Source organism: Actinomycetota bacterium (assembly GCA_035640355.1).
Lineage (GTDB): Bacteria > Actinomycetota > UBA4738 > UBA4738 > HRBIN12 > CALGFI01.
On sequence record DASQWI010000029.1, the window covers coordinates 1 to 57,671 of the forward strand.

Sequence of the window (57,671 nt, forward strand, 5' to 3'; positions counted from 1 at the left end):
GGGATCCGCCTCTCGTACGCCGAGCCGGTCGTCGGACGCGGCATCGCCGCGTCCGCGGTCGTGTGGGGAGCGTTCGCGATCGCGGTCGCCGCTGTCGCGGTTCGGGAGCGACGAACGGCTACGCCGCGCCTTCCGCGCGTCTCCTGAGCTCGGCCTCGATCAGCTCCTCGATGTCGCCGTCCAGAACGCGGTCCACGTCACCGATCTCAACGTTCGTGCGGTGGTCCTTGACCAGCCGGTACGGCGCCAGCACGTAGGAGCGGACCTGCGAGCCGAAGTCGATCCCCTTCCGTTCGCCACGGAGGTTCTCTATTCGCTCCGCCTGTTCCTCCCGCATCCGTTCGGCTAGTCGCGCCTTCAAGATCCGCATCGCGCCCGCACGGTTCTGCAGCTGCGAGCGCTCGTTCTGATAGGCCGCCTGCATCCCCGTCGGCAGGTGCGTGATGCGGACCGCCGAGTCGGTCGTGTTCACCGACTGGCCTCCCGGCCCCGTCGAGCGGTACACGTCGATCCGCAGGTCCTTGGGGTCGATCTCGATGTCGTCGTCGGCCTCCTCGAGCAACGGGATCACGTCGAGATTGGCGAACGAGGTGTGCCGGCGCTTCTGTGCGTCGAACGGGCTGATCCGAACCAACCGATGCACCCCGCGCTCGGCCGAGAGGAGCCCGTAGGCGTTGGGGCCGTGGACGATGAACGTCGCCCGCTTGATCCCGGCCTCGTCGCCGGGGAGGAGCTCGTCGACCTCGACGTCCAACCTCTCGCGCTCGGCCCACCGCAGGTACATGCGGAGCAGCATCTCCGCCCAGTCCTGGGATTCGGTGCCACCGGCGCCGGCGTGGATCGTCGCGACGGCATCGTTCTGGTCGTACTCGCCGGCGAGGAGCGTCGCGAGCTCGAGTCGTTCGACGTCGACGGAGAGCCCGTCGACGGCCCGTCCGAGATCCATGGCCATCTCGGCGTCGCTCTCCGACGCGAGCAGCTCGTCCATAGCCCGCGCGTCGCCGAGGCGGCTCACGAGATCGTCATAGCGATCGAGCTCGGCGCGGACGCGGGACAGCCGCGTGGTCAGCTGCTGTGCTCGAGCCGGGTCGTCCCAGAGCGACGGATCGGACGTCTGCCGTTCGAGCTCGGCGACCTGCGCGCGTTTGCCGTCGACGTCAAAGGAACTCCTTCGCGGCGGCGATGCGCTTGGCCAGGTCGTCCAGTCGGTCCGAGTTGTCGGTCACTGCTCAATCGTACCGACGCCCGGCGGCCTAAAGACCAACGCCGCTGAGCTACGCCTCGACGACGGGTTCGGCCGACCGGCTCCTTCGCCTGGAGAACGCGGCCCTGATCGCGGCGGCGCGGGCGGAAACGCGCTCGCGACGCGCGCGTCGTCGGGCCTCGACCAGCGGGCGGGCCAGGCGCTCCGCCTCGGCCTCGCTCAGGAGCTGTGAGATCCGCTGCCGCGCAACGAGATCACTTCCCATCATTTGCTCCACCTCCTTGCGCACGAACCTAGGGAGGCCCCGTGGATCGAGCGGTGTCGCGCGTCACCAGACCGGAGTGACGTGTCGTACTCCGCGCGACGGAGCCGGGAGCGGGCTACTGGAACCAAGCCGGTGGCTCTCCGCGACGGCGGAGGCGTGTCACACGTCACCGCGGGTCCGTGCGAGCGGGCACCGAAAGGGACACGCCGGCGGACGTACCGTCGCCCCGTTGCCGCCGAGGGGGCGGCCGTTCGGAAGGAGGAGTCGATGAGCACCAGCGCCGGGACACTGCAGCCGAAGGTTCACATCGGTGCGCCGCTCGTGTGGGCCGTGGTGGCGCTGTTCGCCGCCGCGACGATCGCGGTCTACGCGCTCACCACGACGGAGCCGCGCGAGGAGGCCGCGAGCTCCCCGACGACCGTTTCGGGTACGGCGGCAAACACGCCGACCGAGCTCCGGGGCGGCTTCATCGAAGCGGCGGCCGCACCGGTCGTCCGTCCGTTCGGTCGCGCGAGCGTCATCTCTCGCGTCGGCGACATCACCTCGACCGTCAACACGCCGTCGGAGCTGGGCACCGTCATCTCGTTCTCGTCGGCGACCCAGGCGATCGCGGTGCGGGCCAAGCAGCTCGGCCTCGACCTGACCGCTGCCGCTCCGTCGACCGCCGTCCGGGTCACCGAGGCACGCAACGCCATGCTGGGCTCGTACCTACACGCGCCGATCGCCGTCGAGATCGTCGAGGCGCGGAACGCCATGCTGGGCTCGTACCAGGAGGGTTCCGGCGACGAGATCTTGGTGAACGGCGAGCCCTGCGTGGTCTGCTGGAAGTACCGATAAGGTCCCTCGCTCGCGGGGACGACAGGGCCGGTCGGAGCAAAGCTTCGGCCGGCCCCTTCACGTTGAGGCGTCCCCGCCGCGCCTACGCGACCGCGCCGTGGCACTTCTTGTACTTCTTGCCGCTCCCACATGGACACGGTGCGTTCCGCGGCACCTTGTCCGAACGGGCCTGCGCGGCGTTCCCCGCGTTCACCTGCTGTTCCTGATCCCCGTGAACCGCCTGCACCCGCTGCGGCCTCGGCCGTCCGGGCTCGTCCTCCCGAACGAGTTCGACGCGATAGATGTACCGAACGAACCCGTCCTTGATGGAGTCGGTGAGCTCCTCGAACATCGCGTACGCCTCGCGACGGTACTCCGTGAGCGGATCCTTCTGGCCGTAGGCGCGGAGGTGGATCCCCTCTTGGAGGTAGTCCATCTCGTACAGATGCTCACGCCAGCGCGTATCGGTGATGTTCAGCAGTACGAGGCGCTCGAGCTGCCGCATGACCTGTGAGCCGAGCGAGCGCTCCTTGTCCTCGTACAGCCCGATGGCGTCCTCCACGGCGCGGTCCTCGAGCTCCTTCGTCGTGACCGTATCTTCGAGCTCGGGGCGTGTGATCCTGGTCGGGTACACCTCGGCGATCCCGGCCAGGATCATGTCGAGGTCCCATTCCTCGTTGAAGATCTCCTCTGGCGCAAGCCTCCGCACCGTCGCAGAGACGACGTCGCGAACCATGTTCAGCGCCTCGTCCTTGAAGTCCTCGCCCTGCAGGATCTTCTGGCGTTCGGTGTAGATCACCTGCCGCTGTGTGTTCATCACGTCGTCGTACTTCAGGACGTTCTTGCGGCGCTCGAAGTTCAGCTCCTCGATCTGCCCCTGGGCGTTCTCGACGGCCTTCGTCACCATCTTCGCCGTGATGGGCTCGTCGTCCGGCCACTTCAGCCGGTTCATGATCGACGCGATCCGGTCCGACGCGAACATCCGCATCAGGTCGTCCTGCAGCGAGAGGTAGAACAACGACTCGCCGGGATCGCCCTGACGACCCGAGCGCCCGCGGAGCTGGTTGTCGATGCGTCGCGACTCATGCCGTTCGGTGCCGAGGACGTACAGCCCGCCCAGCTCCACGACCTCCTCGTGCTCCGCGTCGGTTTGCTGTTTGAACTTCCGGAAGATCGGCTCGTACTCCGCCTCGTACTCGGCCCGCTCCTCCTCGTCCATCTCGAACAGCAGGAAGCGGTCGTTGTCGAACTCGCGTGCGGCCATCTCCTGCCGCGCCAGGTACTCCGGGTTGCCGCCGAGCAAGATGTCGACGCCTCGGCCGGCCATGTTCGTCGCCACCGTCACGGAGCCGATTCGGCCCGCCTGCGCGACGATCATCGCCTCCTTCTCGTGGTTCTTCGCGTTCAGGACGTTGTGTGAGATGCCGCGACGGTTCAGGTAGCCGGAGAGCTTCTCCGACTTCTCGATCGACACCGTGCCGACCAGGACCGGCTGTCCCCGCTCCTGACGGCCGACGATATCTTCGGTCACCGCATTCCACTTCTCGTCCTCGTTCTTGTAGATCAGGTCCTGCTGGTCGGAACGGATCATCTGCTTGTTCGTGGGAATCTCGATCACGTCGAGCTCGTACACCGACTGGAACTCGGCCAGCTGCGTCTTTGCCGTACCGGTCATGCCGGCGAGCTTCTCGTACATCTTGAAGTAGTTCTGGATCGTGATCGTGGCGAGCGTCTGGTTCTCCTCCTTGATCCGGACGCTCTCCTTGGCCTCGATCGACTGGTGTAGTCCCTCCGAATACCGACGGCCCTCCAAGACACGGCCGGTGAACTCGTCGACGATCTTCACCTCGCCGCTCGTTACGATGTAGTCGACGTCGCGCTTGTAGAGCTCCTTCGCGCGGAGCGCGTTCTGGAGGTGATGCACGAGCGGCGTGTGCACGTGCTCGTACAGGTTGTCGAGCCCGAGCGCCTCCTCGACCTTGTTCACGCCCGACTCGGTGACGGCGACGGTCCGCTTGGCCTCGTCGATCTCGTAGTCCTCGTCACGGCGGAGGCGAGGCGCGAGGCGGGCGAACGTTTGGTACCACTTCGCCGAATCCGCCACCATGCCGCTGATGATGAGCGGCGTGCGCGCCTCGTCGATCAGGATCGAGTCCACCTCGTCCACGATGCCGAAGGAGTGCCCGCGCTGTTGCACCATGTCCTCGGCGCGCATCGCCATGTTGTCGCGCAGATAGTCGAACCCGAACTCGTTGTTGGTGCCGTAGGTGATGTCGGAGTCGTAAGCGGGACGGCGGTCCGATGGACTCATCTGCGCTTGGATCAAGCCCACCGAGACACCGAGTGCGCGGTAGACGCCGCCCATCCACTCCGAGTCGCGCTTGGCCAGGTAGTCGTTGACGGTGACGACGTGGACGCCGCGTTCGGAGAGCGCGTTCAGGTAGGCGGGCATCGTCGAGGTGAGGGTTTTCCCCTCACCGGTCTTCATCTCGGCGATCTTGCCCTGATGGAGCACAACGGCCCCGAGGACCTGCACGTCGAAGTGGCGCTGCCCGATCGTCCGCCGAGCAGCTTCGCGAACGGTGGCGAACGCCTCGGGAAGGATGTCGTCGAGGGTCTGACCGTCGGCGAGGCGCCTGCGGAACTCCGCCGACTTCTCGCGCAGCTGTTCCTCAGAAAGTTCCTCGACCTCGGGCTCGAACGTGTTGACGAGGGCGACGACGTCCTCGAGACGCTTCAGCTTGCGGCCTTCACCGAGGGTGCCGATCTTCTGGATGACCAAAAACAACCACCTCGTACGGGCTCAGAGCGGCCGCGTGAGCGTGTGTATGTAGCGGTTTCCTATGGTACCCGAGCCCCGCGATCGCCCCGGCTGGGAGCGCTGACGACGCGCACGGGTACTGGTTCACGCCGACGAGCGACGGCGAGCACGACGAGCAACACGACGCTGGCCACGCCAAGGCCGAGGATGCGGAACCCCGCGCCCTCGAACACGAACCCGCCAGCGAAACCCGCGACTGCGGAGCTCAAGCTGACGAGCAGGTCGGTGAAGCCGAGCGCGCTCGCGCGTTCGTTCGGCTGGGTCAGATCGCTGATCACGGCGGTCGCGCCGAGGAACGTCGCCGACCAACCGAGCCCGATCGCGAACAGACCGACAGCAACGAGACCGGGACCGGCATCGGTTGCCGCGAACAGCGCGCCCACGACGCTCGTCGCACCGCCGGCGATCAGTCCGGGCCGGCGTCCGAACCGATCGAGCGCGGCCCCGATGACCGGCGAGAAGACCCACATCCCCGCGATGTGCAGGCTGATGACGGTCGATACGACGGTCGCGCTCGTGTCGTGGTGATGGAGCGCGACAGGCGTGACCCCCATCACCGCGACCATCGCCATCTGCCCAACCGCGGCGGCGATGACCGCCGTTCTGAACTGCCCTATTCGGAGGAGCTGCCGAGGGGTCCGCGCCCCGGTATCCGCGCCGACCTCGACGCGCACCGCAAGGTCGCGCGGATCGGGACGAAGTGAGAGCGCGCAGGCGAACGCCGTGATCGCCGTGACGGGAACGACGATCCACGGGAGCACGTCGGCGTCGATCGCCTCGCGCCCGGCCCAGCCGCGGAGGAACGCGATGAGGAATGGGCTCCCGACGGCGCCGATCGTCCCGACGGCGAGCACGATGCCGACGGCGCGACCGCGCTGCGAGGGCTCGTACATGTCGGCGACCGCGCCGCGTGCCAGGTTCGAGCCGCCGAACGCGAACCCGAACAACACCGTCCCCGCCAAGAGCAGCAGGACCCACCCCTGCGCGATGGCGAACGCACATACACCGCCGGCCGTCGCCAGCAACAAGTAGCTCGCCGCGAGCCCCGGCCGTCGTCCGGTCCGGTCCATCCATCGGCCGAACAGCACGGCACCGGCTGCGGCGGCAATGAAGTAGGAGCCGTTGATCACGCCGACGGCGCTGTCCCGCCCGCTGATGTCGACGGCCGCCACGCTGCCAACGATCAGCAAGACGGGAAACGTCATGGTCGCCAGGCCTTGCGACGTCGCCAGAAGCACGGTGTTGCGACTGACGAGGCGCCGTCGTTGGTCGACGGGAAGCGTCTCGTTCGTCACCACCGGGCCGCCTCCGCGGCCACCCGCCGAGACGGTCAACTGATCTCGATCATCTTCTCGCGGACGGCGTAGACGACCGCTTCCATGCGCGAATGAAGGTGCAGCTTCTCCAGGATGTTGCGGATATGGTTCTTCACCGTGTTCTCGGAGATGAACAGCGTCTTGGCGATGTCGCGGTTGTTCATCCCCTGCGCGACGAGGCGGAGGACCTCCATCTCGCGGTCGGTGAGCCTCGGCGTCGGCACTTGCGGCTTCTCCTCCGACGCCTTGCTGATGGCCGCGAACTCCGTGAGCAGCTTGCTCGCCATCGACGGGCTGATGCGCGACTGGCCCGCCCACACCGACCGGATCGCGTCGGCGACCTCATCGATGGGGATCTCCTTCAGCAGATACCCCGAGGCGCCCGCTTTGATCGCCTCGTACAGGTCCGCTTCCGCGTCGGAGATCGTGAGCATCAGGATCTTCACGTGCGGAAGCACGTCCTTGATCGCGGTGGCCGCTTCGATCCCCGAGCGCTTGGGCATGCGAACGTCCATCAGGATGACGTCCGGCATCAGCTCCTGCGCCTTCTCGACGACCTCGACGCCATCGGACGCCTCGCCGACGAGCTCGAGGTCCGCCTCCTGGTCGAGCACCATCTGGAGACCCCGACGGAACAGCGCGTGGTCATCGCAGACCAAGACGCGCAGTCGGTCGGATTCGTCGGCTCGCTGGCTCACGCTGTCTCGTCTCCGTCGCGCGCCCGTGTCGCGCGATCCCTTTCTTCACCGCTCGATTGGGCGGATTTTACGCGTCCCGCTCCCGCGATCAGCCGAGCCCGGCGCTTCTTGTGGTGGTCTCGGACCTGGCGCTCGAGCTTGTCGACGACGACGTCGAGCGCGGATTCGACCTCGCGGGCATCCGCGTGGGCTCGGTACGTCTTCCGCGCCGTGGCCGCGACGGCCTCGACGCGTTGGGAGTTCTTCTGCGAGATCACCTCGATCTCCACCCGGACGAGCGCCGGTTCCATCCGCTCGAGCCCGGAGAGCTTGTGTGCGGCGATCCGTCGCAACCGATCGCCGATCCGTCCGCCGCGCGTCTGGAGCCGCAGGTCCATCGGTCGGTCCATTCTCCACGAGAGCCGAAAGCGAGGGAAGGCGGGCTCGCGTCCGGCTGACCTGGTCTTTGGCCCCACACCCGCCTGCGGGAGTGATCGCCGGCCACGGGCCGGCTTCGCACCCTCTCCCGGCAGGGTCACCCCCACCGGGGCAGGACTTACGTCTAAACCGCGCCGTGCTCACCGACCAACGGTCGGCTTACGTGGGTCGCTTCGCCCGCGGCTGGCTTCGACTTCCGGAGAGACGTTCCCCGGTCAACCACAGACCCGGACGCGAGCCCGGGCCCGAGTATAGGTGGCGATCCTGTGTCGTGGACCTCACAAACGTCTCGCCATCCTTGAATGGGCGGTCCGATATCGCCCGCGCCGCGGTGAGCACGGAGACCTCTGAGGCACCGGCGCGCACGAGCGCGTCGGCGCACGCGGCCGCCGTGGCGCCTGTCGTCAACACGTCGTCGACGAGCACGACGCGTGAGGGCGGAACGGCGAGAGCGGCGAACGATCCGCGCATCGCGCTCCGGCGCTCTTCGCCGCGACGTCGAGCCTGCGGTCCGGCCTCGGCCGCGCGGCCGAGCAGCGGCACGACGACGAGCCCGATCTTCGGGCCGACGGCGTGCGCGAGGGCGCTCGCCTGGTCGAATCCTCGTGTCGCCTTCCTCCCCCGTGAAAGCGGTACCCACGTGATCGCGTCGGCGTCGAGGTCGCACGCCTGCGCCATCGCCGCGCCGAGCGCGTCGGCGACCGGTCGCCAGCCGGCGAACTTCAGCCGGTGGACGGCGCGACGCACCGGACCCTCGAACAGGAACGGTGCCCGCGCGGCGTGCAGCGGCTCCGGCGGGCAGTGACGACACGAGCGCACCTCGCCGCCCTGCGCTGGCGCCCCACATCGCTGACAGCGCGGAGGTCCGAGGGGGACGATCTGAACGCGGCACGCGGCGCAGAACGGCCACGGTCCGCCGCCGCACCCCGCGCAGCGTTTCGGGAACAGACCGTCGAAGAGCGCCCCGAGCACGCGCGGACGCTACTTCACGGTACCGACGAAAAGTGTTTGACGACGACCGCTACGGCGGGAGCTCGACGTCGAGCGCGCCCTGTTTGCCCTTGCCCTTGGTGCGAAGCTCGACCCGGAGCGACGACTGACCGCGCATCACCGGATACGCCACCACCTTGCCGCGTCCGGTCGTCTCGTCGATCTCCGTCTGCAGCACCTCGAGCCGTCCACCGTTCGCGAACAGCTTCGCCGTGAGCGACATAGGCGGGTCCGCGTGCAGATGCACCTTCACGGAGTCGCCACCGCACTCCACCTGTTCGACGAGCACCTTTCCATCGCCGACCGGGACAGCCCGTTCGACTTTGACCGTCCCCCGGCGAACACTCGCACGCGGCCAGGCGATCGCGAAATGGCGACCCCCATCGAACGTCCCGGCCGTACCGTCGACCTCGAGCTCCGCTCGCATCGTGTACCAACCGGGTTCCAGATCCGAGACGAACATCTCGAACGGCACGAACACGTCCCGGTGCGGAACGATGTCGAGCGTCACCGGGGCGATCGGCATGGGACGTGACACGGCCAGCCCGATCCCGACGACGTTCGCCTCTTTCCAGACGACCTGGTGCGGGTTCGCGTCCTCGCCGCGGAGGATGAACGCGCCCTTCAGCGTCGCCGGGAACCGCTCAAAGCGCGCCCTGACCGATAGCTGTTCCGTCAGGTCCCCTGCTCCCACGACCGCAGATACTCCTCCTGCTCCTTGGTCAGCGCGTCGATCTCGATCCCCATCGTCTGGAGCTTCAGCCGAGAGACCTCGGCGTCGATCTCGGCCGGCACAGGATGAACTTGGGGATCGAGTGTTCCCCGTCGCTTGACGATCCACTCGACCGAGAGCGCCTGGTTGGCGAAGGACATGTCCATGACGGCGGCGGGGTGGCCCTCGGCGGCGGCCAGGTTCACCAGCCGGCCCTCCGCGAGCAGGTGGACCCGCCGGCCGTCCGCGAACGTGAACTCGTCGACGAAGTCTCGGATGCGCCGGACGGCGCCGCCGGCCAGCTCGGCGAGTGCCGACTTGTCGATCTCGACGTCGAAGTGCCCGGCGTTCGCCAACACGGCGCCGTCCCGCATCAGCTCGAGGTGCTCGCGCCGGATCACTCCCGTGTCGCCCGTCACGGTGACGAACACCTCGCCGATGCGCGCCGCTTCCCTGAGCGGCATGACGCGGTACCCCTCCATGGCCGCCTCGAGCGCTGGGAGCGGGTCGACCTCGGTCACGACGACCTGCGCGCCGAGACCCTTCGCCCTCGACGCGACGCCACGCCCGCACATCCCGTAGCCGCACACGACGACCGTTCGACCAGCGAGCAGCAGGTTCGTCGAACGCATGATGGCGTCGATCGTCGACTGGCCTGTCCCGAACCGGTTGTCGAACAGGTGCTTGGTGTTCGCGTCGTTGACGGAGACGATCGGGTACCGCAGCGCACCGTCGGCGGCCATCGCACGCATCCTGATCACGCCGGTCGTCGTCTCCTCGGTGCCGCCGATGACCTCACCGAGCTGATCCTGTCGCTCCTTGTGCAGAAGGCTGACGAGATCCGCGCCGTCGTCCATCGTCACGTTCGGCCTGGTGTCGAGGACGGAGTTGATGTGCCGGTAGTAAGTCTCGTTGTCCTCGCCCTTGATCGCGTACACCTCGATGCCGGTCTCCTCGCACAGCGCCGCGGCGACATCATCCTGCGTCGAGAGGGGATTGGACGCGCAGAGCGCCACCTCGGCGCCCCCGGCGAAGAGCGTCTCCACCAGGTTGGCCGTCTCGGTCGTGACGTGCAGGCACGCCCCGATCGTGATGCCGGTGAGCGGTCGCTCCTTCTGGAAGCGCTCGCGGATCAAGGCGAGCACGCGCATCTCGCCGGAGGCCCACTCGATGCGCTCGCGTCCTTTCATTGCGAGTCCGAGGTCCTTCACGTCGCAGTCCATCAGTCCACTGGTTCCTTTCTCATCACCCGTTCACGCGGTGCCCGAGCTCGGACCGGCGAGCTGCGGCAGGAGCTCGTTGATGATGCGCCTGGTCGTGCCCGCGGCACGATCGGCCATCTCGAGGACCTCCTCGTGCGTCCCGGCATCGCCGGCGAGGTTCGTGACGCTGAACAACCCGAGGACGCGCATTCCGAGCGCGCGCGCCGCGGTCGACTCCGGCACCACGGACATGCCGACGACCGTTCCCCCGGCTCGCCGCAGCGCCTCGATCTCGGCGGGCGTCTCGTACGTCGGCCCCGGCATCGCCACGTAGACACCGCGGGGAACGTCGATACCCAGCGAGCGAGCGCGTTCCAATGCGAGCTCCATGAGCTCGCGGTCGAACACCGCCGACATGTCGATGAACGGCGGCGAGCCGTCGGGATTCCGCCAGCCACGGAGCGGGTTCGCGCCCATCATGTTGATCTGATCGACGCCCACGGCGACTTGACCGGCGACGAGTGAGCGGTCGATGCCGCCGACTGCTGCGGTGATCACGATCGTCCTCGCTCCGAGGATCCTCGCCAGCCGAGCCGTGAGCGCGCACGTCGACAGATCATTGCCTTCGTAGAAATGGATCCGGCCGCGGAACGCCGCAACGGGAGCTCCGTCCAACAGGCCGAGCGATAAACGCCCCTGGTGTCCCGGAACGGTCGGCGCCGGGAATCCCGGAAGATCGGAGAAGGCGAAGGACTCCGCATCGGTCATGTCATCGACCACACCGCCCAATCCCGATCCGAGGATCACAGCGACCGACGGCACGAGCGATGTTCGTTGGCGGACGACGCCGGCGGCCTCCTCCGCAAGGCGGTCTCCCGGCGCCGGCAAAACGTCGATCAGGGTGGTCATCGGTGACTCGGTTCGAGTGCGCGCTTCAAACGAACGATGGCATCGATCGGCGACGGGTCCACGCCGTTCATGAGGGCGTGGTAGGTGGAGACGAGATCCCCCTGGAGCGCCAGGGTGAACAGACGAGCGAGCGCGGAACGACCCGACGCGTGCACCTCCTCCACTTCCGCTCCGGAGGATCGCGCGATGTCGAGCGACAGCGGGAACCGTGCGGCGACGTCTGGATGCTCGCCAGGGTGACGAAGCGCCACGACGACGAACTGGTTCCCTCGGCCGTCCGACCACCCGACCACCTCGTTATGGTCGAGTTCGGGAACCGCGCTCCAGAACGCCGGTATCTTCGCGTTCTCGTTGAACTGCGTCTTCCATCTCGACGCCGCGACGCCGCCGATGCCCTCGGCGGCCCAGATCACCGGTACGCGATCGCCGATCCTCATCGCCAGCGCCTTGGCGGGATTCGACCCCGAGGGAATGTCCGGGCCGCAGCGTGAGACCTCAGCCTCCAGCTCCGCTACGGTCTCCTCGAGGTCCGAAGCCACGGCCGGCACAAGCCCGATCGACTCCAGCGCGCCGAGCGCGCCGAGCGACAGGTACCCCAGCGCTGCTCGAGGCATGAATCCGATCGGCAGGCGAACGAGACCGGCGCCGACCTCGGTCGCACGGCGCGAAAGCTCTCCTCCCGAGGTGATGGCGATCAACCGGCATCCTCGACGCGCTGCTTCGTCGAACAGCGACAGCGCCTCGGACGTGTTGCCGGAGTACGACGACGCGAGAACGAGCGAATGCGGTCCGCAGTGCTCGGGCAGCTCGGGCGTGCGAACCACGGTCGTCGGAACGTTCAGACGGTCCGCATAGAGCGCGCGGATCACGTCGCCCGACACAGCCGAACCGCCCATCCCGCACACCGCGACCGACGTCACGCCCTCGGCGGAGGGGAGGTCGTCGCTCGCGAGGCCGAGGGCGTACCCCTCGCGGCAGTGTGACGGGAGCGCACAGACGATGTCGAGCATCCGCCCCGGGTCAGCCGCCAAGAGGGCGGAGGAGTCGTCCAGGCTCGTCACGAGCGCTTCGGCTTGGACGCGGGCTTCTCGGCCTCGTCGATCAGCATCACGGGGATGCCGTCACGGATCGGGTAACGGTAGCCGCACGAACGGCAGACGAGAACCGACTCGGCCTCGATGTAGTCGACCTCGCCGCGGTCGTTCGGGCACACGAGGATCTCGAGCAGCTCCGGGTCCACTCTCATCGCGTCGCTCCTCTCCCGGCGGCCCCGTGCTCGTTCATAGGCGATCGCTTCCTCAACTCGTCGAACCCCCTGTCCGGATCACCGCGAGGACCTCGTCGGTTTTCTCCTTCAGAAGCTCCTCCGTCCTGGACTCCACGTTCAGTCGCAGTAGCGGTTCGGTGTTGCTGGGTCGAACGTTGAACCACCAGTCGTCGAACTCTACCGTCAGCCCATCCAGCCGGTCCTGGCTGCCGCTCGCGTACGCGGCCGCGATCTGCTCGATCCGGCCGAATCGGTCGTCGACGTGGGTATTGATCTCGCCCGAGGAGGAGTAGCGGCGGAGCGGGCGGAGCAACTCCGAGAGGGGAACACCGGCGAGCGACAGCTGCTCAAGGACGACGACCGCTGCGATGACCCCCGAGTCGGCCCGGTAGTTCTCACGGAAGTAGTAGTGGCCCGAATGCTCACCGCCGAACGCCGCCCCCGTCTCCGCCATCACCTGCTTAATGAACGAATGACCGACGCGCGAGCGGATCGGGGTTCCGCCGTTCTCCCGGATCACCTCTGCCACGGCCCAAGAGCAGATCAGGTTGTGCACGATCTTCGCGCCGGGCTCGCGCGCGAGCACGGCGCGAGCCACGAGCGCCGTGACGTCCGAACCGCTCACGCCCTCGGCGCGTTCGTCGACGAAGAACACGCGGTCGGCGTCTCCGTCGAACGCGAGTCCGACGTCGGCCTCTCGGGCGAGCACCTCGCGTTTGAGGTCGCGCTGGTTCTCCGGATCGATCGGGTCGGCGGGATGGTTCGGAAACGTGCCATCGAGCTCGGCGAACAGGTACGTGACCTTCAACGGCAGACGCGCGAACACGGCGGGCACGACGAGCCCGCCCATCCCGTTCGCCGTGTCGACCACGACGTTCAATGGCCGAACGTTCGGCGCGTCGATGAACGACAGCACGTGCTCCACGTATTCGTCGAGGAGATCGGCGCGACGCACGGACCCTCGCGCCGCGACCGGCGGCCGTTCCTCTCCCTGGGCGATGGCACGGATCTCTTCGAGTCCCGTCTCCTCTCCGACCGGTCGCGCGCCGGCGAGGCAGAACTTCACGCCGTTGTATCGCGGCGGGTTGTGGCTGGCAGTGAGCATGATCCCTGCGGCGTCGAGGGAACCGGAGGCGAAGTACAGCAGGTCGGTCGACGCGAGCCCCAGGTCGACGACGTCGGCTCCGCGCGACGTGATCCCGTCCCGGATCGCCTCGGCGAGCGAGGGCGACGACAGACGGCAGTCGTAGCCAACGATGACCGAACTCAGGTCGGCCCAGTCGACGAACGCTGCGCCCACCCGCCGCGCGACGTCCTCGTCGAGCTCGTCCGGAACGACACCGCGAACGTCGTACGCCTTGAAGATGGAGCGCAGGTCACATCGGGGCACGGTTCCGGCATCCTACTGAAGGCGCAGTGCCCGATCGGCCCACGTTCTGCGGCCGTGCCGCTCGAGCCGCGCTCGACGAGCTACCGGCGCTGCGGGATCACGCCGCCGATGACCGAGCGGAGCGGAACCGGCTCACCGTCGCGGTACCACCACTTCGCCTCGCACAGGTGGCAGGTCGTGAAGGACAGGTCACTGCCGCCGACGCTCATCGTGATCGTGATGACGTCGCCCTGGTTGCAGATCGGACACGTCCCCTCGAGCTTGTCGAGCTTGTCGAGCTTGTCGGGCTTGTCGGGCATATGCGTATATGGTCGGCATCGCACCCGGGGGGAGACAATGACCCCCACTCCTCATTTCGGCTGGTCCGCCCGAAGGTTCTCGCGTAGGTCGCGCGAGTGAGGGCCGGTCTGCGTGGGGTTCCTGGCCGACCTCCCGAGCGTAGGCCGAACGGTCGCCACGCCCGTTGCAGCGGAGCCGGACCACGCTACGGCTTGACGAGGACGCGCGCACCGACGGGAACGTGTGGGTACAGCTCCTCGGCGTCCTCGATATTCATGCGGATGCATCCGTGCGACGCCGCCGTCCCGATCGACGATGAATCCCACGTGCCGTGGATCCGGATGCCGGGGGCATTCAGGTACATCGCGCGCGTGCCCAGCGGATTCCCGGGGCCTGGGCCGATGGACGCCGGCAGGTCGGCCCCCCACGTGTCCGGCGCCGGGTTGTACCAGGTCGGGTTCTCCACCTTGTTGACGATCTCGAACGTGCCGACCGGGGTTGGATATCCCGGCGTTCCCGTGGCCACCCGGTACTCCCTGACCACCTCGAGGTCTTCGTACACGACGAGGGTGTTTGCCGACACGTCCACGACGAGCGTCGTTCCCAGGGAGGTGGTCGTTACCTCGGGTGTCACCTCGCGGACGGGGATGTCCACCTCGTCCACCTGACGCGCGAGCGCCTTGAGGATGCGCTGCACCGCGATATCCGACTTGATCTCCTGACCGGTGCGCGAGCGCCGCGTGACGATTTCGCCGTCCTCCAGAGCAAAGCGAGCGTCGACGGCGGGCACCGCGACCTCGCGGTACGCCTGCTCCACGAACGCATCGACGGCGCCTTCGTCCTGGACGTACTCGATCCGGAAGCCCACGTCGACCGGATGGTCGGCGATCCGGTGGTAGAGGCGCGAGAAGAGAGACATGTCGCCGGCGACGGCGTAAGCGCGATCGATCGCACCGTCGACGTCCGCCTGCACACCGAGAGCGGCCGGCGTCACCGTCCACACGGCGCCGGCCGCGTGAACCGCGAGGTCGTCGGTGAGACGAGGTTCCGCCTGTGCCTGAACGGCGCGCCGCGCCTCATCGCGCGTCATCCCACTCACGTCGACGCCACCGATGCTGACGCCGGGGAGGATTCGGTCGGCGGCCGAGGCGTCGTAGCGGTAGGCGGCGTAGGCGGTGCCGCCTCCCAAGACGCCGAGCACCGCCAGCGAGCCGAGCGCGATCTTAAGTCCTCGCCTCGACCGTCTCCTGTGCCTCATCGCCATCCGACGTGTCCTCGCGTCGCTCGACTGCTGTCGTCTTTCTACCTGCTTCAACGGCGGACTATTCCACAAGCTGAAGTCGTCATTAGCCGCCTATGACGCGGGAATCCATTGGCTGGGGATCGGGATCCCCAGCGCCACGGCGTACGTCGCGAGGCCCTCGCGACCCAGCGAATACGACGCAGACGCCGGCACGAACGTTCCACTCTCCGAGGCGGCAAGAACCGCTCCCGACGGTTCGGCCTCGAGGAAGTCCTTCGGCGCGACCACGGATCGCTGCGGTGGGACCGTGATGGTGACCGGTGCCCCGGTCGCGGGAGCCATGTAGCTCAGCGTGACCTCGGCGGGCTCCTCACCCGGGTTCGCGAGTACCAGGCCCGGGTGCGATGGCGAGCCGTCGACGGTCGAGAACACCACCCACGACCCCGCCGGCGGCGCGCCCCCGGTCGACGCCTGATCCGAGACAACGCCGAAGGTTCGGCGCGCCGCGGCGATCCCGGAGTTCTCCGTCGTGAACAGCACGGATGTGGGACCAGTCGTCGTGGCCTGGTAGGTGCGACCCGACTCCCCCGGGGGCGACGAGTCGGCGAAACCGGCGAACGGTCGGTCGGCGTCCTTCTCCAGCAGCTCCCCCGCGAGGGAGACGCGTTGGAGCCCTGTGCTCATCACGACGAGCTCGGCCCGACCGGCATCGTCGCCGCCCGGGAACACCAGCTGACTCGGCGGCCGGCCGAGGTAGCCGATGGCCGACCGGATGCCACCCGTCTGAACGACGCCGAGCGAGGCGGCGACCACCCGGCCCACGGAGGCCTCGACCAGGGCGGACACGGTCCGCTCGCGAAGCACGTAGTCGCTGATCGGGACGGCGAGACTCCGGTGCGACGGCACCACGACGTCCGTGAGATCGCTGTGCCTCGTCGGGACGTTCCGTTCGGACAGGAACGCGATCGAAACGACGGCGTCGCCCGAGAACGGGTTCATCACGACGACGAAATCCCGGTTCTCCTCCTCCGCGCTCGTCCCGTCGGGGACGAGCCACCGTCCGCCGGCGGCCGGCGCGCACGGCTCGGCGGCGACCCCGCCCTCGTCTCCTCCGGCGTGTGCAACCCAGCCAACGGCGACCCACTGACCGAACCACTCGACGGTGCTCGCGCGCTCGCGCGCATCGGCCGGGACCTCGACGCGAAGCGTCGAACCAGGCTCGACCGTGGCCGTCGTCGATTCGTCGGGGCGTCGGCCGCCGAGCGTTTGCAAGCGGATCGTCGCCGGCGATGCGCCGGGGTTCGCGACCTGCAGCTCGACCTCCCAATCTTCGCCCCCGCCGTGAGGGCAGAACCACTCGCCGGACGCGACGGACGAGACGGGAGCTGCGTCGAGCCCTTTCGGTCCGACGTCGCGGTCGGCGAACACGGCGCCTCCCACCGCGAGCGCCGCTACGAGGAGAGCCGCGACGAGCTGACCTCGGCTCATGCCGACCCCGGCCGCCTGGTCACCCACAGTGCGATGAGCCACAGGAACCCCAGCACCGCCATCTCGACGGTCCGCACCCATTGCCGCGTGTAGTCGAAGGCGAGCGATCCGGCCCCGACGTCCGCCGCCATCGCCCAGCCGAAGGCCGGGCGCGGTTCGATCTCTTCCCCGTCGTTCCGAGCTCGCCATGCGGAGTCGAACTGATCGAGCACGATCGCCTCACCGGAGGCGTCGATCGTCACTGGGTCGAACGTCTCGGGGGCCGGGAGTCGGCGCACGTGGCCGACGGCGGGTCGCTCCGCGATCTCGAGGAGGTCGGCCGACTCCGGCGCGGTCCGGGCGGGGTCCGACGTGACGAACGCAGCAGGGAGCGCCGCCGAGTTCCTATAGATGGTGAGCCCACCGGCAGGCAGGCGGTCGAGATCGGCCTGGGCGTTCAACCGGTCGACAACGGCAGCCGGCACGTCGTCGTCACCCGCCACCACGAACCGGACGCCCAGTGGCCCGAGAAGAGACCCGGCGTGGCCGGTCTCGCCGCCGACGAGCTCGGCGACCACGGAGCGCAGATACGAGTACCCGGGGCCCGACAACGGACGTCCTGTGTCGAGCGCGTTCGCGCCCATCCTGTCGGTGATCGAGAAACGCACGCTCGCGTCGCCCGCGACGGCTATTCCAATGGGATCGCCACCCGGCGCGGGGAAGCGGTCGCCTCGCGCGTGGCCGATCCACAGGATGCGGAACTCGCTCCGGCCGCTCGACTCGACGACGGTCCAGGCCGGCGGAACCCCGTTCGGTCGTACCGCCCACTCGGCGAGCGTCACCTGGATCGCCTGTGCGCCGAGCCCGACACCGAGGATGATCATGAAGCCGGCGGCCGCGAGCTGCCGCGCTCCGAACGCCTGCCGGGCCAGACCGGAGACGAGACCGGACGCGCCGTACGCGATGACCGCCGCCTCCGCAAACGCTGCGGTGACCATGTAGACGGGCGCGTTCGTCAGGGCGTCGGGGAGATACCCGGCAGCGGAAAGCCACGCGAGGGCAGTGGCCGCAACCGCGACCGTCATCGCGCGCCACGATCTTCCACGGCTCTCGCGCTCCGCGGCGGCGAAGCAGATGACCGCAGCGATCGGCAGGAACGCCGACGCCAACCACGACGTCGGTCCTTCGCCCGGAACGAGTCGGAGGACCTTCCACGGATCCTCGCTGCCGACGAACGACGCTAGCGATGGACCGGGCGCGCCGACGACCTCCCTCACGACCGGGAATGCGAGGACGGCCGCAGTCACCGTCCCGAGGACCGTTAGCAAGAGGCCGCGATCGGGGCGCCTGGCGGTGACGACGTGCGCGAGCGCGATCAACCCCACTCCGAGCAGCACTCCGGGGAGAAAGGACACAGCTATCGCGAGCGCGACGCCGAGGCCCACGCCGTACCTGACGGCACGGTCGGGGCGTTTGCGCCCGAACGCGCCGTCGAAGCGCTCCCATACCACCGGAAGCGCCGCCACGCCGACGAGGAGCGCGATGCGTCCCTCCGAAAACGACCACAGAACGGTGCCCGACAACACGTATGCCACCGCGGCGACGATCGCGGTGGCGGGGAACGACGTTTGTCGAGCGAACGATCGGTACGTGAGGACGCCCGCGACGGCCGGCAACGCGCCGAGAAGGACCTTCGTCGCTACCGACGTGCTCCCGAGCGACAGCCAAGACGCTGCGCCGAGCGCTGCGACGGCCGGCGACGCGGGCTGCGTACCACCGAGCACGGTCGTGCGGACACCCGACAAGAGTTCGTGCAAGAAGGCGTCAGCCGACGCAGGGAACACCGGCAATGCACCACCGCCGATCGTCTCGGGTCCGAGCAGATGACGGACGGCGGCTGCGAGCAGCGTGGCGCCGATGATCGATCCGAGGAGCACGGGATGGCCGAGCGCGATGTGGGCGGCGCGTCGACGACGCAGCCGAGGCGCGTCCGGCTCAACGCCGATCGATTCCAAGTCCTCTTCGAGGAACTCCTCTGCGCGCTCGAACCATCGCGGCACGCGAAACGTCGCCGCCATGAACCGCCGGACCGATCGATCTCGAACGGCGCGGACCGATTGCGCACGGACCCGTCGACGCAGCGTTCCCGGCAGATGCACGATGTTCCAGGCCCAGGCCGCGATGAGGTCGAACGCGTCCTCGAACCGGCGTGAAACGGCGAGATACGCGAGCCGCGCCAGACCAAGCACCGTGTACACGGGCATCAGCCACAGCAGCGTCGGTATGCCGTAGTCCTTCAGCATCGACGCGAGCGCGGCCCGTTCCGCGTAGTAGCGCGGGCTCCGGCGACGGTGCTCCTGTGGGCGCTCGCCGCGCGCCCCCGCACCACGGTGGAGGGCGACCGCAAGCGGCGTCATCAACACGCGGAATCCGGCGAGTCGGGCTCGCCAGCAGAAATCGAGATCGTCGTGGTGACCGGCGAAGCGCTCGTCGAACGCGCCGGCGCGCTTCAACGCCTCGCGCGAGATCAACATGGCGCAACTCGAGACGAACAGCACCTCGAGTACGCGGTCGTACTGACCCTGGTCGAGCTCGCCGTCCTGCAGCGGCGTGTACGGGTGTCCGAATCGATCGGTCGAGCGACCCACCTCGCGCAGCAGCCGCGGGTCCACCCAGTCGACGACCTTCGGACCGACGATCCCCACACGCTCCACGCCGCGGATCCCCTCTGCCGCCTCGACCATACGGGCGACGGCGTCCGGCGCGAGCGCCGTGTCGTCGTGCATGACCAAGAGGTAGTCGGTAGCACCGACCGCGGGGAGCTCCATCGCCGAGCGGATCGCGCCCGCGAGGCCGGCGTTGTGGCGGAGCCTGATCACGCGCCGCTCGCCGAGCGCCTGCTGGAGCAACACAGCGGTTCCATCCGTCGACGCGTTGTCGACGGCGACGACGCCCAGTCGCGGATGCGTCTGTGCGGCGAGAGATTGAAGACTCTGGCGCAACCAGCGAGCGGCGTCGCGAGCGACCAGGATGACGAGGACGCTGGGATCTCGGGTCGCGTCGGATGAGGCGGGGCGTGCTCCAACCGTCGTCGTCATGGCAATGGGGAACGCAGAAACGCGCTCGAGGAGCCTAGCATGCGACGCTCCGGATCCGTCCGGAGATGCCTCGAGAACGAGGAAGGGGGGCGATCGCCCCCCTTCCTGACCAATCGAAGGACCCCGCTATGAGGCCTTCCTTCTGGTCGTCTTGCGACGCGTCGTCTTCCTCCTCGCCGCGGGCTTGCGGGCGGAGGTCCGCTTCGACGCGGTCGACTTCTTTCTCCGTGTCGACTTGCGGCTCGTCGCCTTGCGCGCCGCCGCTGTCTTGCGCTTCCTGGTCGCTGCGGCCTTCTTGCCCGCGGCGACCCGCTTCGTGCTCTTCCTGCGTGTCGACTTCCTCGCCGTCGTGGTCTTGCGCTTCCTCGTGGCTGCGGCCTTCTTGCCGGCGGCGGAGCGCTTCGCGCTCTTCCGCTTCCGGGTCGCCGCCGCCTTCTTTGCGGCTGTCGAACGCTTTCTCGCCGGTGACATCGGTCACCTCCTTTCCCTTCGGTCAGGACGCCATGCGCTTCAGGCGTCTCCGTTCCCGTTCGCTCATTCCGCCCCACACCCCGTAGCGCTCGTCACGCCGAAGTGCGTAGTTCAGGCATTCGATGCGGACGGGACAGTCAGCGCAGATCCGCTTGGCCTCCCTCGATGACCCTCCCTTCTCCGGGAAGAAGATCTCGGGGTCGTGCTCTCGGCACCGCGCCCGTTCCTGCCATGGGATGTAGTGATGCACCGCTCTCTCCCCTCAGAATCACACGCGTGTGATTCTGAGCTATCCATTCCCCTCTTGACAAGGGGAAAACTCGAGATCCGAAGCATCCGTGCATGCATCCCCAGATGAATGGAATACGCGCAGAACGCAGAGTGCAAGGGTTCTGAGGCAGAAATCGCCAGGTCAATCAGGTTGACAGACTAGGTCAATCACATTGACCGAATTTGGGGAAAACCCAGTCGCTGACGCGCCGTCAGTCGTTCGCGGACGCCGCCGCGCGCGTTGTGGCAGCTGGTGAACCGGCCTCGACATGCTTGCGCCACAGATGCTCGTACGTCGTCGAACGCTCGACAGGGATCCGGCCGATCGTGCGGATGGCGTCGTCGAACGCGCTCGGCTCCATGCGTATCCCCCATCGTGCGCCCGCCATCCGGCTGATGGTTTCCTCCATCAACGTCCCGCCGAAATCGTTCGCCCCGCCGCGAAGGATGACCTGCGACGCTTCGACGCCGAGCTTGACCCACGACACCTGCACGTTGTGGATAACTCCGTCGAGCATGATCCTGGCGATAGCGTGAATCCGACGGCTCTCGACGAACGTCGCACCGGGACGAGCCTTTCCCGCGAGATAGATCGGCGCGTTCTGGTGAACGAACGGGAGCGGAACGAATTCCGTGAATCCACCCGTGTCGCGCTGAATTCGGGCCAGACGGCGAATGTGGAAAACCCAATGCGGCGGTGCATCGACGTGCCCGTACATGATCGTCGACGAGCTGCGAACCCCGAGTGCGTGCGCCGTTCGAACGATCTGCTCCCACGTGTCGGCGGGGAGCTTCCCCTTCGTCAGGAGCCACCGCACATCGTCGTCCAGGATCTCGGCGGCGGTGCCGGGGATCGTTCCGAGCCCGTGCGCCACGCACTCCCGAAGGAACTCCTCGAACGAGATCCCGAGCCGCGTTGCCCCGTTGAGCACCTCCATCGGACTGAAGGCGTGGACGTGGATGTCGGGGGCCGCTCCCTTCACGGAGTCCAGCAGGTCGAAGTAGAACTCGCCGGGCAGGTCCGGATGGATCCCGCCCTGCATGCAGATCTCCGTTGCGCCCCACTCGACGGCCTCGCGTACGCGAGCCGATACCTCCTCGAGCGTGAGCGTGTAGCTCTCCGGATCGACCTCCCGCTGCGCGAACGCGCAGAAACGGCATCCCACGTAGCACACGTTCGTGAAGTTGATGTTCCGGTTCACCACGTACGTGATCTCGTCACCGACCGCTTCCCGTCGGAGGTCGTCGGCCACGGCGCAGAGTGTCTCGAGCGCTCCTCCTTCGGCTCGGAACAGCGCGAGCGCGTCGCCGTCGTCGATGGGCTGGTGACACGCTGCCTTGCGAAGCGCGGAGCGGATCTGCAGGTCGAGTCGCTCGGGCGCGACGCGCTCCTGGTGCCACGCGCGCGACACAGGTAAAGCTTCGAAGTCGCCGTAGACCTCGTTCGCGTCGGCGCGAAGCCCGGCGTCGGCGCCCTTGTCGAACGTGAGCTCCGTTGCCCTGGGCTTCCACTGCACGTCCGGGTCCTGCCAGGACATGGGCTCGGGACGCTTGCCGGGGATCGCCAGCCCCCGATCGTCCATCAGCGCTGCGACCGGCGCCCGCATCTTGCCGGCGAGGTAGGGATCCGGCTTCGAGGCGAAGGCGGGATGGATCGTCAACCGCTCACGTAGTTGCAGACCCGCTTCCTCGCACCGATCGGCGAGCGCGTCGATCGCCGGCCACGGCCGTTCGGGGTTCACGTGGTCCGGCGTCAGCGGAGAGACCCCGCCCCAGTCGTCGATTCCGGCCGCGAGGAGGCGGCGCTGACCGTGCACGTCGGAGAGGTTCGGAGGTGCCTGCACGCTCATGCGAGGTCCCATCACGATGCGCGTCGTCGCCACCGCAGCCAGGTACTCCTCCTGTTCCGGCGGCGCCGCGTCGCGCATGGCCGTACCCGGCTTGGGCAGGAAGTTCTGGACGATGACCTCCTGCACGTGCCCGTATCGCCGGTGCAGGTCACGGATCGCGAACAGCGACTCCGCGCGCTCGCGCGCGGTCTCCCCGATCCCGACGAGGATGCCCGTGGTGAACGGGATGGCCAGTCGCCCGGCGTCTTCGATCGTCCGCAGCCGAACGGCCGGGACCTTGTCCGGGGAGCCGAAGTGCGGGCCACCGCGTTCGGACAAGCGCGCCGAGGAGGTCTCGAGCATGAGCCCCATCGACGCGCTCACGTGCTTCAGCCGCGCGAGCTCCTCGTACGACATCAGTCCGAGGTTGAGATGCGGCAGGAGCCCTGTTTCCTCGATCACGCGGATGGCCGCCGCACGGACGTACTCGAGCGTGGAGCGGAACCCCCGCTCGGTCAGCCACTCGCGCGCGACGTCGTACCGGTCCTCGGGACGGTCGCCCAGGGTGAACAGCGCCTCCTTGCAGCCTCGTCGGCGACCGGCCTCCGCGATCGCGACGGTCTCCTCCGGAGTGAGGTACGGCGCATCGAGCCGCGCCGGCGGCTTGGCGAACGTGCAGTAGTGGCAGTGATCGCGGCAGAGCATCGTGAGCGGAATGAACACCTTGCGCGAGTACGTCACGGTTGTTCCGTGACCGAGCCCTCGGAGGCTGCCGGCGATCGCCGACAGCTCGGCGAGCTGCGGGCCGCGCGCGTCCATCAATGCGGCCGTCTCGTCGAGAGAGAGGGACTTGCCGGCGCCGGCCCTGGCGATCGAGCGAGCGATCGCGCGCTCGAGAACCACGTCCGCTACCGCGCCGATGTTTCCGGGTGACCCATAGAGCGGCGAGCGTACTACGCTCGTCCGCGATGGGGTGCCGCGCCGGGGCTCGCGCAGCGAACGAAACGAACGTGGCGCCGGACCCGAATGTAGATGGGAAGGAAACGTGAGGGTCGCAGCGCTCGCGGGTGGCATCGGCGCCGGCAAGTTCCTGCGCGGGCTGGCGCGAGCCGTTCCGCCGCACGACGTCACCGTCATCGTCAACACGGGTGACGACGTCGTGATGCATGGGCTTCGCATCTGTCCCGACGTCGACTCCGTCACCTACTGGCTCGGTGGCGCGTTCGATCGGGAACGAGGGTGGGGTCGCCGGGCCGACACGTTCCGCACGAACGAGGAGCTCGCGCGGTTCGACGCGGAACTGGCCTGGTTCAATCTGGGGGACCTCGATCTGGCGACGCATCTGTTCCGAACCGACCTCCTGGCCTCGGGAGCGACCCTGTCGAAGGTCACCCAACGAGTGACGTCGCGGTTCGGCATCGGCATGCGCCTGCTTCCGATGTCGGACGATCCGGTGACGACCCGCGTCTCCGTCGTGGCCGAAGGTGAGGAGGTCGATCTGCACTTCCAGGAGTACTGGGTCAGGCGCCGGGCGGAGGACGAGGTGAAGTCCGTGCGGTACCAGGGCGCCGCGTCGGCCCGCCCCGCCCGCGGGGTCCTCGAGGCGCTCCGCGAAGCTGACGTGATCCTCGTGTGCCCGTCGAACCCCGTCGCGTCGATCGCCCCGATCCTCGCCGTCCCGGGGATACGAGAGGCGGTCGAGTCGCGACGCGACGTCGTCGCCGGCGTCAGCCCGATCGTGGGCGGGCGACCCCTCGCCGGCATGGCCGACCGACTGCTCCCCGTCGCGGGGGTCGAGGTCACCGCAGCGGGCGCGGCCGAGTTCTATTCAGGGCTGCTGGGTGCGTGGGTGATCGACGACATCGACCGAGGGGCCGCCGAGCGGATCGAACGCACCGGGGTCCGCGTTGCCGCGACCGACACGGTCATGACGGACGATTCCAAAGCGGAAGCGGTGGCACGGATCGCGCTCGCGTTGGTCACGTGAGCGTGCGCGTCCTTCCGCTCGAGGGCCTCCCGGAGATCCGACCCGGCGACGACCTCGCGGCGCTCCTGGCCGTGGCGCTTCGCGAGGTCGGCGCGCAGGACGGGGACGTCGTGGCCGTAACGCAGAAAGTCGTGTCGAAGGCGGAGGGCCGCATCGTCCCCGACGACGGCTCCGGGCGAGACGCGTGGGTGCAGCGCGAGACGGTTCGCGTCGTCGCGCGGCGCGGCGAGCTCGTCATCGCCGAGACGCGTCACGGGTTCGTCTGCGCGAACGCGGGCGTCGACGCGTCCAACGTCGAGGCCGGGTTCCTCGCGCTGTTGCCGGAGGACCCCGACGCGTCGGCGGAGTCGGTACGCGGGGAGCTTCGCGACCGGCTCGGAGTCGAGCTCGGCGTGGTGATCACCGACACGTTCGGACGGCCGTGGCGGCACGGGGTGGTGAACGTCGCGATCGGATGCGCCGGGATGCCCGCCGTCGTCGACCTCCGCGGCACGAAGGACCACCACGGGCGAGAACTCGAAGCGACGATCGTCGCGCTCGCCGACGAGGTCGCCGCCGCGAGCGGGCTGGTCATGAGTAAGGACGCGATGGTTCCCGCGGCCGTCGTTCGTGGGATCTCCGCCGATGCTCCGCTCGGCATAGGGCGAGACCTCGTTCGCCCGCGCGAGGACGATCTGTTCCGCGAATCGCCTCTCGTGTCACTTTCCGCGCGCCGGACGATCCGCTCCTTCGGTCATGGCGACGTCCCGCGCGACGTGATCGAGGAAGCGGTTCGAGCTGCCTGCACGGCGCCTGCGCCGCACCACACGCGGCCGTGGTTGCTAGCGGTCCTCACCTCGGACGCCGCGAAGCGCACGCTGCTCGGTGCGATCGCCCAGGCGTGGAGGGAGGACCTTCGCCGCGACGCCACCCCGGAGACCACGATCGAACGTCGCCTGGCCAAGAGCGACGCCGTGCTCGGCGCGGCGCCGGTGCTCGTCGTGCCGTTCGTGCGGTTCGCCGGCTCGCACCCGTACACCGACGAAGAGCGCTCGAGCGCCGAGCGAGAGATGTTCCTGCTGTCCGGCGGCGCGGCGATCCAGAACCTGCTGCTCGCGTTCCACGCGCAGGGGTACGCGTCGTGCTGGATCAGCTCGACATTGTTCTGTCAGCAGGAGACGCGTGCCGCGCTTGGCGTCGGCGACGAGTGGCACGCGCTCGGCACGGTCGCGGCGGGGAGGATGCCGGCGGGGGCCGCGGCTCCGCCGCGGCCCCCGCTCGACCTGGGTGAGGTGCTTCGCGAGCTCTGATCTACCCCAGCGGCACCAGACCCTCGATGAAGTACCAGAGGAACACGGCCGACACCACGTACAGCAGCCAGTGCACCTGGTTCCAACGTCCCCGAAGGACCTGGATCACGGTGTAGGACAGGAACCCAGCGCCGACGCCGTTCGTGATGCTGAACGTGAACGGCATCACGATCATCGTCAGGAGGATGGGGATACCGGCGCCCGGATCGCGCCAGTCGATGTCCTTGACCATCTGCATCATGAAGTAGCCGACGATCACGAGCACGGGGGCGGTCGCCTGCGTCGGAACCACTCCCGGCAGCGGCGCGAGGAACATCGCGAGCAGGAACAGCACCCCGACGACGACCGCGGTAAGGCCCGTCCGTCCGCCCTCGGACACTCCGGCAGCGCTCTCGATGTAGGTCGTGTTCGATGAGCTCGAGGTCGCGCCGCCGAGAGCCGCGCCGAGCGAGTCGACGAACAGGACGCGCTGGATTCCTGGAAGCTTCCCGTCGCGCGTCAGCAGGCCGGCCTCACCGCCGACCCCGATCACCGTTCCCATTGTGTCGAAGAAGTCGGACAGCATCACCGACAGGATCAGCGCGAGCGTTGTCACCAGCGCGATCGTTTGGCCGTCGAACAGGTCGAGTGAGAAGTTACCGACGAGAGAGAAATCGGGCGTGTCGACGACGCTTTCGGGCCACGTGGCGACGCCTGGAGGGAACACGTTCGGGTCGGCGAACGCGTTGATGATGCTCGCGACGATCGTCGTGGCGATGATGCCGATCAGCAGCGCGCCCTTGACCCTCAACGCGACCAGCGCCGACGTGATGGCTAGGCCGATGGCGAACGTCAGGATCGGAAGCGTTGTGAGGTTCGGCTCAAGCGTGACGATCGGCTCGGGGGCGTCGGGACGTACGACAATGCCGGCGTTCACCAGCCCGATGAACGCGATGAACAAGCCGATCCCGATCCCGATCGCCCGCTTCAGGTCCATGGGGATGGCGTTCAGCACTGCCTCGCGGAAGCCCGTGAGCACGAGCGCCGCGATGACGAGACCCTCGATCACGATGACGCCCATCGCCTGCGGCCACGTGAGCCCCGCCGCGGCGACGAGCGTGAACGCGACGAACGCGTTCAGCCCGAGCCCGGCGGCCATCGCGAAGGGGTAGTTCGTGAACAGCCCCATCGCCAGCGTCAGCACCCCCGCCGCGAGGGCGGTGACCGTTACGAGCTGATCGAAGGGGAGCGACGTGCCGTTCGCGTCCGGGACCGACGAGAGGATTGCCGGGTTGACGACGAGGATGTACGCCATCGTCAGCCAGGTGGCCAGGCCCGCGATGACCTCGGTGCGCACGTCGCTCCCGCGCTCGCGGAGGTGGAAATAGCCCTCGAGCCCCTCCGGGCGCCGTTCCCTGGTGTCCGTTGTCGCCATGGTCCTCCCTTCCTTTCTCCCGGGGGTTCGCACAACGCTCGTTACCTCGTCTGTGCTACCCCCCGGACCCCCGGACGGCTCGGTGACGCGGGCTCCCCCGGCACGTCCTCGATTCATCGAAAACGGGGAAGGCGACGCGAGCATAGGAAGGGGCGCGAACCGCCGCAAGACGGCCATCGCGCAACAGCTATCCTGGATGTTCCCGCCGCTGGGGTGCTCCTGCGCCCGGCGGGACACCTTTATGGCGAACAGAGATCCCACCGGTGGCCGCGTGACGAAGACCGAGCGCCGAACGCAGGCGCGCCTGGAGCGGGCGGCGTTGCAGCGGAAGATGGACCGCGCCAAGCGCACGCGGCGCATCGGCATCATCGTCGCACTGCTCGGCGCGGTGACGGTCGTGCTGGTCTTCGTCCTCCGCCCCGGGCCGACGGTCGCGTCGCCTGCCGAGCTGCTTCGCCGGGCGCCCGAGGCGACGGCCGCGGCCGGATGTGGCGACGTCACCAACGTCGGCCCGTACAACCCGAGGACCGACGACCAGCGGCACATCAGCGACTCGTCACAGCTGCCCCCGCTCTCGTCGTACCCGAGCGTCCCGCCGGCGTCCGGGCCGCACAACCAGATACCGCTCGGCGCCGGCGTCTACGACGCGCCGCCGCCGATCGACCGGGTGATCCACTCCCTCGAGCACGGCGCGGTCGTGGTCTGGTACTCGCCGGATGCGGAGGGGCCACAACTGGATCCGCTCCGCGAGTTCTTCTCTGGTCCGGAGGGGGACAGGGTCATCGTCGCGCCGTACGACTACCCCGAGCAGGGAGCGGCCGGCCGGCTCCCCGCGGGAACGAGGATGGCGCTGGTCGCATGGCACTTCGTTCAGGAGTGCGCCGACGTCAGCCTGCCCGCGGCGTTCGAGTTCGCGTCGCAGTACGGCGCGCCGCCGTTCGGGCAGCGCCGGTACCTGGGCGAGGCGCCCGAGCCTGGTCAAGCCTTCTAGCCGATCCGATGCCGAAGAAGCGACGCCGTCCACGCGCCCGACCGCGCGCGACGTCCCCCGGCTCCACCGCCGGACGTCCCGGCCGCCCCAGTGAGGCACCCGCGCGGCCGATGGAGCGCCGCGAATCCGCTCGTCCGGACTCGGGTTCCCGCTCGCGCGCAGAGAAGAAGGAACTGGCGCGTGAGGCGCGCGAACGCGCGATCAAGTCCGTTCGCCGAAAGCAGGCCACCCGGCGAGCTGTCCAGGTCGGCGTCGTCGCCGCACTTGCGGCCGGAGTGTTCCTGTTCCTGACACGGGTGAGCGCGCCGGGCAACATCCCCGAAGGCGCGCTGCAGGCCGCGGACGCCGCCGGCTGCGGCGACGTCGAGACGCCCGTGAGCGGCACGCCGGACCGCACGCACCTCGAGCCCGGAGAGTCGTTCAACTACGGCCAGCAGCCGGCGGTGGCCGGTGCACACGATCCTTCGCCGCTGCCACCCCAGCCGCACGTCTACGAAGCACCCGTGGAGGAGACGCGGGCGGTCCACAACCTGGAGCACGCCTACGTGCTGATCTACTACAGGCCCGACGGTCCGGACGCGCTCCCCGACGACGTGGTCCGCAACCTGCAAGGTCTCGCCCGGTCCGAGGAAAAGGTCATCATGGCGCCGTACCCGTCGCTCCAAGACGGAACGGGGCTCGCGCTCGCCGCGTGGAACAAGCTGTGGGAGTGCCCGTCGGGGATCACTGGGGCGCAGGCGCGCACCGTCGCCACCGGGTTCATCGACGCGTACCGAGGAACGAGCAACGCCCCGGAAGCGAACGTTCCGTAGCGAAGCTCGCGCGGACTACGACGTGAAGCAGCGGGTGTCACCGCAGGTGATGACGCCGCGCTCGAACCGCGCCCGAAGGTTCCCGTTCGAGAGCCGTCGAACGTCCGTGAGGGGGAACCCGAACCTGCCGCCGGGTCCGCCGAGCTCGAGGTAGCGCGTGAGCACGGGGCCGTGCAGCTCGTGGGCACCCGTACCCTGCGAGAAATAGATGTTCGCGTCCTCGAACTTCTGACGCATGCCACCCGGCATCGCCGTCTGGCGCGATCTCGGAAGCCCCGGAGAACAGTTCAACGCGTCGTACTTCTCCCGGATCTCCCCCGTGATGTGCCGGTTGGCGTTGATCCACACACGGTCGTCCCGGAGACCGAGCGCCGCCCGAAGCGCCGACCCGCTGATCGACTTCGAGCCGTTCGAGCCCCGAACCATGATGCTGACGATACGCCCCGAGACGCCGCGCTCGGCGTTCACGAAGTCGGTCACCGTGCCGATGCGAAGTGAGAGCTGCCTGGTGATCCGGGACGCGGTGTACGTGACGTCCCACGTCGCGCTGGGATTCGCCTGCGTGTAATCGCCGGGGTCGCACACGCCGCGCAGGTAGTCGATCGGCGTTCCACCCCACACGTTCTCGTTGTCTTCGGTGAAGCCTCCCGAGGACGACATGTAGAACGCCTGGATCGACTCGCCGCCGTCCTTCACGATGAGGCCGTCGGTATCGTCGACCGCACGGACCCACCGATCCCCGTCGAGGCCGCCCTCCTTGTCCCACCCGGCGTACACCTGATCCGCCGAGCTCGCCATCAACGCGCAATCGCACTCGGGCCGGTGCTGCGTCGTCGACGCTTTTGTGATCGCGTACGTCCGCGCGGCGACCGCCTGCGCCTCGAGCGCGGCCTTGGGCCAACTGCTCGGCACCTCGCCCAGCCCGTAGAGGTACTCCTGCGGCGAGGTCACCAGGATCAGCCTGATCCGGCACGACGTCGAACAGTCGTCCACTCCGAACTCGATCCAGCCCCGGTTGTACGCGTGTCCCGCCTCGGGGATGCGAACTCGAGCCTGCTGGGGCTCGTAGACAGCGAAGATCGGCGCGGCCGGACCACCCGCCGTGCCGACGGTGTTCCCGCGCTGGTCGATGATGCGGTACCCGCTGTCGGTCGGGCGCACGAGCCACGTTTCCCCGCTCGGTATCGTGGCGAAGACGGTGCCGCGTTGATCGCCGTCCCGGATCTCGACGTCGCCGGCTTCCGCCTCCAGATGGATCGCGTCTCGCCCCTGCGTGAGTCCGATGCGCAATTGCGCGGGCGCGGCCGCTCGATCCACCCTCGTTCCCGAGTAGAAGTGGCGGAGGATCCTCGAAGCGGTCCACCCCTCCTGGGCCAGGCCGTAGGCGCCCCATTGCGACATCCCAAGACCGTGGCCGAAGCCGGAGCCGAAGAAGGTGAACTCGTCGTCTCCTTGCGCAAGCGCGGGCGCCGCCGGAAGGCCGGCGAGGAGCACGACGAACGTCCAGGTGATCGCTCTTCGCATAGTGGAGGCTGCCGATCGGGCGCGCATCCTACCCCATTCGGTCCGGCGCGCCCGTTCGTTCCGTCGGCGCCGCGACCTGCCCCGCGGAGACCCGGGCGTCGTCCAGAGCGACTCCGGCCGGAACGGCCGCGCCCTCCGCGAGCACGGAACGGTTGACCACTGCGCCGGCCCCCACGCGTGAGCGCGGTCCGAGGATCGAGCGGCCCACCGTCGCGCCTTCTTCGACGACGGCGTGCGGGTGCACGACGCTGTCCTCGACGACCGCGCCGCGTTCGATCCGCGCACCCGCGCATACGACGGCGCGGCGCCCCAGTTGCGCACCGGCCGCCACTGCCGCATCATCGGCCACGAACGGCGCCGCGTAGGCGCGGGCCGACCCCACCTTTCCATCGAGCATGTCGAAGTGCGCCTGCAGGTACTTCTCGGGCGTTCCGAGATCGATCCAGTACGCGTCCGAGGAGAACCCGTAGACGGGAAGGCCGTCGGCGATCAGCGCCGGGAACACGTCGCGTTCGATCGAGCGCGATCCGAGCTCCCAACGCGACAGTGCCGACGGCTCGAGCACGTAGGTGCCCGCGTTGATGTCGCCGGGCACTGGTTCCTGTGGCTTCTCCCGAAACTCCGTCACGCGCCCATCGGCCTGCGTCGCGACGAGGCCGAACGCCCGGGCGTCGTCGACGTGCGCAAGGGCGATCGTCGCAGCGGCTCCGCGCGTTCGGTGCGTGGCGACCATGGCCGTGACGTCGAGATCGGTGACGATGTCGCCGTTCAGCGCGAGGAACGGCTCGTCCGTTCCGACGGAGGCGAGCGCGTTCACGATCGCGCCCCCCGTTCCCAGCGGCTCGGTCTCGGTGATCCACGTGATCGTCGGATCGCCACGCCGAGCGTCGATGAACGAGCGGAACGTGTCCTCGAGGTACGAGCTCGACAGGATGACCTCGTGCACGCCGTGACGCGACAGATGGTCGAGCGTGTGGTGGAGGACCGCGCGCCCCATCAGCGGGAGGAGCTCCTTCTTGATCGTCTCGGTGAGCGGACGCAGACGGGTGCCCTCCCCGCCGACCAGAACGACGGCCTTCATGCGCTCACGAATGGGGCGTTCGGGAGATCAGGAAGATCCCCAGCGCGATACAGGCGACCCCCGCCCAGCGCAGCGCCGGCACCTGCTCGTTGAGCACGAAGTGATCGAACAGCAGGATCGAGACGTAGGTGAGCGCAGCAAACGGATACGCGAACGACAGCGAGGCGCGAGACAGGACGACCAGCCACACGAGCGCGGATACGCCGAAGAGAAAGAGCCCGCCCCACACGAACGGCTGCCCGACGAGGACACGCAACGAGCGGCCGCTGAGCGAGAACGTCGCCGGAGCGAGCTCGTCGTTCACGTGGTTCATCCCCGTCTTCAGCGTGAGCTGCGCCACCGCGGCGAGCGCGACGGACAGAAGGATCAACGCGATGAGCATGGTGGGAGGTCCTTTCCGGAGGTTCGGTTGAGATGCTCCCGCGAGCGGGTCCGTGCGCGCGCTCACAGGACGTCGACCTCAACGTCCACGCGCGCGTCGACTCGTTTCTGCACGCGGGGAACGTCGACGACGTCGAACACGTACCGCTGCGTCTGCACGTGGTACAGGTGCCCCGTCGGCCGCGCGGACAATCCGACGGTGACCCAGTACTTCCCGGCCTCGTACGGGAACGACTCGATACGGAAGCGCACCCGCCGCTTCCCATCGACACGGCCGAGATCGATACCGTTCGTCGACGCGCGCGCGTCGAGGACGGGGTGGTTCGTCGCCCCGTCCAGGATGGCGAAGTCGACGTCGAGATCGTCGACGGGCTCGTTCGTCCTGACGTCCACCTGGATCGTGAGGGGATCGTGCCGCCGGACGTCGCCGTCGCCGGAGCCATTCGCTCTGATGATCTGCACCTCCGCGATCTCCGCCTCGCGACTCCCCTGCTCCGGGAGGAACCCGGGGTCCGTCACGCCGAGCAATACGTAGCGCATCTCGCGAACGACATCGTCGGGTGCGCCGATCGAGTGCACGCGCCCGTGGTGGAGCATCGCTGCGCGGTCGCAAATGTCGCGAACTGTGTCGAGGGCGTGTGTGACGAGGACGATCGTTCGCCCCTCACGCTGGAACTGCTTGACACGCTCGATGCACTTGGCCTGGAACGCCTCGTCCCCCACCGCGAGGACCTCGTCGACGAGCAGGACGTCAGGGTCGACGTGGACGGCGACGGCGAAGCCGAGACGCACGAGCATGCCCGACGAGTAGAACTTGACCTGGTTGTCCATGAACTCCTCGAGTTCGGCGAACGCCACAACGTCGTCGTACACGCGGTCGGTCTCCTTGCGCGACAGCCCGAGGAACGACGCGTTGAGGTACACGTTCTCGCGGCCGGTGAGCTCGGGATGGAACCCCGCGCCGAGCTCGAGCAACGCGGCCAGTCGACCGCGCTGGCGGATCGTCCCGGACGTCGGTCGGAGGATCCCCGCGATGCACTTCAGCAGCGTCGTCTTGCCGGACCCGTTGTGACCGATGAGCCCGAACGTGCTGCCCTCGCGAACGTCGAACGAGACGTCGTGGAGCGCCCACAGCTCGTCGGCTCGGGATCGCGCGGTGAGGACGCGCTGCTTGAGCGAGGACGGCTTCTGCCTGTACAGCCGGAAGCGTTTGCTGACGCCGTCGATCTCGATGGCGTCGACGGCGGACGCGAGTGCGTTCTCGCTGGTCATCGGTGCCGTGAGGGTAGCATCGCGCCTGTCTCATCCAATACACGGGGGTTGACGTGAGCGACGACGACGGCCCGCGAACCCATGACCCCGTGAATGGTGAACCGCGCGTCGTGGGACGACGACCCGCCGAACTGGGTGGAACGCGGTCGGACATCGTGGGCGCGGGAGCCGAGCTGGGGCATCTGGGCGTTCCGGAATCGGAGCTCGGCTTACTGCCCGACGACCTGGCTGGTCTCGACGCCGTCGAGATCGGGTGCGGGACCGGGTACGTATCGGCCTGGCTCGCCCGGCGGGGTGCGCGGCCGGTGGGGCTCGACAACTCGAGCCGACAGCTCGCTACGGCACAGCTGTTCCAGGACGAGTTCGACCTGCACTTCGCGCTCGTCCACGCCGACGGCGAGCGCCTCCCGTTCCGTGACGGCTCGTTCGACTACGCCGTCTCGGAGTACGGCGCGGCGATCTGGTGCGACCCGTACCGGTGGCCGAGGCCGCGCGCGTCCTTCGACCCGGGGGCCGCCTGCTGTTCGTCCGGGGGACGCCGCTGCTGCTGATGGCCTATCGAACCGACGACGACAACGCGCCGGCCGAGGAGACGCTGCATCGCGACTACTTCGGGATGCACCGCGTCGAGTGGCACGACGACGCGAGAACGTCGACGCGATCGAGTTCAACCTGACCCACGGCGACATGATTCGGCTCCTCCGATCGAACGGCCTGGAGGTCGAGGATCTGCTTGAGATCTGAGCGCCCGACGAGTGGGCGCCGACGGGCAACGCAGACGTGTCGTGGGAGTGGGCGCGACGCTGGCCGAGCGTCGAGGCGTGGAAGGCGCGAAAGGCCCGCTCGGCCGACTAGAGCTCCTCGGCGAAGTCGCCCGCTCGCGAGAAGAAGTACCCCCACGTGATCCGCAGCAGCACGAGCGACGCAACGAGGACCACGAGCAGCACGAGCGCCAGCCACGCCATGCTCACATCGAACAGCGCGGCGCTCTCGCCCATGCCGACCCTGCCGTACAAGCTGCGGTGCAAGCCCGCCACGATCGACGCGAGCGGGTTCATGAAGTACGCCGTCCAGATGACGGAGCCCTTCTCGAGGAACCGCTGCGCCAGGGCCTCGGCGTACACGATCGGCGACAGCCAGAACCACACGAGCAGCGCGATGCCGATCAGGTGCCCCACGTCGCGATAGCGCACGTTCCCGGCCGCCACGAACAGCGTGAGGGCGGTCGCCCACGCGAGAAGGGCGACGAACGCGAGCGGCAGCAGCGCGATCTCGGGGACCGGGACTGCGTACCCCGTCACCAGCATGAACAGCACGAGCACGCCCATCTGGAGCACGTAGTCGACGAGGGCGACCCCGATCGCCGCGAGGGGGAGGATCTCTCGGGGAAACGTCACCTTCTTGACCAGGTTCGCGTTGTCCACGACCGACCGTGCACCGGCGGCGATCGATGTCGAGAACAGGTTCCACGCGAGGAGGCCGGAGAGCAGGTAGACGGGGTAGTCATCGACCGCCGTGCCCAGGACCTCGCTGACGAACGTGAACACGGCGAGGTACACGATCGGGTTGAGCAGTGACCACACGGCGCCGAGCAGTGACGCGGCGTATTTCACCTTCAGCTCGCGCCGAACGAGGTTAAGCAGGACCTCGCGCTTGGCAACGATCTCTCGGATGCGCGGCACGACGCGCAGCCGCGAGGATTCGGACGTACGAACGACGACTTCCTCACCGGCATTCATCGGGTCGGGGCGAGGTCGTCGAGGCCGCGGACGTAGCTCAGACCGAAGTCCTCGTCGAGCATGTCGCTCGTCACGCCGATCTCCGAAAGCGCCCGGGCCCATCGCGCCAGCGCGAGGCGTCGCGGATCCAATACGAGCCCGAGCGTCGACTCGATCGCCAGTTCGTAGCCCCGCGCCGTTCGGTCGCCCCCCGTGGTGGCGTGCAGGTGCGCACGGGCGCGTTCGCCGAGTCGCGCGCGTCGGTCGCGGTCGGCGGCGAGCCCGCCGAACACCGTGGCGAGCTCCGCCGGGTCGGGCCTGCCCGGTGCAACGTGAACGACGACGTCGTCTGGGATGTCGAGGTACGTCCCGACTCCGCTCACGACGCACGGGCGGCCGACCTGCATGGCGCGGATCAGCGTGCCACTCACTTCGCCGCGGTGCGGAAACCGCAGGTCGACGACGACGTCGGCGGCGTGGAGCCATCCGAGGAACTCCTCGTCGGTGACGTCGGTCACGAGATGGACGCGACGACCAAGACCGCTCGCGGCGATAACGGGGTCCGGGTCCCACGTCGGGATCCGCCGGCCGACGAGCGCGAGATACACGTTCGCGTGACATCTGGTGACGGCGTCGACGACGGCCTCGAGCTGCTTGGCCGGATTCAGGTCTCCGGGCGCAACGACCAGCACGTCGTCGCCCGAGACGCCGAGCGTCGCGCGGAGCCGAGCGCCCGTCGCAGCGGCGGCACGAACGTCCGCATCCTTCTCGACTACGGGATGGGGCACGACGAAGATCGGCGTTCGGCACCCGAAGTCCGCCAGATACCGGCGGGAGAACTCGGAGTGCACCACGATCCCGCGTGCGACTCGAGCGATGTGCGCGCACCATGGCCACCTGAGCGGTTCGTTCTCGCGCGCTTCCGCGAGCGTCATGCGCTCCGAGCGGAGCAACGCCTCGCGTCCCGCTCGAAAGCCCAGCGCATCACCGGACGCGACGAGCGCGCGCACGAGGTCGTCCAGGCCGAGGTCGTGCAAGACCACGAGCCCCGGGTGGAGCGACGCGAGGCGGTAGATGTCGCCGTGGAATTCGAAGTTGTTCCCGATGTGATACACGCCGAGGCGATAGCGCCGGATCATGACGTCGTGCTTCGCCTTGACCGGCCAAACGACGTCGACGTCTCGATGCCGGAGATACCCCGTGCGCTCGAGCGACCCGAGCACGCTCACCGAGTAGGAGGCGATCCCCGTCCGAGCCGGCGGCATGGGCGACACGTACGCGACGCGAGACACGACAGGGGTCGACCGCGGCTGCGGCGTGGTCAGCCGGTCGATCAGGCGAGCAACCGTTCGACCACCTCCGGCCACTCCGGGACGGTCTCCTCTACACACCGTCGTCCCGCCTCCCCCAGCCGGCGCGCCAGGTCGCGCTGCGCGAACAACCTGTCGAAGGCGTCGGCGACCGCCTTCGAATCCGGGGGCGCAACGAGTCCGGTCTGGCCGTCCTCGACGAACTCGAGCGGACCCCCGCTGTCGGTGAGCGTGATGACCGGCCGGCGCGCGGCGAAGCCCTCGAGCGTGACGTACCCGTAGTCCTCGTCGAACGGGCCGTAGTACACGGCGAGCGCGTTGAGCATCAGCTCGCGAAGGCGTTCGTTCGGGACGGCCACCTCGATCGACACGCGCTCGCTCAGGCCGTGCTCGCCGATCTGGCGTCGGAGGGCATCCTCGTCCGGACCGCGCCCGACGAGGACCAGGCGCACGTCGGTCTTCACATGACGCATCGCGTCGACCACGATGCTCTGCCGCTTCAGGCTCTCGAACCGGCTGGGGAACACGATCGCGTCGCCGTACGGCCCCGGCTCGCGCCGGAGCAGGTCCTCCGTGAGCGGAGACCGGTGATACAGCGGATCGGACGGGATCTTGAGCGAGTCCCACAGCCGGCGCTGCACGTTCTTCGAGTTGGTGAACACGCGTTTGGCCTCGCCGAGCGCGACGCGATCCGCCGCGTGGATCGCGTCGCGCACGAGCACCGCGTCCTTCTGCCGTGCGAGATCCGCGTATTCCGGGTGGTCCCACAGCTCGTACGCGGTCCGGTGCTGATGGATCAGCCACACGACCTTCCGTTCGTGCTGGATCAGGTACGCGGGGAACTTCAGCGGGATGACCACATCGATCGGAAGGCCGTTCGACTCGGACAGCTCCATGCTTCGCCACACTGCCATCTGGTGGACGAGCTCGGCCCCCGGGTACCACTTCCCGGCGACGAGAACGAGGTCCGTCTCGTGGCCGGCCTTGCGGAGCGCTCCCACGAGCTGCTCGGCGTGCGTCTCGGCGCCCCCGCGGACGAACGGCGTCTGTGGGTGACACACGGCGATCCGCATCAACCCTCCCCGGCGGGCTTACGAGTACGACGCCTGGGAGTCGCGCGTTCGCCCGGCGCGGTGGTGTCGTCGACACCGGCTCGATCGGCCAGACGTTCCTTGAGCTGCGCGATCTCCGCTTCGGCGTCCGCGAGCCGCTCGGCGAGCATTCGAGTGAGCGTGGCCAGGTCGGCGAGCAGCCGGTCGTAGCGGTGAGTGACCGGCCTGAGAGCCAGATAGAAGGAAACCTTCACGTTCCGCTTCCATCGTGAAGCCGAGCCGAGCAGCGGCTCCTGCCTCGGCACCCGCGAGCGTGAGTCCGCCCGGAGCGCCGCGGCGAAGTCGTGGAGCGCGATCCGGAGCTGTCGTGTGCTTCCGCTCTCGGCCGTCGTCGGATCGCCCGCCCAGTAGAGCTCGCGCTCGAGGATGCGCCGGGCGTCGTCGTCGTTCGGCGGAACGGGCTCGGCCATGTGCGCGCGAGCCTACCAACGCCCGGATCGCGCACGGCTCGTGGATACGATGCCCAACCATGCAGGTCATCATCGACGCGCGGTCCGCGACCGCGCCCCACCGAACCGGGGTCGGACGCTACACGTGGCAGCTCGTTCGGCGGCTCCCGCGGGTCGACCCTTCCACGCGATACGTGGCCTGGTACCTGAACGCCGGCGGCGTCCTGACCGGCCGCCGGTTCTTCTCGGACGTCGGCGCGTCGACCCTCGTCGAGCACGGCACGCCGATCCCCGCGAGGTGGTTCAACCGAGCCGTCGCCCGGCTCGATCTTCCGCGCATGGAGTGGTTCGTTCGTGGCGACGTCGTGTTCGGGCCGAACTTCGTTCCGCCGCCGACGCGCGCGCAACGCGTCGTCGTCACCGTTCACGACCTGGGGTTCCGCCTGTTGCCGTCGACGGCGCCGCACGCCGTGCCCTGGTGGCTCCGCAGCCTCGAGCGAACGCTGACCGGGGAAACGCGGGTCATCGTCCCGTCGAACGCGACGGCGGACGACGTCCAGGAACAGTACGGCGTGGAACGAGATCGCATCGAGGTGATCCCCCTCGGCGTCGACGCTGAGGTCTTCCACCCGCGCGACCACGACGACGTTCGCGGCGTGCGCGACCGCTACGGGATCGACGGGCCGTACGTCCTGTTCGTCGGTCTCGAGGGCCGGAAGAACTTACAGGGGATGCTCGACGCGTTCGCTCGCGTGGATGGCTCCGTTCGCCCGCGTCTGGTTCTTGCCGGAGCGAGGCCGTGGGATCCGGACCGACGAGACACCGTCGCGGAGGCGTTGGCAGGTGTTCCCGCCGAGGTCCGCGGCGTCATCACGCTGACGGGATACGTGTCCGAGCGGGACGCGTCGGCGCTGCTCGCCGGCGCGGAGCTGCTGGCGTACCCCTCGCTGTACGAGGGGTTCGGGCTCCCGGTCCTGGAGGCGATGGCATCGGGCACGCCGGTGCTCGCGTCGAACGTCTCGTCGCTCCCCGAGCTCGCCGACGGCGCTGCCGTACTCGTCGACCCCCACGATCCCGACGCGATCGCCGCGGGCATCGAGTCGCTCCTTCGGGACACGGCGCTCCGCGCGCGTCTTCGGAGCGCAGGTCTCGAACGCGCACGTAGCTACGACTGGGACGCGACCGCGCGTCGAACGGCCGGCGTTCTGCGCTCGGCGGCTGCTGGTTAGCGTCGTGAACGGAACGATCGCCGTGCGGTCCGTCGGAGACGAGGGCGGTCGTCACTGATGCGGATCCTGCTCGTCGGTCCGTACCCGCCGAGGCACTGCGGGATCGGGGCGTACGTCGCCGCGCAGGCGACGCGGCTGCGCGACGAGGGTCACGACGTCGTCGTCCTCTCACCTCCGGACGGCCACGGAGACGTGCGACTCCGGTTCATCGGCGGTTCCGCGTTCCGTCAGGCGGCGCGGATCGCGGGGAGGTTCGACCGGATCGTCGTGCACTTCGAGCCGGGTCTGTACTTCCGGCCGCGAACGCCGGTGCTGCACGTGATCACGGCGGCGTCGCTGCTGTGGCTCGTCGCCCGCCGGCCGTCCGTCGAGATCCTGGTTCACGAGGCGACGGCGCCGCCATCTCGCCTTCGTCCCGACTACCGGCTGCTGGGACTGGCCTTCGCCCGAGCGCGGCTCCTGTTCCACACCGACGCCGAACGCCGCGCGCTCGAGCGCGACTACGGCATCCGAACGAACGCGACGCTCGTGCCGCATACGGCCTCCGTCACGGTTCACGCGGTGCTCCGCCGGGACGAGGCTCGCGCGCGTCTCGATCTCGGACACGAGCCTTCGGTGTTCGTGTGTGCGGGGTTCATCCACTCGGACAAGGGGTTCGACCGCGCCGTCCGGGCCTTCGGGATCGCGGGCTCGCCGGGACGTCTGTACATCGTCGGCTCGGTGCGAACGCCGACGTCCGCCACGCTCGGCTACGTCGACGAGCTACGGGCGCTCTGCGAACGAACCGGCGGCGTGACGATGATCGAGCGCTACGTCTCCGACGCCGAGTTCGACGAGTGGATCACCGCGGCGGATGCCGTCGTGTTCCCGTACCGGCGAGCGTGGTCGTCGGGCGCGCTGGCCCGGGCACAGCGGCTGGGGACGCCGGCGTTCGTCGCCGACGTCGGAGGACTGGTCGAACAGGCCGGTCCCAACGATGTCGTGTTCGATTCGGACGACGGACTGGCCAGGTTGCTGGCTCGGCCGGTCGCACCCGCGGCGACGCCGTAGGCGAACAGCGTGCAAGTAGCATCTGAGACGGTGGAGCGGCTTCGGTACCTCGTCATGACGTCGCTCGCGCGGTATCCCGTCGTTGCCCTTCCGTTGACACGACTCCGAGGAGAGGGCGTCGTCGTCGACGAGCGGACCGACCTGGTGGTCGAGTCGTTCCCCAGATGCGCGTCGTCGTTCGCGCTGGCGACGATCAATCTGGCACAGGCGCCACGTGTCCTCCAGGTCGCCCATCACACTCACGCGCCGGCGAACGTGTTGCGCGCGATCGATCTCGCCGTGCCGGCGCTCGTGTTGATCCGATCGCCCGAGGACGTCGTCGTCTCGAACATGATCCGGCACCCCCGGCGGACGCCGAACGATGTGCTCCACGGGTTCCTGCGGTTCTACGAGCCCTTACAACCCCGGCGTTCGGGGTTCGTCGTCGGAACGTACGACGAGGTCACCGGCGGACAGATGGGCTCGGTGATCCGTCGGGTCAACCGTCGCTTCGGGACCGAACTGGTCGAGTTCGACTCCACGCCGAGCAACGTGGAACGGATCATGCGCGAGATCGACGACGACTGGCGCCGCCGTCGCGGCGGTGGCGAGCGCCTGGAACGCATCGTTCCCCGGCCCTCTGACCTTCGCGACCGAATGAAGGCGGACCTCCGCGAGCGCTTCCGGAGCCGGGCGTCGGCCACCCTGCGCGATCGCGCGGAGAAGGTCTATGCGTCGCTGGCGCGCGCCGAGGCCGCCACGCCGGGTCCGTAGTGGCACGCGAGATCTTCGGCGTCCGGCTCGACGAGGTAGCGTCGCGCGAGGAGCTCGAACACGCATGTATCGGATTCCTCGAGGGGGATCGAGCGAGCCGCATCTTCACGCCGAACCCCGAGATCCTGCTTCGTGCTCGCGACGATCCGTCCTATCGGGAGCTGTTGAACACCGCAGACCTGGCGCTCCCGGATGGGACCGGCGTCGCGCTGGTGGAATCGCTCCTCGCGCGACGAAGGATTCGACGGTGGCCCGGTGTGGAGATCGGTGCGCTCGCGGTTCGACTCGCTTCCGATCGGGACCTCCCGATCGCCTTCGTCGGGGGCTCGGCCACCCCCGCCGAGCGTGCGGCCGCCGAGTGGCGGCGCCGCGTGCCGTCGATGCGCGTCCACCTCGTCGGCTCCGGCGTCCCGATCGATGACGACGGCCGCGCGCGTCCGCATGCGCGCGACGACGAGATCGTCGGCGAACTCCAACGCGTCGCACCGGCGGTAGTTCTCGTCGGTCTCGGCGCCCCGAAGCAGGAGCGGTGGATCGCCGAGCACGCGGACGACATCCCGTCCGCTCGGATCCTGATCGGCGTCGGCGGCGCGTTCGATATGTGGGCCGGACGCCTCCGGCGGGCGCCGCGCCTCCTCCATCGCGTGGGCCTGGAGTGGGCGTGGCGGCTCGCGCTCGAGCCGGGGCGATTTCCACGCATCGTGCGGGCCACGGTCGTCTTCCCCTTCCGCGCCCTGACCGAACGCACGAGCTGACATGCGTCTTCTCTTCCTCACGCCGCGCGCGCTCGTCGAGGCCCGGAGCGGAGGGACGATCAAGTCGGCGGCGTTGCTCGAGCACCTCGAACGGCACCACGACGTGGACGTCGCATGCTTCGTTCGTCCCGGGGAGGAATGGAGACGCGACGCCGGCCGTACCGTGACCGTGCCCCTGCACCGCCCGCGTTCCGTCGTGCGTCTCGTCGCGAGCTATTTGCGACGCCGCCCCCTTAGCGTCGAGCGCAACCACAGCGACGAGATGTCGATGACCGTCCGTTCACTCGTCGACACGAACGGATACGACGTCGTGTTCGTCGACGGGTGGTTGATGGCGCAGTACCTCCCGCGCGGATACGGCGGATCGAAGCTCCTGCATCAGCACAACGCCGAACACCTGATGTGGGAGCGCCACGCCGAGCTCGAGACCTCACCGATCCGGCGCTTGCTCGTGCGGTCTGAGGCGGCACGCGTTCGGCGCTACGAGACGCGCATCGTCCCTCGATTCGACGTCGTGTTCGCCGTGTCCGAGGACGATCGCGCGGCGCTCATTGCGATCGCCGATGTGGGCGACGTTCGGATCCTTCCGAACGTCGCCAACCCCGAACTCCTCGAACGGCCAGCGCTCGAGCCACCCCGCGAACCCGTCGTCTTGTTCTTCGGAACGCTCTCGTGGGCACCGAACCTGGAGGGGATGAAGCGGTTCCTCCACGACGGGCTCCCCTCGCTTCAGCGTGCGGTGCCCGGGATTCGCCTCGTCGTCGCCGGCGCCGGGGCTCCGCGCTCGCTCACCTCGCTCGTCGCGAGGGTGCCCGGCGTCGAGCTCGTCCTGGACACGCCCGACGACGAGTCGCTGTACGGGCGAGCCCGCGCCTTCGTCGACGTCGGGCTCGGTGGCTCGGGAACGCGCGTGAAGATCCTGAACGCGCTCGCCCGCGGTCTGCCCGTCGTCGCGACGGCCGACGCCGCGAGGGGGCTCGACGTGACCGCCGGAGGAGACCTGCTCGTGGCGACCGACTCGAACGACGTCGTTCGCGCGCTGACCCGCGTGCTCACCGACGACGCGACGTGGCGGGCACTGAGCGAACGGGGACGCGACCTCGTCCGGAGACGGTACGTACCCGAGGTCGCGTTCAGATCACTCGACGACGCCCTCGGGGCAATGCGCGAACGCAGCTAGTGCGGCACCGTTAGGGACACTCCACCGGACCATCGGCCTCTGGCGGAGGGAGCTCGTAGTTCCGTCCCACGACGACGGCGACGTCCTCGTCGCTGGGAAAGGCCTCCGGTGCGGCGCCGACGATCTCGAGGTCACGGAGGTACGAGCCGACGACCCTCGCCTTCGCCTCTTCGCCCTGCCGATAGAGGATCACCGACCCCTTCACCGGCACGTCTGGCGAAGCCTCCACGGTGCCGGGAGACGTGTCGAATCCACCGTCGGTCAACAGATCGAAGACGGCGTTCGCGTTCGCCGATCCCTGATCCTGAACGGCGACCACGATGTTGGCGGGCGACGGCGGTGTCTGCGGGAGCGTGGCGCCGACCTCGCCGAGCGGACGCCCATCGCGGATCCTGCGGAACAGCTCGTCGGCCTCGGGCTGGACGATCTCGACGGTCGACAGGAACTGACCGTTGACGACCGTGGACGACGGCACCGAGGGGACGGCCCGGAACTCCGCGGCGTCGGTGCTGAGGCCCTGGAGCTGACCGGCGAGGTAGACGAGATCGGCCGGGTTCCGCAGTCCGGGATCGACGACGAAGTTCGCGAGGAGATCGGGAACGAGCGTGGGGAGCCGGAACAGCTGTCCCGGCTCCAGGAGGCGCGAGATCACCGCGCGCAGGAACTGTTGTTGCCGGCTGATGCGCGCGAAATCGGGAACCGAGTCGCACGGCTGGTGCCTCGTCCTTACGTATGCGAGCGCCGTCCGACCGTCGAAGTGCTGACAACCAGCCGGGATGTCCAGAAGCGAGAGGGGGTCGTACATCGGATAGGGGACGCACATGTCGACGCCGCCGAGCGCGTCGACGAGCTTCTGGAAACGCGCCAGGTCCACGTACAGCACGTGATGGACCTGCATCCCCGTGAGCGACTTCACGACGCGAGCGACCCGCTGCGGTCCGCCGCGGTCGATCCCGCCCTCGAACGCGGTGTTGATCTTGCCCATCCCGAGGCCGGGGATGTCGACCCACAGATCTCGGGGGAACGAGAGGAACACGGCCTCGCGTTGGTCGGGTTCGGTGTGGACGAGGATGATCGTGTCCGATCGGTTCTCCCCGCCGAGGTGCTCATCGTCCCCGAAGGCGATGAGCTCCTCCTCAGTGAGTCCCGCGCGCGAGTCGCTGCCGAGCAACAGATAGTTGCATGAACGGTTCGCGCACCGTCCCACGACGTCGATCGGCGCCTCGGGGTCGTCGGGTTGGGTGTTGTCGAAGGTCACGATCTGCCCTCGAGCCCACAGGTACGTGGCGAAGGTGATCGAAGCCGCGACCATCACCAACGCCGACAGCGTCGCGGATAGCGCGAGGAAGACCGTTCGCCCACGTTCGCCACGTCGCGTCGATCGGGTGGAGTCGCTCATGACGTTACGCGTCGAAGGCTACCCGCGGACCACTCGCCGGCATCCGGGCAACGACGTGGCGTTCCTGTGGAGACCCCTCCCCGCGCCTGCCGCGCTATGTCGTCGCCGTGCGGATACGCTGTCCTCGTGCCGGCCTCGAAGCCTCCCGTTGCCGTCCTCGCGGTCGGATTCGACCCCGGCGTCGTCGCCGGTGCGACCGTCGAGACGGCCGACGACCTCCTCGGGGCACTGGCACAACTCGCCGGCGGTGGCGTCGACGTCGTGCTCCTGGCGCTCGACACGCCGGACGCACCCGGCGTGGACGCGGTCCGGTCGATCCGGGAGCGCGCTCCCGACGTGGCGGTGATCGGGGTGCTTTCGGCGGATGACGCCGACCGCGACACGCAGGGCGCCGATGGCGCCGGCGCCGCCGACCGGGCCGGGATCGCGGAACGCGCGATCGACGCCGGCGCCAGCGACGTCGTCTCCGCCGCCTCGCCCGAACTCCTTGCACGCGCCGTTCGGTATGCGACGTCGCTTCGGCGCCTGGAGGACGAGCTCGAACGGGGCCGATTCGTGGACGATCTCACCGGGCTCTACACGACGCGCGGTCTCGAGCACCTCGCCTCGCATCATCTCGCCTACGCCAGCCGTTCGAAGGTACCGGTCACGCTGGTGTTCGTCCGTCTTGACACCCCCGACGCCGCGCCGGAAGACGATGCCGACCAGGACGAACGGCGCCGCGCCGTCACCGAGGCGGCGGACGTGCTTCGCGCCGTCGTCCGCAGCTCGGACGTCCTCGCGCGCGTAGGCCCGAATTCGTTCTGCGTCCTGCTCACCGGCGACGCGTCTGGCGCCGACGCCGTCGTGCTGTCGAGGCTCGTCGAGGCGATCGCGGAGAGCAACGCGCGGAGCGGGCGGTCCTCCCAACTCTCGGTGTCGGTCGGCGCGGCGGCCTACGATCCCGATAACCCGGTCTCGCTCGAAGCGCTGATCGAAGAGGCCGACAGGCGCACGGGGACAGACGTCACCGGCGAGTGATCAGGCTGATTCCCTGCCATACGGGGTCGGTCCTAGCCGCGAAGCATCTCCCGCAGCACCATCTGAAGGATCCCGCCGTGCTGGTAGTACTCCACTTCGGCGGCGGCGTCGATGCGAACCGTCAGGGCGAACCGCGTCTCCCCGCCGTCGGCATTCCGAGCGACGACCTCGACGTCCTGTCTCGGGATCGGACCGCCGGCGAGGCCCGAGATGTCGAAGGTCTCCGTTCCGGTCAGGCCGAGCGTGGCGACCGACTCGCCGGAACGGAACTGCAGGGGCAGCACGCCTAATCCCACGAGGTTGCTGCGGTGGATCCGCTCGAAGCTCTCCGCGATGACCGCGCGGATGCCGAGCAACGCCGGCCCCTTGGCGGCCCAGTCGCGCGACGACCCGCTGCCGTACTCCTTGCCGGCGAGCACGACGAGCGGAACTCCCTCGTCGCGATAACGAAGCGCGGCGTCGTAGATCGTCATCCGTTCGCCGCTCGGCAGGTGCGTCGTCCACGGACCCTCGGCGTCGGAGGCGAGCTCGTTCCGCAGCCGCACGTTGGCGAACGTCCCGCGCATCATCACCTCGTGATTCCCGCGTCGCGCACCGTAGCTGTTGAACTCACGCTGCGGTACGCCGTGGTCGATGAGGTACCGGCCGGCCGGTGAATCCGGACGGATCGCCCCTGCCGGTGAGATGTGATCGGTCGTGATCGAGTCACCGAGCTTCACCAGGCACCGCGCGCCGGCGACGTCGTCGACGACCCCTGGCACGGGCGCAAGATCCTCGAAGAACGGCGGCTCTCGGACGTACGTCGAGTCTAGGTCCCACGCGAACATCGCGCCCTCAGGCGACGGGAGCGCGTTCCACCGCTCGTCGCCGTCGTAGATCCGGCCGTACTCTCGTCGGAACTGGTCGGGCGAGACCGACGCGGCGATCGCCTCGCGGACCTCCTCCGCCGTCGGCCACAGGTCGCGTAGGTACACGGGCGTGCCGTCCGGCGCGACCCCCAGCGGCTGCGTCGTCAGATCGACCTCGGCGTGACCGGCGATGGCGTAGGCCACGCAGAGCGGCGGCGACGCCAGATACGACGCGCGCACCTGCGGGTGGATCCGTCCCTCGAAGTTCCGGTTGCCCGAGAGCACCGCGACGACCGCGAGGTCGCGTTCGGCGACTGCGGCGGCCACCGCGTCCGGCAGGGGCCCCGAATTCCCGATGCACGTCGTGCACCCGAAGCCAACGAGCGAGAACCCGAGCTTGTCGAGGTACGGCTGCAGCCCGGCAGCGTCGAGGTACTCCGTGACGACGCGTGACCCGGGGGCGAGCGAGGTCTTGACCCACGGCTTGGTCTCGAGCCCCGCCTCGACCGCCTTCTTCGCGAGCAGGCCGGCCGCAAGCATCACGCTCGGATTCGACGTGTTCGTGCAGCTCGTGATGGCCGCGATGACGATCGAACCGTGCCGAAGCACGCCGTCGTTCAGTGAGACCGGCTCGGGCTCGCCTACCGGATCGACGACGCGCCCGGTGCTGGCGGCGGGTTCGTTCAGGGCGGTCTGCGCGCCGCCTTCGTCGAGGAACCGCGCCGTCTGCTGGGGTGTCGGGTCCGGCTCGAGCCGATCGCGGAACGCCTCGACGAACGAAGCCCATACGCCGGCGAGCGGTACGCGGTCTTGCGGGCGCTTGGGACCCGCGAGCGACGGCTCGACGCCGGACAGATCGAGGTCGAGGACCTCGCTGAACACCGGCTCGGGATCGCCGTCGCGTCTGAACAGCCCCTGTTCGTTCGCAAAGCGCTCGACGAGATCGACGCGGTCCTCGCGTCCCGTGAAGCGTAGGTACCGAAGCGTCTCCGCGTCGATGGGGAAGAACGCCGCCGTCGCGCCGTACTCGGGACACATGTTCGAGAGCGTCGCGCGGTCCGCGAGCGCGAGCGTCGACAGCCCGTCGCCGAAGAACTCGACGAATGTGCCGACGACGCCGTGCGCGCGAAGCATCTGGGTGAGCGTCAAGACGAGATCGGTTGCGGTCGTTCCGGCCGGAAGCGCACCGACGACGCGGACGCCGATCACGACGGGTGCAGGCAGGAACATTGGCTGGCCGAGCATCGCGGCTTCCGCTTCGATCCCGCCCACACCCCACCCCAGCACGCCGAGCCCGTTGATCATGGTCGTGTGGGAGTCGGTGCCGACGAGCGTGTCTGGCATCGCGATGCCGTCCCTGACCGCGACGACCTTGCCGAGGTGCTCCAGGTTCACCTGGTGGCAGATCCCGGCGCCGGGCGGAACGACGCGAACGCCGTCGAACGCTTGCTGCGCCCACCGGAGGAGCGCGTACCGCTCCGAGTTTCGCCGGTACTCCCAATCGATGTTTGCCTCGTATGCCTCGGGCGAGCGGAACAGGTCCACCTGGACGGAGTGATCGATGATGAGGTCGACGTCGACGAGCGGGTTGACGCGCGAGGGGTCGCCGCTCGCGCGCGCCATCGCCGAACGCATCGCGGCGAGATCGACGACGGCCGGAACACCGGTGAAGTCCTGCATCAAGACGCGGGACGGCATGAACGCAACCGACGCTTCCGGAGCCGGCGCCGGCCACCCCGCCAGGGCTGAGACGTCCTCGTCTCGAACGTCGCGCGTCCCGGCTCTGCGAAGGAGGTTCTCGAGGAGGATCCGAGCGGTGTGCGGGAGCCGTTCGACGTCGCCGACGCCGCGTTCGGCGAGCCACTCGAGCCGGTACAGCTCGACCGGGCCGTCGGCGGTGTCGATCCGCCCCCTCGCGCCGCCGAGGTCGGTGGTCATCTCGTCCTTTCGGGTCGGCCGAACTCCATGGTCCCAGACCGTCGCGTACGGGCTTCGACGGCGGAATGGCGACTTAGACGCGGGCGGATCGGTCCTGCTCGGGTCTCCTCCGGTGGCTCTCGATGGCCTCGCGGTGCGCCAAGCGCATCTCGCGCCGGATCTTCGCCTCTCGCTGCCGGCGGCGCTCGGCCGAGGTCTTCGTCACGAGACGGGGAACGGGTCGCGGCTTTCCCTCGTCGTCGAGCGCGACGAACACGAGGTACGCGCTCGAGGTATGACGGCGTTCACCGCTGATGACGTCCTCGACATCAACGCGGACGCCGACCTCGAGCGAGGTCGTCCCGACGTCGTTCACGGACGCGGCCACCGTCACCAGGTCGCCGACGTGGACCGGGGTGAGAAACGACATCTCGTCGATCGAGGCGGTGACGGCCATGCCGCCGGAGTGCTTCACCGCCGCGATCCCTGCGGCCGTGTCGACCAGCTTCATCACCTCGCCGCCGTGGACGATCCCCGCGATGTTGGCATGGGTGATCTCCATCAGCTGGACGAGCGTCGTGTGCGATTCGGCGACCGTCTTCGTCGACGACGAGGTGGACATCGACCCGATTCTACGGGCGCGGCACCGTACGGCCGTAGCATGACGCGGTGTCCCGATTCCAACGCTTTCTGTTCGTCATTGCGCTCGCCCTCGCGGCGTGTGACGGCGACGGCGGGCAGGTAGCCCAACCGAGCGCCTCCCCCACGCCGACTGCATCGCCCTCGCCCATCGACTCACCGAGCCCGACTCCGACGGCGTCGGGAAGCCCGACTCCGCAACCCCGTCCCATCCCTCCCGCGTGGGCCGCTCCGATCAACAACGACCTCGACGCGTCCGACCTGCCGAGCGAGGCGCTCGTGCCACCGGACGCACAGTCGACCGATCGAGTCGCGCTTCCGGCGGGCAGCGACGTGCCCGATCAGGTCGCGGTGGCCTACGTGATCGGGGACGATCCGTTCGCGGCCGAACACGGCTTCGCGCTGTGGCAGCGGTTCCCGGATCGGCCGCATTGGAGCGTCGTCTTCGCGTTCATCGACGCGGCCGCGGAGGGCGTGCTCGGGATCCGGGTGGAGGCGGGCGATGCGACCGACGACGGCCACGACGACCTCCTCACCTTCGAGGAGATGGGCGGGAGCGGCGCGTGCGGCACGTGGCGCGTGATCGTGAGCGATGCCGACGACACGCGGCAGGTGCTCCGCCGGCGGACGTGCGATGCCCAGTTCCTCATCTCGCCCGGCGCGCTCGAGCTGAGGATGGCGGTCTTCCGACCCGACGACGCGCACTGCTGCCCCAGCGCGTTCCGGCACGTGACGTTCGAATGGGACGGTGAGGCGTTCGAGCGAACGGACGTCGTTGTGGAGCGGTCGTAGCGCAATTGGCCGCGAGCCGTCCGGCGGCTAGACCAGGACCGCCGTGCTCCGTCGACGGCCGGACTTCTCAACGAGGATCGCCGCCGGGAACTGATCCTTCACCCGCTCCGCGTGCGTGATCACGAATAGCTGGTGGAAGCGCGCCGAGAGGCGGCCCAGGGTCTGCACCATCAGGTCCTTGCGCTCCTCGTCGAGCGACCCGAGCACCTCGTCGAGCACCATGATCCCCACGTCGGCATCCGACATCCTCGACAGGTGCGTAGAGATGGCGACGCGGAGCGCGAGGTTGGCCAGGTCTGCCTCGGATCCGGAGAACCGGCCGATGTCGAAGTACGAGTCGCCATCGGCGATCTGGATCGACAGACTCTCGTCGTCGACGCGAAGGTCGTCGTAGGCGTGGTTCGTGAGCTCCCGGAACAGCACCTCGGCCTCGCGAGAGAGCTCGGGGCCAACGCGGGCCACGAGGTGATCTCGGAAGCCGTCGAGGAGCATGGCGACGCGCTCGACGTAGCGCGCCTCCGAACGGAGCTCGTCGACCCGCGCGGCGGTCTGTCTCGCCTGAGCGAGCGCCGCCGTGACCACAGCGAGTTGCTTATCGGCGTCCTTCGCATCGTCGCTGGCCTCGCGCTCGGCCGTCGTCGCCTCCTCCAGCGTGCGCTCCGCGTCGTCGAGGGCGGAACGCCGTTGGTCGTGTGCCCGAGGATCGAAAGCGATCGCCTCGGCCTCGTCCGTGAGGGCGGTCAGCTCGGCGTCGATCGCACGGAGTCGTTCCCCTGCCGCGGCGAGGTCCGTCTCGAGCTGTACCAGGTGCTTGCGTTCTGCCGCAATCTCCGCGATCTCCTTGCCCAGCGCCGAGATTCGATCGACGTCGGCTCGGAGGCCGTCGAGATCGGGCGGCGTGCCGTCGAACGGTTTGGCGAGGACCTCGACCTCCGCGCGAAGCGCATCGGCGTTCTCGGCGAACTGCGCTCGACGCCGTTCGGCGTCGAGCGTCGCCTGGGCGTTCTTCGTCGCGTTGTCGAACGCCTTCTGCGCGCGTGAGAGCGCCGTCGCCGCCTGTTTCATCGCTCGCTCCGCCGCCGACGCGGTCCTCTTCGCCGCGGCGACGTCGGCACGACAGTGCTTCACGTAGTCGGCGAAGTCGTCGCCGAGCGGCCGTCCGCACGTCGGGCAGGGCTGCGTGGGATCGGCCTCGGCGGCCCGGGCCAACCGATCCTCGGCCGCCTCCTGCAGCGACGCCGCGTGAGAACGCTCGGCGGCCGAGCGAGCCGACGCGTCGCGCGCGTTCGCGAGCGTCGCCTCCGCCGCCGAGAGGGCATCCCGGTCGGCGTCGGCGTCGGCAGGCGGTACGTCGGCGAGCCGCCTCTGCGCCGCTTCCAGCTTCTCCAGGGCGTCGGCGAGCCTCGTGCCGGCACGCAGCCGCGATTCGACGTCGCCCGCACGTTCCAGCTCATCCTGCAATTCGGGCAGTACCGCGAGACGCTCGCGGATGCCCTCGGCCCGTTCGGCGAGCTCCTCGCCTCGTTCAACGACGGCCTCGCGCTGCTCGATCTTCGCGCGAAGTTGGACGGTCAGCTTCTCGACGCGCTCTCGCGCCGCGTCGATCTCCTGGAACGCTTTACGGGCTGCCTTGGCTTTCGTCGTCGCCGTCTTCAGCTCCGCCGCGGCGGCCTTCGCCCCCTTCGCGGCCTCGGCCGCCGCGTCCTTCGCCTCCTTCAACTCGGCCTCGAGAGCGGCGATATCGGCAACGGCGTCTTCCAACTGCCCGGCGCTCTCCCGTGTGGCGCGGGCCTCGCGTCTCGCGAACGTCCGCGCGTCGTCGACCGGCTTGATACCGAGGAGCCGGAGCGCCATCTCCTTGCGTCGCGCCGGGCTGAGGTCCGAGAACGCGTCGAGCTGTTTCTGCTCCGCGTAGACCGAGGAACGGAACACGTGGAGATCCATGTGCAGGAGCCGACGTAGCTCTGCGTCGACATCGGTCGTGCCGGACGCCAGCAACAGCTCGCCGCCGTACAGCTCGGCCTCCGGGGTGTGACCTCGGCCCTTGATCGATCGGCGCACCTCGAACTGCGAGCCGGCGTGCTCGAACACCACGCGCACCTCGCAGTCGGTCAGCACGCCGTGCGTCCTGATCTCCTGCTTCTTCGTGCGGGCCGCGTCGACCCCGTACAACGCGAACGCCACCGACTCGACGAGCGTCGTCTTCCCCGCTCCGTTCTCACCGAAGATACCGATCACGCGTGCGGGGATCTCCAGGTCGACCTCTTCGAACACGCGGTAGTTGCGCAGCGAGAGCTCGAGGACGCGCACTTACACCGTCTCCCCTTGCGCGTCGACGAGGAACCGAGAGCCGAGCGCGACCACCCGCTCGCGATCGAGCCCCGCGAGATCCTGCGGCTCGACGTACGTGGCCCACTCTTGCTCGAGCGAACCGACCACCGGTCCGCCCTGCACGGCGAACGCCTCGGCGCCGTAGTCGGGTTCGACCTGCACCCACAGCGCCGCGGGAACCGCCTCCTGGAACTGCTCGTTCGCCACCTGACGGAACGACGCCGGGTCGACGCCGTTCAGGTATGCGCGGACGATCGCGCCCGACGGGGTGCCCGCTGCGGCCTTCTCCACCGCGTCGACGAGCTCGCCGGCGGATAGGCCGTCCGCGGATATGCCGACCGTGGCGAGCGGGCGCTCGTGGGGGTTCTCCACGTGCTCGACCGAACCCGTGTCGGTATCGACGACGACGAGGCCCTTGGGAGTCTCCGGGCTGTCGGCGAACGAGAACGTGTCGGTGGAGCCCGCGTACCAGGTGCGCTTGGAGACCTTCTGCAGCGCGTGATAGTGCCCGAGGATCACCAGGTCGAACGCCTTGTCGAACGAAGCCTCCTCGACCTCGAGCTCGTTGATGTCGCGCCAGGCCCGCGCGGGGAGCGACGTCAGCGCGACGTGCGCCAGCAGTAGGTTCGTCTGGTCGGTCCGAGTCCGTCCTGCCGCAACCCCGAGCTCCTTCCGGAGATCCTCCACGGACATCGTCTGCGGAACGGCGTGAACCGCGACGCCGGCGACCTCCGCGGTCACCGCCTCCATCCGCCACGCGAACGTGACGTCGGGGAACACCCGCTCGAGCGCGTCGTAGGGCGATCCGGTTCCCCGCACCCTCGGCGTATCGTGGTTCCCGCTGATCGCGGCGCCTTTCAAACCTGCATCCGAGAGACGCTGAAGCCCAGCGAGCACGTGGGCGAACGTTCGGTACGTCGGCCGGGCGTGATCGAACACGTCGCCGAGCCACACGAACCCGTCCGGCTCTCGCGCGATCGTCTCGTCGATCGCCCACGTGAACGCGCGCAGGAAGTCCTCCTCCCGAACGTTCCGGCCGTGCTCGTCGCGGAGGTGAGCGAGGTGCGACCGGCCGAGGTGCGCGTCGCCGAATGCGACGAGTCGCGCCACTACTCGGCGAACCCCCGAGCGGCTCCGTGGGGCCTCGCCGGCATCGGCGAGGGCCCGGCCACCGACTTCAGGTAGTCCTCGTATAGATAGATCTGCGCGGGAAGCGCGAACGGCGCCTCGAGGTTGGTCACGATCGCCTCGCCGGGCATGAGCGTTTGGATCTCGGGGCCGAGATCGGAGATGTCCTGCTTGGAGCTCCCTCGGAGGATGTTGCGGTCCTTCTCGTCGGCCAGGCCCAGGATGAAGAACGTGTTGAACTGCGACAGGAGCTCGTCGTCGATCAGCTTCGGTTGCTGCGAGACCGCGCACATCCCGACCTTGAACTTTCGCCCCTCGCGCGCGAGACGCGGGAAGACGTTCTCGTCCGATCGCGCCACGCGCGACAGCACGCGCTGCGCCTCCTCGAGCGCGACGAGCGTCGGCGGGAGCGCGGCGAACCGATCCCGGTCCGACAGGTAGGTGTCGGCATATGCGTCGAGGACACGGCGGGTGATCACCGACGCCACCAGGATCTCCTCCATCGACGAAAGCCCGCTCGTGTCGACGAGCACGGAGTAGCCATCCATCAGCTCGTCCACGATCCGAGCCGAGAGCGACGGCTGGGACGGATCCCGCGAGATGCACGGCAGCTCGAGGATCCGTTGCGCGCGACGCTGGATGACCTGCAGCGTGCTCGTTGCGACGTTCAGGTCCTCGGCGAGCGTCGACACGTCGTCCTCCTCGCCGACCTTGCTGATCCACTCCTCGCGAAAGAACCGGACGAGTCGGTAGATGGCGTCCTCCTGCGCGTGGCTCCACTCGTACGCGGTCTGGAGATCCCCGAGCGTCAGCTCCGACAGGGCGAGACGGAGCGCTGTGGCGCGGGCTCCCGTCGCCCTGGTGGCGTACACGCGAAGCCGGTCGGCCGCCCAGGGGTGCTCACGGAGGCCGCGTCGCGTTCCGCTGCCGCCCTCGAGGTACTCGCCGTGCGGATCGAAGAGCAGGCAGGCGTACCGCCCCTGCGACGCCAGGATCTCCCCGGCGAGAACCTTCATCAGGTTCGACTTGCCCATCCCCGTCGTGGCGAAGACCCCGACGTGCGAGGTGAGCGTCTGCCCCTTGATCCCGACCTCGAGATCGATCGTGTCCTCGCCCGAGCGCAACAGGCCGACGCGGACGTCGCCCATTCGCTCGCGGAGGAACTCGAAGTCTTCGGGCGTCGGGGACGTCACCTTGGCGAACTGCGATGGGAGCGACTTGGGCTTTCGGAACGACCCGCCCGCGTCGAGGTAGCCGAGCGGCTGGCACGTGGCGACCTTGTACAGGCGCTGCTCCGGATCGTGCAGGGCGTACGTCGCGCCGGACGCGTCGCCCATCATGTACGCGCCGGCCGTCCGCTCCGACCACGATGGATCCGACGAGTCCGAGCCATGCGTCACATCGATAACCCGGAACAGGAACCGTCTGGCGCGCTCGAGATCCTCCGCCGCGAGCAGCTCCCCGAGGAACAGGTCCGAGCCGTAGAACGATCGGAACGTCGCCTCGAGAACGCTCTTGCCGAACAGCCGCCCCTTGTAGTCCCCACCTGGGGGGCGAACGCTCGGGCGGTCGCGCTCACTTCGTTCGCCCGCCGTCACCGGTTGAGCACCTCGTGGAAGTCCTGGAACAAGACCTCGATGTCGTCCTCCGCCATCCCCCGGCCGGAGAGCGCATCGCGGAAGGCGCGCCGAACGTCCACGACGTCGTAGCCCGTCACCCGCGCCGCCTGGTGTGCTCGGGCGAGTGGGTAGGGATACCCCACGAATGCCGGGTCGTCGGCGAGCGCCGCGACGCGCCCGAGGACCTCGTTCGCGTCGAGTCGTCCGCGAGCAACGTCGATCCTGAACGCGAACGACGCCGTCGGCGCGAGATGCCCGACGAAGATGTCGCCGACGTACAACCGTCCGAACTTGGGGTCCGTCGAGATGCGCACAGCCCATCTGGACGACGGCGCCTCGCGGTCGCCACGACGTTTCAGCAGCCCGACGAGCGGCGCGTTCCGTCCCCAGTACAGCGTGGACGCCTTGACCACCCCGGCCATGACGACACCTTGCTCGACCGCTCGCCGATGGACGCGTTGCACCACGGTCTGCGGAACGAGCGGCCCGCCGTGCAGCGACCCGTCGATGAGCACCAGGTCGCCCTCGCGAGCTTCCTCGACGGTCCGCGCCACCTCACTCCATTCAGACCACTCCCGAAGCGCATCCACCGGACGGGGCAGGTCGGGAAGGCGCTCCGGCTCGGCGCCGCAGAGCTCGGTGAGCGCAGCGCGGGCGAGCCTGTCCATCTCCTCGGTGGAGACGGCGTGCACCACGAGCGAGGGACGGTCGATCGCTGCCGTGGATCCGTTCTGGAACCGCACGCGCGCGGCTCGATGCCCCACGACCTGGAACGACCGCCCGTCGGCGACGACGCACGATCCGCCGTCGATCGCCCACACGACACCCGGTCCGACGGGCTCGATCGGTATGAGCTCGTACCCGTCGGGATGGCCCTCGACCACGAGCGCCTCGTCCAGCCCGAGCTGCGCTTCGAGCACTCGGATGTCGGTTCCGGGGCGCTCCAGGAGGTCGACCACGAACCTGGCCGCGTCATCGAGCTGACCGCGCTCGTAGAGCTCGAGGTTGACGACCCGGGCCTCCTCGGAGGCGGTCGGCGCTGAGACGACCGACTGGGTGGCCACCGGGCGCATCGCGCTCGCTCCTCGAGCGTTCCGCACCGCTTCCGTCATCGCCCGAAGCGTAGCCGAGGGCTCCGACGCGTCCGAGCATCCGACCACGGCGCGCGATCATTCGGGCCATATCCAGCGAGGCAACCCCGGGGAACGCCCGCACGCAGGCTCTGAGGGCTACGCTCGCGCGGTGACGGCAACGCTCGTTCGGGGCTTCGGTGACGTCGTCCGAGGCTTCCCGAAGACGACGCGCGGCACCGAAGGCGACCCGGGGCTGTTCGGTCCCGGGTCACTGGCGTGGCGGATCAACGCCGAGTCGATCCTGCTCATGGGCGGCGGCCGAGCGCTGCTCATGCAGGTCGCGCACCCGATGGTCGCGGCCGGCGTCGCCGATCACAGCGACTTCACGGTGGCACCGTTCGACCGGCTGTGGCGAACCGTGGACACGGCGCTCACGGTGATCTTTGGCGACTCGTCCCACTGGCAAGCCGCAGTCGAACGCGTTCACCGCGTCCACGAAACCGTCTACGGACAGCGCCACGGCGCGCGGTACTCGGCCCTCGATCCGGAGCTCCTGCTGTGGGTGCATGCGACGCTCGTCGACTCGTCGATCGAGGCGTACGCGCGACTGGTGCGGCCGATCCCCCTCGTCGTTCGAGAGCGCTACTACCGTGAGATGCGCCGGATGGGGACGGCGTTCGGCGTGCCGGAGGCTCTCCATCCCGCCACGTACACGGATTTCCGCGCGTACCTCACGCGAACGATGTCGACGCTGCACATCGGCGACGAATGCCGAGCGGTGGCCCGAATCGTGCTCTCCCCACCGGCTCCGCTGGTGCTGTGGCCCGCCGGGCTCGCCTCCGGGTTGCTGTCTGTCGGGTTGCTGCCGGCGCGAATGCGGAGGGAGCTCGGCTTGCGGTGGAACGGCGCAACGGAACGAGCGTTCTCCGCGGCTGCGGCCGTCGTGCGTTCGACCCTACCGCTGCTACCCGACCACGTCCGAAGATGGCCGCACGCCCGCGAAGCCGAGCGCCGAATGGGACTCGTGTAGCGGGCTACCTCAGCTTCTGGCCTCGTCCGGCATCCATGCGCCGACGGCGGTGCGGAACGGGTGAACCTCGAAGTGCTGCCACACGCCCTCGGTCACGTACGGATCGTTGCGCTGCCAGTCGTCGAGCCCGTCGCGCGTTTCGAAGTCGGCTAGGATCGTCGATCCGACCATCGTGCCGGCGTCGTCGAGGATCGCGCCGCCAAGGAGAACCTGTCCTCGCTCCACGAACGGCCGGATGAACTCGAGGTGCTTGGGCCGCACGCGAGCGCGGCGTTCGGGCGCGTCCGCGTCGTCGCCGTCCCGCCCGATCACGATGAACTGCACTAGGCGAACGCCTTCAGCAGCTCACGTGCGATCACGACGCGCTGGATCTGGTTGGTCCCCTCGTAGATCTGGGTGATCTTCGCGTCCCGCATGTACCGTTCGACCGGGTACTCGCGGATGTAGCCGTACCCGCCCAAGACCTGTACCGCGTCGGTCGTGATGCGCATCGCCGCATCCGAAGCGAAGCACTTGGCGACGCTCGAGAAGTACGTCATCCGCTCGTCGCCCGCGTCGCAGAGCGCGAGCGACTTGTACACGAGCATCCGCGCCGCCTCGAGCTGCATCGCCATGTCGGCCACCATGAACGAGACGCCCTGAAACTCGCCGATGGGCTTGCCGAACTGCTGTCGTTCGGTCGCGTATCGGGCGGCGAAGTCGAACGCGCCCTGCGCGATGCCGAGCGCCTGCGCGGCGATGGCCGGCCGCGAGTAGTCAAGGGTTCGCATCGCGTAGGCGAAGCCCTCACCCTCATCGCCGATCAGCCGGTCGGCGGGGACGCGCGCCCCGTCGCAGATCACCTCGCGAGTCGGCGATCCGCGGATGCCCATCTTGTCTTCCTTGCGCCCGAACGAGACTCCTGGGTCGTCGCGCATCACGAGGAACGCCGACACGCCCTTGGCGCGCGTCGACGGATCCTTCG

Annotated in this window: 51 protein-coding genes and 1 pseudogene (1 of these 52 running past the window's edge); 14 read left to right on the top strand and 38 right to left on the bottom strand. The window is 68.7% G+C overall.

Annotation, left to right across the window (positions count from 1 at the left end; translation table 11 throughout):
- Positions 1 to 118: 118 nt before the first annotated feature.
- Positions 119 to 1,226 (bottom strand): peptide chain release factor 2 gene (prfB, locus tag VFA08_13880; protein HYZ14677.1). Its coding sequence is split into 2 segments (ribosomal slippage): positions 119 to 1,162 and positions 1,164 to 1,226, totalling 1,107 coding nucleotides; the frame shifts between segments, so codons are not numbered across the junction.
- Between the two features lie 48 nt (positions 1,227 to 1,274).
- On the bottom strand, positions 1,275 to 1,493 hold the full coding sequence (locus VFA08_13885; protein HYZ14678.1) for a hypothetical protein: 219 nt from the start codon (positions 1,491 to 1,493) through the stop codon (positions 1,275 to 1,277).
- 243 nt (positions 1,494 to 1,736) lie between these two features.
- Between VFA08_13885 and VFA08_13890 the strand changes: the two genes are divergently transcribed.
- The gene (locus VFA08_13890; GenBank protein HYZ14679.1) at positions 1,737 to 2,306 is read left to right on the top strand and encodes a hypothetical protein; all 570 of its coding nucleotides are present in this window, start codon (positions 1,737 to 1,739) and stop codon (positions 2,304 to 2,306) included.
- A gap of 82 nt (positions 2,307 to 2,388) precedes the next feature.
- On the opposite strand, the gene secA is transcribed toward VFA08_13890, so the two are convergent.
- The 18 genes and pseudogenes from secA to VFA08_13980 all read right to left on the bottom strand — a co-directional run bounded on the left by secA (position 2,389) and on the right by VFA08_13980 (position 23,567).
- Positions 2,389 to 5,073: a preprotein translocase subunit SecA gene (gene secA / locus VFA08_13895; GenBank protein HYZ14680.1), complete on the bottom strand. Its 2,685-nt coding sequence runs from the start codon at positions 5,071 to 5,073 to the stop codon at positions 2,389 to 2,391.
- Between the two features lie 53 nt (positions 5,074 to 5,126).
- Positions 5,127 to 6,440 (bottom strand): MFS transporter, encoded by a 1,314-nt coding sequence (locus VFA08_13900; protein ID HYZ14681.1) that lies wholly within the window; start codon positions 6,438 to 6,440, stop codon positions 5,127 to 5,129.
- Positions 6,437 to 7,120, bottom strand: coding sequence for a response regulator transcription factor (locus tag VFA08_13905; GenBank protein ID HYZ14682.1), 684 nt, complete (start codon positions 7,118 to 7,120; stop codon positions 6,437 to 6,439). The genes VFA08_13900 and VFA08_13905 overlap by 4 nt, the downstream gene beginning before the upstream one ends.
- Positions 7,117 to 7,497 carry a ribosome-associated translation inhibitor RaiA gene (gene raiA, locus VFA08_13910; GenBank protein ID HYZ14683.1) on the bottom strand — a complete coding sequence of 127 codons (381 nt, stop codon included), beginning with the start codon at positions 7,495 to 7,497 and terminating at the stop codon, positions 7,117 to 7,119. Before raiA ends, VFA08_13905 begins: the two co-directional genes overlap by 4 nt.
- Before the next feature lie 199 nt (positions 7,498 to 7,696).
- On the bottom strand, positions 7,697 to 8,509 hold the full coding sequence (locus VFA08_13915; protein ID HYZ14684.1) for a double zinc ribbon domain-containing protein: 813 nt from the start codon (positions 8,507 to 8,509) through the stop codon (positions 7,697 to 7,699).
- A gap of 49 nt (positions 8,510 to 8,558) precedes the next feature.
- A complete protein-coding gene (locus tag VFA08_13920; GenBank protein ID HYZ14685.1) occupies positions 8,559 to 9,221 on the bottom strand; it encodes a hypothetical protein in 663 nt (220 codons plus the stop codon).
- Positions 9,203 to 10,462 (bottom strand): adenosylhomocysteinase, encoded by a 1,260-nt coding sequence (ahcY, locus tag VFA08_13925; GenBank protein HYZ14686.1) that lies wholly within the window; start codon positions 10,460 to 10,462, stop codon positions 9,203 to 9,205. The genes VFA08_13920 and ahcY overlap by 19 nt, the downstream gene beginning before the upstream one ends.
- Before the next feature lie 30 nt (positions 10,463 to 10,492).
- Positions 10,493 to 11,350, bottom strand: coding sequence for a purine-nucleoside phosphorylase (locus tag VFA08_13930; GenBank protein ID HYZ14687.1), 858 nt, complete (start codon positions 11,348 to 11,350; stop codon positions 10,493 to 10,495).
- Positions 11,347 to 12,411 (bottom strand): bifunctional phosphoglucose/phosphomannose isomerase, encoded by a 1,065-nt coding sequence (locus VFA08_13935; GenBank protein ID HYZ14688.1) that lies wholly within the window; start codon positions 12,409 to 12,411, stop codon positions 11,347 to 11,349. Before VFA08_13935 ends, VFA08_13930 begins: the two co-directional genes overlap by 4 nt.
- Positions 12,408 to 12,596 (bottom strand): Trm112 family protein, encoded by a 189-nt coding sequence (locus VFA08_13940; GenBank protein ID HYZ14689.1) that lies wholly within the window; start codon positions 12,594 to 12,596, stop codon positions 12,408 to 12,410. The genes VFA08_13935 and VFA08_13940 overlap by 4 nt, the downstream gene beginning before the upstream one ends.
- Positions 12,597 to 12,648: 52 nt before the next feature.
- Positions 12,649 to 14,007 carry a phosphomannomutase/phosphoglucomutase gene (gene manB / locus VFA08_13945; protein ID HYZ14690.1) on the bottom strand — a complete coding sequence of 453 codons (1,359 nt, stop codon included), beginning with the start codon at positions 14,005 to 14,007 and terminating at the stop codon, positions 12,649 to 12,651.
- Between the two features lie 80 nt (positions 14,008 to 14,087).
- Entirely contained in the window at positions 14,088 to 14,306 is a 219-nt protein-coding gene (locus tag VFA08_13950; protein ID HYZ14691.1) for a hypothetical protein, read from the bottom strand.
- Positions 14,307 to 14,491: 185 nt separating this feature from the next.
- Positions 14,492 to 15,550, bottom strand: coding sequence for a L,D-transpeptidase/peptidoglycan binding protein (locus VFA08_13955; protein HYZ14692.1), 1,059 nt, complete (start codon positions 15,548 to 15,550; stop codon positions 14,492 to 14,494).
- Between the two features lie 90 nt (positions 15,551 to 15,640).
- Entirely contained in the window at positions 15,641 to 17,059 is a 1,419-nt protein-coding gene (locus VFA08_13960; protein HYZ14693.1) for a DUF5719 family protein, read from the bottom strand.
- Entirely contained in the window at positions 17,014 to 20,094 is a 3,081-nt protein-coding gene (locus VFA08_13965; protein ID HYZ14694.1) for a glycosyltransferase family 2 protein, read from the bottom strand. Before VFA08_13965 ends, VFA08_13960 begins: the two co-directional genes overlap by 46 nt.
- A gap of 34 nt (positions 20,095 to 20,128) precedes the next feature.
- Positions 20,129 to 20,572, bottom strand: a complete 444-nt coding sequence (locus tag VFA08_13970; GenBank protein HYZ14695.1) for a hypothetical protein — start codon at positions 20,570 to 20,572, stop codon at positions 20,129 to 20,131.
- Between the two features lie 15 nt (positions 20,573 to 20,587).
- Positions 20,588 to 20,803, bottom strand: a pseudogene (locus VFA08_13975) (WhiB family transcriptional regulator).
- A gap of 244 nt (positions 20,804 to 21,047) precedes the next feature.
- Positions 21,048 to 23,567 (bottom strand): bifunctional FO biosynthesis protein CofGH, encoded by a 2,520-nt coding sequence (locus VFA08_13980; protein HYZ14696.1) that lies wholly within the window; start codon positions 23,565 to 23,567, stop codon positions 21,048 to 21,050.
- A gap of 142 nt (positions 23,568 to 23,709) precedes the next feature.
- Between VFA08_13980 and cofD the strand changes: the two genes are divergently transcribed.
- The gene (gene cofD / locus VFA08_13985) at positions 23,710 to 24,651 is read left to right on the top strand and encodes a 2-phospho-L-lactate transferase (GenBank protein HYZ14697.1); all 942 of its coding nucleotides are present in this window, start codon (positions 23,710 to 23,712) and stop codon (positions 24,649 to 24,651) included.
- Positions 24,648 to 25,940 carry a coenzyme F420-0:L-glutamate ligase gene (locus VFA08_13990; GenBank protein HYZ14698.1) on the top strand — a complete coding sequence of 431 codons (1,293 nt, stop codon included), beginning with the start codon at positions 24,648 to 24,650 and terminating at the stop codon, positions 25,938 to 25,940. Before cofD ends, VFA08_13990 begins: the two co-directional genes overlap by 4 nt.
- A gap of 1 nt (position 25,941) precedes the next feature.
- Here the strand turns inward: VFA08_13990 and VFA08_13995 are convergent, their stop codons facing one another.
- Positions 25,942 to 27,354 (bottom strand): NCS2 family permease, encoded by a 1,413-nt coding sequence (locus VFA08_13995; GenBank protein HYZ14699.1) that lies wholly within the window; start codon positions 27,352 to 27,354, stop codon positions 25,942 to 25,944.
- A 271-nt stretch (positions 27,355 to 27,625) separates the two neighbouring features.
- Between VFA08_13995 and VFA08_14000 the strand changes: the two genes are divergently transcribed.
- Positions 27,626 to 28,345 carry a DUF3105 domain-containing protein gene (locus VFA08_14000; GenBank protein HYZ14700.1) on the top strand — a complete coding sequence of 240 codons (720 nt, stop codon included), beginning with the start codon at positions 27,626 to 27,628 and terminating at the stop codon, positions 28,343 to 28,345.
- Positions 28,346 to 28,455: 110 nt separating this feature from the next.
- Entirely contained in the window at positions 28,456 to 29,157 is a 702-nt protein-coding gene (locus VFA08_14005; GenBank protein ID HYZ14701.1) for a DUF3105 domain-containing protein, read from the top strand.
- 15 nt (positions 29,158 to 29,172) lie between these two features.
- Here the strand turns inward: VFA08_14005 and VFA08_14010 are convergent, their stop codons facing one another.
- The 4 genes from VFA08_14010 to VFA08_14025 form a co-directional block, all read right to left on the bottom strand.
- On the bottom strand, positions 29,173 to 30,681 hold the full coding sequence (locus VFA08_14010; GenBank protein ID HYZ14702.1) for a SpoIID/LytB domain-containing protein: 1,509 nt from the start codon (positions 30,679 to 30,681) through the stop codon (positions 29,173 to 29,175).
- Positions 30,682 to 30,709: 28 nt separating this feature from the next.
- Positions 30,710 to 31,762, bottom strand: a complete 1,053-nt coding sequence (locus VFA08_14015; protein ID HYZ14703.1) for an NDP-sugar synthase — start codon at positions 31,760 to 31,762, stop codon at positions 30,710 to 30,712.
- Positions 31,763 to 31,766: 4 nt separating this feature from the next.
- Positions 31,767 to 32,144, bottom strand: a complete 378-nt coding sequence (locus VFA08_14020) for an EamA family transporter (GenBank protein ID HYZ14704.1) — start codon at positions 32,142 to 32,144, stop codon at positions 31,767 to 31,769.
- A 62-nt stretch (positions 32,145 to 32,206) separates the two neighbouring features.
- Positions 32,207 to 33,415 (bottom strand): ABC transporter ATP-binding protein, encoded by a 1,209-nt coding sequence (locus tag VFA08_14025; GenBank protein HYZ14705.1) that lies wholly within the window; start codon positions 33,413 to 33,415, stop codon positions 32,207 to 32,209.
- Positions 33,416 to 33,468: 53 nt separating this feature from the next.
- Here VFA08_14025 and VFA08_14030 point away from each other — a divergent pair, with 53 nt between their 5' ends.
- Positions 33,469 to 33,966, top strand: coding sequence for a class I SAM-dependent methyltransferase (locus VFA08_14030; protein ID HYZ14706.1), 498 nt, complete (start codon positions 33,469 to 33,471; stop codon positions 33,964 to 33,966).
- Positions 33,967 to 34,266: 300 nt separating this feature from the next.
- Here VFA08_14030 and VFA08_14035 read toward each other — a convergent pair whose 3' ends face one another.
- The 4 genes from VFA08_14035 to VFA08_14050 form a co-directional block, all read right to left on the bottom strand.
- Positions 34,267 to 35,097: an ABC transporter permease gene (locus tag VFA08_14035; GenBank protein HYZ14707.1), complete on the bottom strand. Its 831-nt coding sequence runs from the start codon at positions 35,095 to 35,097 to the stop codon at positions 34,267 to 34,269.
- Between the two features lie 53 nt (positions 35,098 to 35,150).
- Positions 35,151 to 36,398 (bottom strand): glycosyltransferase family 4 protein, encoded by a 1,248-nt coding sequence (locus VFA08_14040; protein ID HYZ14708.1) that lies wholly within the window; start codon positions 36,396 to 36,398, stop codon positions 35,151 to 35,153.
- Positions 36,399 to 36,466: 68 nt separating this feature from the next.
- Positions 36,467 to 37,516, bottom strand: coding sequence for a glycosyltransferase family 4 protein (locus VFA08_14045; protein ID HYZ14709.1), 1,050 nt, complete (start codon positions 37,514 to 37,516; stop codon positions 36,467 to 36,469).
- Positions 37,516 to 37,965: a hypothetical protein gene (locus VFA08_14050; GenBank protein HYZ14710.1), complete on the bottom strand. Its 450-nt coding sequence runs from the start codon at positions 37,963 to 37,965 to the stop codon at positions 37,516 to 37,518. Before VFA08_14050 ends, VFA08_14045 begins: the two co-directional genes overlap by 1 nt.
- 59 nt (positions 37,966 to 38,024) lie before the next feature.
- Here VFA08_14050 and VFA08_14055 point away from each other — a divergent pair, with 59 nt between their 5' ends.
- The 5 genes from VFA08_14055 to VFA08_14075 are packed head-to-tail and all read left to right on the top strand — an operon-like array spanning position 38,025 to position 42,911.
- Positions 38,025 to 39,173, top strand: coding sequence for a glycosyltransferase family 1 protein (locus VFA08_14055; GenBank protein ID HYZ14711.1), 1,149 nt, complete (start codon positions 38,025 to 38,027; stop codon positions 39,171 to 39,173).
- 57 nt (positions 39,174 to 39,230) lie between these two features.
- Complete coding sequence (locus VFA08_14060) at positions 39,231 to 40,223, top strand: glycosyltransferase family 4 protein (GenBank protein HYZ14712.1); 993 nt, start codon at positions 39,231 to 39,233, stop codon at positions 40,221 to 40,223.
- Between the two features lie 30 nt (positions 40,224 to 40,253).
- Positions 40,254 to 40,976, top strand: coding sequence for a hypothetical protein (locus VFA08_14065; GenBank protein ID HYZ14713.1), 723 nt, complete (start codon positions 40,254 to 40,256; stop codon positions 40,974 to 40,976).
- Positions 40,976 to 41,731, top strand: coding sequence for a WecB/TagA/CpsF family glycosyltransferase (locus VFA08_14070; protein ID HYZ14714.1), 756 nt, complete (start codon positions 40,976 to 40,978; stop codon positions 41,729 to 41,731). Before VFA08_14065 ends, VFA08_14070 begins: the two co-directional genes overlap by 1 nt.
- Before the next feature lies 1 nt (position 41,732).
- A complete protein-coding gene (locus tag VFA08_14075) occupies positions 41,733 to 42,911 on the top strand; it encodes a glycosyltransferase family 4 protein (GenBank protein ID HYZ14715.1) in 1,179 nt (392 codons plus the stop codon).
- Between the two features lie 10 nt (positions 42,912 to 42,921).
- On the opposite strand, the gene VFA08_14080 is transcribed toward VFA08_14075, so the two are convergent.
- A complete protein-coding gene (locus VFA08_14080) occupies positions 42,922 to 44,310 on the bottom strand; it encodes an LCP family protein (GenBank protein HYZ14716.1) in 1,389 nt (462 codons plus the stop codon).
- A gap of 126 nt (positions 44,311 to 44,436) precedes the next feature.
- Between VFA08_14080 and VFA08_14085 the strand changes: the two genes are divergently transcribed.
- The gene (locus tag VFA08_14085) at positions 44,437 to 45,330 is read left to right on the top strand and encodes a diguanylate cyclase (protein HYZ14717.1); all 894 of its coding nucleotides are present in this window, start codon (positions 44,437 to 44,439) and stop codon (positions 45,328 to 45,330) included.
- A gap of 32 nt (positions 45,331 to 45,362) precedes the next feature.
- On the opposite strand, the gene acnA is transcribed toward VFA08_14085, so the two are convergent.
- A complete protein-coding gene (gene acnA, locus VFA08_14090) occupies positions 45,363 to 48,116 on the bottom strand; it encodes an aconitate hydratase AcnA (GenBank protein ID HYZ14718.1) in 2,754 nt (917 codons plus the stop codon).
- Positions 48,117 to 48,189: 73 nt separating this feature from the next.
- Entirely contained in the window at positions 48,190 to 48,717 is a 528-nt protein-coding gene (locus tag VFA08_14095) for an acyl-CoA thioesterase (protein HYZ14719.1), read from the bottom strand.
- Positions 48,718 to 48,764: 47 nt separating this feature from the next.
- On the opposite strand from VFA08_14095, the gene VFA08_14100 reads away from it, so the two are divergent.
- Positions 48,765 to 49,526 (top strand): hypothetical protein, encoded by a 762-nt coding sequence (locus tag VFA08_14100; protein HYZ14720.1) that lies wholly within the window; start codon positions 48,765 to 48,767, stop codon positions 49,524 to 49,526.
- 27 nt (positions 49,527 to 49,553) lie between these two features.
- On the opposite strand, the gene VFA08_14105 is transcribed toward VFA08_14100, so the two are convergent.
- The 4 genes from VFA08_14105 to VFA08_14120 are packed head-to-tail and all read right to left on the bottom strand — an operon-like array spanning position 49,554 to position 55,716.
- Positions 49,554 to 51,836 (bottom strand): SMC family ATPase, encoded by a 2,283-nt coding sequence (locus VFA08_14105; protein ID HYZ14721.1) that lies wholly within the window; start codon positions 51,834 to 51,836, stop codon positions 49,554 to 49,556.
- The gene (locus VFA08_14110; protein HYZ14722.1) at positions 51,837 to 52,967 is read right to left on the bottom strand and encodes a DNA repair exonuclease; all 1,131 of its coding nucleotides are present in this window, start codon (positions 52,965 to 52,967) and stop codon (positions 51,837 to 51,839) included.
- A complete protein-coding gene (locus tag VFA08_14115; protein ID HYZ14723.1) occupies positions 52,967 to 54,583 on the bottom strand; it encodes an ATP-binding protein in 1,617 nt (538 codons plus the stop codon). The genes VFA08_14110 and VFA08_14115 overlap by 1 nt, the downstream gene beginning before the upstream one ends.
- Positions 54,580 to 55,716 carry a DNA double-strand break repair nuclease NurA gene (locus VFA08_14120; GenBank protein HYZ14724.1) on the bottom strand — a complete coding sequence of 379 codons (1,137 nt, stop codon included), beginning with the start codon at positions 55,714 to 55,716 and terminating at the stop codon, positions 54,580 to 54,582. Before VFA08_14120 ends, VFA08_14115 begins: the two co-directional genes overlap by 4 nt.
- Positions 55,717 to 55,846: 130 nt before the next feature.
- On the opposite strand from VFA08_14120, the gene VFA08_14125 reads away from it, so the two are divergent.
- Positions 55,847 to 56,707: an oxygenase MpaB family protein gene (locus VFA08_14125; protein ID HYZ14725.1), complete on the top strand. Its 861-nt coding sequence runs from the start codon at positions 55,847 to 55,849 to the stop codon at positions 56,705 to 56,707.
- Positions 56,708 to 56,716: 9 nt separating this feature from the next.
- Here the strand turns inward: VFA08_14125 and VFA08_14130 are convergent, their stop codons facing one another.
- Positions 56,717 to 57,031: a YciI family protein gene (locus tag VFA08_14130; GenBank protein HYZ14726.1), complete on the bottom strand. Its 315-nt coding sequence runs from the start codon at positions 57,029 to 57,031 to the stop codon at positions 56,717 to 56,719.
- Positions 57,031 to 57,671, bottom strand: the 3' portion of a protein-coding gene (locus VFA08_14135; GenBank protein ID HYZ14727.1) for an acyl-CoA dehydrogenase family protein. Its footprint extends 520 nt past the window's final position; the window shows 641 of its 1,161 coding nt (coding positions 521-1,161); its start codon lies beyond the right edge, outside the window; it ends in the stop codon at positions 57,031 to 57,033. Before VFA08_14135 ends, VFA08_14130 begins: the two co-directional genes overlap by 1 nt.

What these genes read in the sequence shown, in the direction of transcription:
- VFA08_13890 (HYZ14679.1), top strand. Translation starts at nt 1,737, where the DNA reads ATGAGCACCAGCGCCGGGACACTGCAGCCGAAGGTTCACATCGGTGCG.
- raiA (HYZ14683.1), bottom strand. Translation starts at nt 7,497, where the DNA reads ATGGACCTGCGGCTCCAGACGCGCGGCGGACGGATCGGCGATCGGTTG.
- ahcY (HYZ14686.1), bottom strand. Translation starts at nt 10,462, where the DNA reads ATGGACTGCGACGTGAAGGACCTCGGACTCGCAATGAAAGGACGCGAG.
- VFA08_13930 (HYZ14687.1), bottom strand. Translation starts at nt 11,350, where the DNA reads ATGACCACCCTGATCGACGTTTTGCCGGCGCCGGGAGACCGCCTTGCG.
- VFA08_13940 (HYZ14689.1), bottom strand. Translation starts at nt 12,596, where the DNA reads ATGAGAGTGGACCCGGAGCTGCTCGAGATCCTCGTGTGCCCGAACGAC.
- VFA08_13950 (HYZ14691.1), bottom strand. Translation starts at nt 14,306, where the DNA reads ATGCCCGACAAGCCCGACAAGCTCGACAAGCTCGACAAGCTCGAGGGG.
- VFA08_13955 (HYZ14692.1), bottom strand. Translation starts at nt 15,550, where the DNA reads ATGGCGATGAGGCACAGGAGACGGTCGAGGCGAGGACTTAAGATCGCG.
- VFA08_13965 (HYZ14694.1), bottom strand. Translation starts at nt 20,094, where the DNA reads ATGACGACGACGGTTGGAGCACGCCCCGCCTCATCCGACGCGACCCGA.
- VFA08_13995 (HYZ14699.1), bottom strand. Translation starts at nt 27,354, where the DNA reads ATGGCGACAACGGACACCAGGGAACGGCGCCCGGAGGGGCTCGAGGGC.
- VFA08_14005 (HYZ14701.1), top strand. Translation starts at nt 28,456, where the DNA reads ATGGAGCGCCGCGAATCCGCTCGTCCGGACTCGGGTTCCCGCTCGCGC.
- VFA08_14010 (HYZ14702.1), bottom strand. Translation starts at nt 30,681, where the DNA reads ATGCGAAGAGCGATCACCTGGACGTTCGTCGTGCTCCTCGCCGGCCTT.
- VFA08_14015 (HYZ14703.1), bottom strand. Translation starts at nt 31,762, where the DNA reads ATGAAGGCCGTCGTTCTGGTCGGCGGGGAGGGCACCCGTCTGCGTCCG.
- VFA08_14020 (HYZ14704.1), bottom strand. Translation starts at nt 32,144, where the DNA reads ATGCTCATCGCGTTGATCCTTCTGTCCGTCGCGCTCGCCGCGGTGGCG.
- VFA08_14025 (HYZ14705.1), bottom strand. Translation starts at nt 33,415, where the DNA reads ATGACCAGCGAGAACGCACTCGCGTCCGCCGTCGACGCCATCGAGATC.
- VFA08_14040 (HYZ14708.1), bottom strand. Translation starts at nt 36,398, where the DNA reads ATGCCGCCGGCTCGGACGGGGATCGCCTCCTACTCGGTGAGCGTGCTC.
- VFA08_14045 (HYZ14709.1), bottom strand. Translation starts at nt 37,516, where the DNA reads ATGCGGATCGCCGTGTGTCACCCACAGACGCCGTTCGTCCGCGGGGGC.
- VFA08_14050 (HYZ14710.1), bottom strand. Translation starts at nt 37,965, where the DNA reads ATGGCCGAGCCCGTTCCGCCGAACGACGACGACGCCCGGCGCATCCTC.
- VFA08_14055 (HYZ14711.1), top strand. Translation starts at nt 38,025, where the DNA reads ATGCAGGTCATCATCGACGCGCGGTCCGCGACCGCGCCCCACCGAACC.
- VFA08_14060 (HYZ14712.1), top strand. Translation starts at nt 39,231, where the DNA reads ATGCGGATCCTGCTCGTCGGTCCGTACCCGCCGAGGCACTGCGGGATC.
- VFA08_14075 (HYZ14715.1), top strand. Translation starts at nt 41,733, where the DNA reads ATGCGTCTTCTCTTCCTCACGCCGCGCGCGCTCGTCGAGGCCCGGAGC.
- VFA08_14080 (HYZ14716.1), bottom strand. Translation starts at nt 44,310, where the DNA reads ATGAGCGACTCCACCCGATCGACGCGACGTGGCGAACGTGGGCGAACG.
- acnA (HYZ14718.1), bottom strand. Translation starts at nt 48,116, where the DNA reads ATGACCACCGACCTCGGCGGCGCGAGGGGGCGGATCGACACCGCCGAC.
- VFA08_14095 (HYZ14719.1), bottom strand. Translation starts at nt 48,717, where the DNA reads ATGTCCACCTCGTCGTCGACGAAGACGGTCGCCGAATCGCACACGACG.
- VFA08_14120 (HYZ14724.1), bottom strand. Translation starts at nt 55,716, where the DNA reads ATGACGGAAGCGGTGCGGAACGCTCGAGGAGCGAGCGCGATGCGCCCG.